This is a genomic window from Paenibacillus polysaccharolyticus (assembly GCF_900102085.1).
Taxonomy (GTDB): Bacteria; Bacillota; Bacilli; order Paenibacillales; family Paenibacillaceae; genus Paenibacillus; species Paenibacillus polysaccharolyticus.
Genome location: NZ_FMVM01000026.1, coordinates 1 through 56007 on the forward strand (window position 1 = coordinate 1; position 56007 = coordinate 56007).

The following is a 56007-nucleotide window of genomic DNA, read 5'->3' on the forward strand; positions in this document are numbered from 1 at the left end:
AGATTGCTCCGTCTTTCCAATTCTCTTCAGGCGAAGAAAACAAGTATTCGGTATTAGCTACCGTTTCCGGTAGTTGTCCCAAGCTTGAGGGCAGGTTGCCTACGTGTTACTCACCCGTCCGCCGCTAACCATCAGAGAAGCAAGCTTCTCTTCAAGTCCGCTCGACTTGCATGTATTAGGCATGCCGCCAGCGTTCGTCCTGAGCCAGGATCAAACTCTCCAATAAAGATGAATTTCGTCAGCGTCGTTAAACGCTGTGAAACTCATCGGGGTATTGAAAAGAGCGATAAGCTCATTTTGAATCTGACGAGATTAAAAATCTCATTTGTGTTCCAGTTTCCATACAGCCAGATGGCATGCACCAAAAACCTTCACGTCATTCTGCAAGCAGAATGTTTACTCACTCGTTGTTCAGTTTTCAAAGATCAAACATAATTTGATGCGTTGTTTTTCATGTTGTCGTCGTTTCAGCGGCGACTTTTATAATGTAACACATCCACGTTTTCTTTGCAAGCATTTTTTCAACGGTTTTAGTTACTGTTTTATAAAAATGCTTGTTTAATCAAACGGCTCTTAAAAATGGAACGAAAATTAATTTACCATATAGTTTCGAAAAGGTCAACCCTATTTCGACAAATAAGTTGATCATTCCCTTTAGCAAATGGCGAATATAATGAGAGGCGCATTCTCTATCTAGAGAGCTACACCTCTCATCATATCGTTTAAAAATTATATGTTCAGCTTTATTTTATAGCTTGGAGTTTTTTAACTTACCGCCTCTTGCATACTTGGATAACTCTTTAGGCGGGGCGAACCTTGCATACATACGGAATACTGTTTTATACCGACTCGCTATAGCATATTTAATCTCTTGGTCAAGACGATGGTCACTTAGATCGAACAGCATTTCATCCAACTCTTTGCGTAATACATAGTCCAGTTCCTTGCATTCCTTCTCGTTAAATAGCATACCCAGCATTAAGAGTTCTCCTTTTTGTGCATAGCCTCTATAGTCACACTCGTCTTTCAGCATCTTCTTTTGTTGAACATATCTCTTTTTTTGTCTGCACTGCTGAAACCCGTTTTATTGTTATGGTCAAATTACTGGGAATTTATGAATGCTGGGTATCACAAAATTTGCACAAATAATTTTAACCTCTCACAAGTGCATATGTGAGCGTGCTCTCAATAACCGCTGCAAGGAGAAGCAAGATGACTACCCAAAAGCTTGCCGTTAACGTCATATTCATAAACTCTTTCCACCGAGATCCGATCATTGCCCGTTTGTCGCCTCCCATTTGCGCCAGACTCCGCACGACCAAACCGCCGAACCTCAATCCAAACGCACAGGCAATAATAATAACCGGGATTTCGATAATGCCATGTGGAAGAAGCCCCTTCACGACAATATCAAAAAAGCTTGCCCCATAATTCATCGTGGTGTGAACAACAAAGCCAAGCACCATCCCGTTGATTAGCAGAAAGATAATTGGCAAGATTCCGAAGAAAATACCTGCATAGATAACCAATACACTTTTAATGGCATTATTGAAAAAGATAAGCAAGAAGAAATTCCACTGCACATTTCCTCCTTGCTCCAACTGCTGGCTGATTTGGCGAAGCCCTTCAATCTGCCCTAACAGTAACTCTTCTAGGGGGCCAGTACTCACCCACCCTGCTCCTATACCCACAGCGAACAACAAAAATGACCAGATTAAAGCTCCTCTAATCTTACCCATATCTCTTATAAATGTACTGAATTTTAACATAACAACCTCCTGTAAACCGAAATGATGGACAAACAAAGATGTAAAACGAATAACTGGACGGTACGAGCATACATTGAGAAGTAAACAAGCATTTCTTTATTGGGAGAGGGGCGCTTAGCGAAATGAACTCGTTCTATGTATTCAGCGGCAAAAAGATCAAACGTAACCTGATTGTGCTCGTTGCTGCCATTTTTGCGATTGGTATTATTTATCTGGAAAGTGGCAACGTGTCAGTGTTCTCGGAAGAAGCACCTTCCGCCGTCTACAGTGTACCGACTGACAAGAAGGTCATTGCACTTACCTTTGACATTAGCTGGGGTGATAAACGAACCGAACCGATTCTTAAAGTTCTTCAGGAGAATAAAGTGCAGAAGGCCACCTTCTTTCTCTCCTCACCATGGAGCAAAACCCATCCAGAGATTGTTACTGCCATCAAAGATGCAGGCTATGAGATTGGTAGTCATGGACATCGGCACGAGAACTATACTAGCCTGACCGAAGAGCAGATCCGCAAGGAGATTTCGACAGCTCACAGCATTTTAACCGATTTAACGGGAAAAGAACCCAATTTGCTACGATTGCCTAACGGAGATTTTGATAAACGCGTGCTTCAGGTTGCGAATAGTCTAAACTATCAAGTTGTACAATGGGATACAGATTCTCTGGATTGGAAAAACCCCGGAGTACAGACAATCGTTGATCGTGTCGTAAGCAAAGCACATCCTGGTGACATTGTCCTGTTGCATGCCAGCGACTCATCGAAACAAACTCATGAAGCACTTCCGGCCATCATCGATAAATTAAAAAATCAGGGCTATGAATTCGTCACCGTATCTGAACTCCTCAACCATTCAAGTGTAGAGGGTAAGGAAGTACGTGATCAAGCCAGCGGCCAATAATACGCAAACAGTTGAAAAAGAGCTAACACAGTTAGCTCTTTTTGTATTTTTCATCGTTATAAAAACCTTATTCATGTGTATGACCCTTCAACTCTTTATACCCGAAATTCGTTCAACGACTCGGAGCAGGATTCACAGCCGCTTCTTTTGAGCTATCGACCAGCTTGTGCAGGATCAGCATCTGATATGCATTACATAACAGCAAAGGGATCACAATAAAGATGGTGGCTGCATTAACGTCAATACGCAGTACACCAATCGTTTCCACTGCAGTCACGGCGATCATGAAAAAGAGCGTTGGTACTAACGCAGAGATATGTGTCTGTTTCACTTTCACGTAAGCGGTAACAATTGCAGCCGCCAAAATGATCAGTCCCAGCACAATGTCCGAGATACGCTCTCGTCCTCCTCCGACAAATAAACGCAAGAACATGATGTCCAGCAAAGCTAGCACAGTCAGCACAACCTGCACAATCTGCCATCCGCGTCTTGGGAATACACCCTTACCCATATAATTCAAGATGAGATATGCAAAGAAACCCATTTGTGAATATACACTAATCATCACTCCGGAGCCAAACAGAATCAGAAGATACAGCATAAAATCAGCAATACCATTCATTTTTTCTCCGTTTACCAACATCATAATCAATCCTGTACCTAATGCTCCCGCGGCGCCAATAAGCAAGGCTGTCCAAAATAGGAAAAACCATCTACGCAAATTCAAATGTTTTCCACCCCCGAGTGTTTATTTTACCAACCTTCACAGCAAAAAACCATCATTGCTCAACATATTTCCCCCTTTCCCATCACATACTACATCCAGTATCTAATCAAGGAGGGATTGTACACATGAAACGGCCTATATGGCAGCTATGCTACGTTGTATTGGGGCTATCCGTCATGCTCGCCGGCTGCGGTTCAGATCAGAGTTCTTCGCCTCCTCAGGGCAGTTATAAAGAGATGAAAACGATGGTCGTAGATATTTTGAAAAGTGATGAAGGCAAGAAGGCTGTTGAAGAGGCTTTAACGGGTCAAAGCTCCTCTGGCGGCGGTGGAGGCAGTGGGTCAGAAGAAGGCGGGAGCTCTGGTGGTGGATCGGGAACGGTAGGGATGAAAATGTTAATGCCAATGCAATCTTCGGAACAAATACGTATTGCCGTCAAAGATACCATAACCGCTCCTGAATACCAGAAGGAATTCGAGAAAATTATGACCGATCCGCAATTTGCCGGTGAATTCGCCAAAGCGATTAACGGACAAAGCAAACAACTGCATATGCAACTGATCAAAGATCCGACGTATCAGAAGTCGATTGGGGATATCATGAAATCTCCTGAAGTATCCAAGATGTTCATGGATATGACCAAAACCCCGGAATATCGAAAACAAACGATGACCGTTATGCAGGAAGTGATGCAAAATCCTTTGTTTCGTATGGAAGTCCTTACTTTGCTGAAAAAAGTGGTACAAGAAGAGCTCCAGCCTAAAACAGAAAGTGGTGGCGGGCAAAAGGGGCAGGAATCCGGTGGTCAGGGAGATGGTGGCAGTGGTGATTCTGGAGGTGGAGACTCCGGTGGTGGCGGTGGAAGTTCATAGAACTGCAACGATCATCCAGGTTCTACAAAAAGAGAAATGTTGATAAGCTTCAATTTCCTAAGTAGAGATCATGTGAAAAAGCCTGCATCCAAAGGACGCAGGCTTTATTTATAAGCACATTAAATTTTAATCACATAAAAAATTCATTCAAACTTAGACTCGATCGACTTGGCAACCTCGTCATATATAGCTCCTATAGTTGTCTCTGCCTTGTACACAGACGGTGAGAAATCCGGCTCAGAAGGATGGTTATCTGGAGCACCTAATGGAATCTGGGCAAGCAGTACCGTGTGCAAGCTTTCGGCAAGACGTCCGCCCCCTCCACGACCAAAGACATACTCTTTCTCCCCACATTTACCACATTCGTAGTACGCCATGTTCTCAACCACACCTAACAGCTCATGTTCCGTTTGAATGGCCATCGCTCCGGCACGCGCCGCTACAAAGGCTGCAGTGGCATGTGGAGTCGTTACAATGATCTCTTTGCTCTGTGGCAACATCTGATGCACATCAAGCGCAACATCTCCGGTGCCCGGTGGCAGATCCAGCAACATGTAATCCAGTTCGCCCCACTGAACATCGGTGAAGAACTGACGTAGCATCCGGCCAAGCATTGGGCCACGCCAGATCACGGGGTTATTTTCCCGAATGAAGAAACCCATAGACATCACTTTGACGCCAAAACGTTCGACCGGTTGAATCACACCGTCCTCAACGACAGGGTATTCCTCAATCCCCATCATATCCGGCACACTGAAACCATAAATATCAGCATCAATGAGACCAACTTTCTTCCCTTGACGAGCCAGGGCTACAGCCAGGTTAACGGTAACCGTTGATTTCCCCACGCCGCCTTTACCACTAGCTATGGCAATAAAACGAACTCCCGACTCAGGGCTTAACAGCTCATGTCCATCGAGACCAGCCGCATGACCTTTTACAAGCACTTCATCCTGATCTTGCTCTTGCTGCACTTGTCCCAGGTTAAGGCTCTGACGGTCATGCTCTGACGCTACCCGTGTGCGGATATGCACATCCTTCACTCCATGCTGGGAAAGCATGTTACGTGCAGCATCCGTTAAAGCGGTTGCATCTTCTGGCCGATTCTCCAGTGTCACCATGCTTAAGGCCACATGGTGTTCTTTCACCATAATGTCACGAATCCATCCCAGTTCCACTAAGCTTTGTCCTAGCTGCGGTTCCTGTAATGGCTTTAAAAGTTCAAGTATCTGTTCTTTTGATAACATCAGACAGCACCTCGGTTTTATCTATTGGCATGTGTTAGGTATGCTGTTCCAATTATAGCACTACCTCTCTTCTTATGACTAACTTTTCGGACGTTCACCTGAAGCATATCGGAGAATACCGTTATAAATAGATGCGGCTACTTTGCGTTGGTACGTTTCTTCAGCGAGCAGACGGGCCTCTTCCGGATGAGACAAGAAGCCGACCTCAACAAGTGCTGACGGGATTTTCAGAGCCTGAAGCAGATAAACGGTACTCACCGTTTTCGCTATACGATCTGTATTTTCCAGATTCCGAATCATTTCGGCTTGTAGCAGATTTGCAAGACCTTCGTTATCAGGATGATTAGGCGTGTAAAAGACTTGTGCACCGCTCCACCGATTAGATGGCACACTGTTCATGTGAATGCTGATAAATAAATCAGCTTGTTTATCTTCAATCTGTCTTACTCTCTGTTTGAGATCCTCTGTCTTACGTCTGGAGTACCCTCTCGTTCCCTCGTCGGCCAAATCCTTATCGATCTCACGAGTCATCACAACAAGAGCTCCTGCCTGTTGCAGATAGTCTCTAACATACAGCGCAATGGACAGATTGATATCCTTCTCAATAACTCCCTGCCTGCTCACGGCTCCCCCATCTGGTCCGCCATGACCTGCATCAATAGCGATCACCTTGCCAGCCAGAGGCAAACTCCAATATCCTGACGTTTTGGCCGAGGGCATCTCATACGAAACAACCGCTACAAACATAGCCAACAAACATAGGCTCAGCATAACCCTCTTCACTGTTTTTAACCGGACCCAGACTACCAGATGTTTCCCCATGTTTTTGCGCATAAAAAAACCACCTCGTCCCTATAAATGACTCTAATCATCTATATGGGACAAGATGGACAAATATACCCTTAGGAATGGACTTGCTCAGCCATACCCTCAATCAACACCTCAGCAACTTCAGGACGTGTAAATTCTGGCGGTGGACATTCACCATTACGCAACAATCCACGTACCTTGGTTCCCGACAAAGTCATATGATGTTCCTTGTCATGAGGGCAGGTTTTGCTGGAAGCCATATTTCCGCATTTGGTACAGAAGAAACTGTGCTCAAAGAACAGTGGTGTAATGCCCAATTCCTCAGCCGTAAAATTAGAGAAGATCTCTTGTGCTTCATAGGTTCCGTAATAATCACCTACACCCGCATGATCACGCCCTACGATAAAATGAGTGCAGCCATAATTTTTACGTACCATGGCATGAAAAATGGCTTCACGAGGTCCCGCATACCGCATTGCAGCCGGGAATACACCCAGAAACGCACGATTCGCCGGATAATAGTTCTCCAGCAGTACCAGATAACTCTTCATGCGCACATTCGCTGGAACATCATCAGACTTCGTCTCACCTACAAGTGGATTCAAGAAAAGTGCATCAACGATTTCCATCGCACTCTTCTGGATATACTCATGTGCCCGGTGGACAGGGTTACGCGTCTGAAAACCAACAACGGTTCTCCATCCTTTATCCTGAAAAATCTTACGTGTCTGAGCCGGGTCATAATAGAAATCTTCAAACTTGGCCGGTTTCGGACGGTTCAACACTTGAATTGGACCTCCTACATATGTTGCAGGACGCTCAAGCAGTTTTTTCACACCAGGGTGCTCAGGATCATCGGTTTTGAAAACTCGACGAGCTTCCTCTGCCTGATCCACCTTATAGATGCTTTGAACCTCGAGCAGACCGTACGTTACTCCATCCGCTTCACCAACAAGAGCTACAGTTTCACCTTTACGAAGTGAATCAGCCTGTTGATCATTTACAGCCAGTGTAATCGGTATGCTCCATACTGTGCCATCCGCTAAACGCATTCGGGATACGACAGACAGATAATCTTCCTCATTCATAAAGCCTTGAAGCGGTGAAAACGCACCTACACCAATTAAATCCAAATCTGAGATCGTCCAGGTGTTAATCTGCAATGAGTTCAGGTTTTTGCTATCCTGCAATAATTGCTCACGTTCTTCTCCTTGTACGATACGCTGCACCAGCGTACCTCCATGAGGCAGAATCGAAGTCATCTTGTCAGCTCCTTATTAAAACATCCGATATTTTGATGAAAACTGCATTATCATTCTAAAATGGTTTAACTGAAAAAGACATTTGCGCTATCATGCCATAACTCTATTAATCAGCTTATTTGTGCAATCCGCACTCCGTTTTATCATTACCAGACCAGCGACCCGCGCGAGGATCTTCCCCAGGCATTACCTGGCGTGTGCAATGCTCGCACCCAATGCTCGGGTAATTTTGATCATGCAGCGGGTTATATGTCACGTTATTAGCACGAATGTATTCCCACACATCCTCACTCGTCCAATGTGCAATCGGGTTAAATTTCATGAGTCCAAACTTAGTATCATATTCAACCTTCTTGGAGTTTGCACGCGTTGGTGCCTGATCTCTGCGAATCCCCGTAATCCATGCATCATACTGCGAAAGAATACGTGTCAGAGGTTCCACCTTACGAATGTTACAACAAGCATTAGGATCGGATTTCCATAATTCTTCCCCATGCTGAGCAGCTTGTTCTTCTGGTGTGATTTTTGGCGATACTTTTACAAACTCAAGGTTGTACTTTTCTTGCATCCGATCACGCGTATCATATGTTTCCTGAAAATGAAAATCTGTATCCAGATAAAAAACATCAGTAGATGGGCTAATTTTTTGCAACATATCTACAAGTACAACATCCTCTGCACCGAAGCTGCATGCAAATGTGATATTAGGAAATGTTTCAACCGCATAGCGAATAATATCTTCCGGGCTTGCGTGCTCCAGTTCCTCTGCTTTTGTACGAGCCAGTTCTTCCTTTTCTAACAAGTTCATTGTTCAATTTCCCCCATTCATGATCTCAAAACCACAAAAGCCGACTAATCTAATATGAATTATGTATAGTATAAATCTTTCACTCGCGATGTCAATGCCTGCCATCTGGTAAATTACATCAGTTCTACTCAGAAAAAAACAGTATAACAACGCTCAACTTTTAGTGCTTATTAGGCTTCTAGATGAAATGAAGGTAAAACTATACAAAAATCTTATAAACATAACTTTCAAGTGCTCAAGATCCTAAAGAGAAAAAAACGTTGCTATTGTTGGATTTTTGGGATGAAGGACGAATTATTTTTCATCATTAGAGAGCGTATCCTGTCAGAAGACCATCCTCATTTGGGGAATATTGAAAGCCCGAGTCTGCAACACCGTCAAATAACAAAAGTAAGAACCCTTTATCGTATTCATAAAAAAGACTGATATCTGAGACATGAGAAAAAATGATATTGATTGGGTGTAGTAGTATTGCTATATACGGTTAAGATTTGTGCTAACGATAGTTAGAGTTATAACGTGGATCAAGTCATAGAGGGGAATGGCGGATGGACATTGATTAATCAATTTGAATTTCATTCGAATTAAGAAGTTACTTTAGATATAAATTAGATCAAAAATCAAGGATATACAAAACTAATGTTACAGCTAACCTCTTGAAACCTCGTTTTTCTCTCAATGGGAATCGTGTTGCTATTACGTAACGTTAGAATATTCAAATTAGGCATAGCCCATTATTATATAAAACATAAAAAAGTCCCTGGCCTAAGCCAAGGACTTTGAAAAATCTTAACGTTTGGAGAACTGAGGTGCGCGACGAGCCGCTTTAAGACCGTATTTTTTACGTTCTTTCATACGTGGGTCACGAGTCAGGAATCCTGCTTTTTTCAGGGATGCACGGTATTCTGGATCTGCTTTGAGCAGAGCGCGGGAGATACCGTGACGGATCGCACCGGCTTGACCGGAGATTCCGCCACCATGAGCGATAACCAAAACGTCATAGTTAGTGAGCGTTTCTGTCAAAGTCAGTGGTTGTTTTACGATCAGTTTGAGTGTTTCCAAACCAAAGTATTCATTAATATCACGTTTATTGATGACAATGCGTCCTTCACCCGGTACAAGGCGAACACGTGCTACCGAATGTTTACGACGACCTGTCCCATAGTATTGTACTTGTGCCATGAAACTGTCCTCCTTTTAATTAACCGCGAAGTTCGTAAACTTCTGGTTTTTGTGCTGCGTGTGGATGCTCAGTGCCTCTGTACGCTTTAAGTCTCAGCTTCATTTTCTCGCCCATGCGAGTTTTAGGAAGCATACCGCGAACAGCCAATTCCAACATACGTTCAGGTTTGTTTTTAACCATCTCTTCTGCAGTAGTTACTTTCAAACCACCTGGGTGCATCGAGTGACGGTAGTATTTTTTACCTTGCATTTTTTTACCAGTCAATACAATTTTCTCTGCATTGATGATAACAACGAAATCGCCAGTGTCCACATGTGGAGTGAATTGTGGCTTATGTTTGCCGCGGATCAAAGCAGCTGCTTCGCTCGCCAAACGTCCGAGGGTTTTGCCTTCAGCATCAATGATGTGCCATTGGCGCTCAACTTCGTTAGGCTTCGCCATGTACGTAGTACGCATGAAAAGTTCCTCCTTAAATGTTCAAAATCATCATTTTTCATTTATCTTCGTTCGTTAAGTGATAACTTTAGGTGTTGATGGATAGTTGTTGCGATGTGAACATCTTAATTGGGGCTGTGGGAAAGCCATTAAGAAAACACAACTTTTATATTACATGATAGGAGACTAATTCGCAAGTATTATTTGAGCTTTTTACTCACCAAATTTAATCTTTTTTGTATTCAAGATCCCAGAGCATTAAACCACAACTAACTGCAGTTGGTCCCGCAGCAGAACGGTTGCATGCAGCAATCATATCCGGCACATCAGAGGCTTTCCGTTTACCCTCTCCGACCTCCAGCAGTGTCCCTACAATGATACGCACCATATGTTGCAAAAAGCCGTTACCACTCACATAAATGTGAATGACACCCTGATCGCGAGGATGGTCCCTGCACATTGAACGGTCCACTTCTATCCATGCTTCGTATACCGAACGCACATGATTCTCTTTCTGAGACTTGCGTGAAGCAAAGGAAGTAAAGTCATATGTGCCTATGAAATGACGCAGGCCCTCTTCCATCGCAGTGATGTCCAGCTTGGCATGATGATGATGCTGCAGTCTTCTGTTAAAGACATCCGGGAATTGGTTTGCATTGACCGTATATCGATAGGTTTTCTTTTTCGCTGCATAACGAGAATGAAAATCTAGCGGTACCTCCATTGCATCAATAACAACAATGTCAGATGGCAATCTGGAGTTGAGTGCAATACACCAACGTTCCACCGGAATCTGGGACGCTGTAGGAAAATTGAAGATTTGTCTGCGGGCATGAACGCCTGCATCCGTTCGGCCTGATCCCGTGATTTTCACCGTCTCACCAGTCAACGCACGAATAGCATCCTCAAGGTGGTCCTGAATGGTATTACCTCCTGGCTGTACTTGAAAGCCGTAGTAGGCCGTTCCATCATAAGTTACCGTCATACATAAGTTGCGCATATTACCACACCTTTGTTCCATACTATACATAACCCTATCCCGAACAGCAAAAGAAGCCCCTTACGGAGCTTCATTTACAGCACGAATTCCGAAATGAAGAGAAAAAAGGGTTGATCCAGAATCTTGGACTCTGTCCCCTTTCCTCATCTCACATCTGTATTACGCGCGGTCTACCAGTTCCAAGTAAACCATAGGCGCTGCGTCACCACGACGAGGTCCCAGTTTCAGGATACGTGTGTATCCGCCTGGACGCTCAGCGTAACGACCGGACAATTCGCTAAACAGTTTTTGGATTGCATCTTGCTCACCATCGATAGTTTCGCGGCGAACATATGCTGCCACTTGGCGACGGGCATGAAGATCTCCCTTTTTCGCTTTAGTGATCAGTTTTTCAGCAATAGAGCGAACCTCTTTTGCTTTCGCTTCAGTTGTCTGAATGCGCTCGTATAAGAACAGGTCGGTTACCAGGTCACGGAACAAAGCTTTACGTGCGCTGGAATTACGGCCCAACTTTTGGTATGCCATTGTTTTCCCTCCTTCACTTCAAGCACTCAGCTGTCTATTCTTCTGTACGTAGTCCCAAACCCAGTTCCTCAAGCTTCTCTTGAACTTCTTCCAAAGACTTGCGTCCGAGGTTACGGACTTTCATCATGTCTTCTTCCGTTTTCGTAGTCAGCTCTTGTACGGTATTAATACCAGCACGTTTGAGGCAGTTGTAGGAACGAACAGAGAGATCCAGCTCTTCGATCGTCATTTCGAGTACTTTTTCTTTTTTGTCTTCTTCTTTTTCAACCATGATCTCTGCATCCTTCGCTTCGTCTGTGAGACCCACGAAGAGCATGAGATGCTCGGTCAAAATTTTAGCGCCGAGGCTTACAGCCTCTTCAGGACGAATACTTCCGTCAGTCCAAACTTCCAACGTGAGCTTGTCATAGTTGGTTACTTGGCCTACACGCGTATTTTCCACAGCGTAGTTTACGCGGCTGATCGGGGTGAAGATGGAATCGACAGGGATGACGCCGATCGGCTGGTCATCGCGTTTATTCCGATCTGCCTGGACGTAGCCGCGACCGCGATTGGCAAAAATACGCATGTGAAGTCTCGAACCTGGTCCAAGCGTAGCAATGTGAAGATCCGGGTTAAGGATTTCTACATCGGAATCAGCACGAATGTCTCCAGCCGTGATTGCTCCTTCGCCTTCAGCATCAATCTCGAGCACTTTCTCCTCGTCAGAATGAATTTTGAGCGACAAAGCTTTCAGGTTAAGGATAATCTCTGTAACATCTTCCATTACGCCAGGAACTGTAGCAAATTCATGCAGAACGCCATCGATTTGAACCGAAGACACTGCCGCACCCGGCAGTGATGAGAGCAGGATTCGGCGAAGCGAGTTTCCAAGCGTCGTACCGTATCCGCGCTCCAGCGGTTCTACTACGAATTTCCCATAGGTGCCATCATCGTTGACGTCTACCGTCTCAATTTTCGGCTTTTCGATTTCTATCACTGCAATACCCCTCCTTCAAAACGTCGGTCCTCTATGAAACATTTACCTTCTCTTGCGAAAACATGTAGTAGTATGCCTAAACAACCATTATTAGCAGATTGTGCCGGAAGTATACCACACGCAGGGGCAAATCTCATTAGACACGACGACGTTTTGGAGGACGGCATCCGTTATGCGGGACTGGAGTTACGTCTTTGATCAGGTTAACTTCAAGACCAGCAGCTTGCAAAGAGCGGATCGCTGCTTCACGGCCTGCGCCTGGTCCTTTAACCATAACCTCAACGGATTTCATCCCATGTTCCATTGCAGCTTTGGCAGCAGTCTCAGCAGCCATTTGTGCAGCAAACGGAGTCGATTTACGGGAACCTCTGAATCCGAGGCCGCCGGAGCTTGCCCACGAAATCGCGTTTCCGTGAGGATCCGTAATAGTAACGATAGTGTTATTGAAAGTGGAACGGATATGTGCCACGCCAGATTCAATATTTTTACGGTCACGACGTTTAGTACGTACGACTTTTTTCGGTTTAGCCATTTTCTCTTATCCCCCCTTATTATTTCTTCTTGTTCGCTACAGTACGACGAGGACCTTTACGAGTACGAGCATTCGTTTTCGTACGTTGTCCACGAACAGGCAGACCACGACGATGACGAACTCCACGGTAACAACCGATCTCCGTCAAACGTTTAATATTCAAAGAGATTTCACGACGCAGGTCACCTTCAACTTTGACCTCTTTGTCGATACTTTCACGCAATTTGCTGACTTCATCTTCCGTCAAATCACGAACACGAGTGTTCTGATTGATGCCTGTAGAGCTCAGAATTTTCTGGGAAGTCGTTTTACCGATTCCGAAAATATAAGTCAAGGCGATCTCAACGCGCTTATCACGTGGCAAATCCACACCAGCTATACGTGCCATTTTACGCTACACCCCCTTCATTAACCTTGTTTTTGTTTGTGTTTTGGATTTTCACAGATAACCATTACATTCCCTTTGCGGCGAATGACTTTGCATTTTTCGCAAATCGGCTTGACCGAAGGTCTTACCTTCATGTGAATTACCTCCTCAAAGTTCTGCTTAGCAAAACCCTCTTCGTAAGCATTGACCTTGTTCTACTATTGTAAAACCGGCTTCGAAGCTTTCGCAAGTTTTGCCGGGCAAAACCCGCTTCATAAGCTTCACAGTTCATTGCAACTGTCTACTACTATTTACGGTAAGTTATACGACCTTTTGTTAGATCATAAGGCGATAACTGAACAACTACTTTGTCTCCAGTCAGGATACGGATGAAGTGCATCCGTAATTTCCCGGAAACGTGAGCGAGAATTTGATGACCATTCTCAAGCTCAACCTTGAACGTTGCATTCGGCAGCGGTTCAAGAACCGTGCCTTCCACTTCAATGACATCTTCCTTGGCCATTAGTCAGTCTCCTTTCTCTTCAGCTTGAATGTTGGTGGATTCCAGAAACGAATGAACCGCATAGCGGAGCTTTCCGTTTGTCACCCGACCACTCTCGTTTAAACTGTTTACAACCTCACTGCTAATCATCGGTTGAAGTTCAAGATGAAGAACATTCTTCTTCTTGGGTTGGTCAAACTTTCGTTTGTCTCCATCCGCGATATATACGAACCTATTGTCCTCTATAGCAACAATTACTGCGGCTTGGTCCGCATTGCGGCCTTTACGGATCTTCACAATTTGACCGAGCTGCGGATTCGACGGATTGTTCATGCCTAATCACCTACGCATTCAGTTTTGTGAAAATTTCCATACCTTCAGGTGTAACTGCTACGGTGTGTTCAAAGTGGGCACATAACGATCCATCAGCTGTAACGACAGTCCAGTTATCTTCCAACGTTTTGACATACCGTCTGCCTGCGTTAACCATTGGCTCAATAGCTAGCACCATACCAGCCTTTAACCTTGGTCCACGATCAGGAAGACCATAGTTCGGAATCGATGGTTCCTCGTGTAGATTCGCTCCAATGCCGTGACCGACATATTCACGAACGACGGAAAACCCTTCATCTTCGATATATTTCTGAATTGCATGAGATATTGTAAACAAGCGAACGTCTGGTTTTACCAGCGCTAGTCCTGCGTATAATGAAGCCTCGGTAACGTCCAGAAGACGACGAGCTTCTTCGGAAATACGGCCAACTGGATAGGTCCAGGCAGAATCTCCATGATACCCCTGGTACTGCGCGCCAATGTCAAACGTAACGATATCGCCCTCGTTCAACTTGCGTTTGCCGGGAAATCCATGTACCAACTCTTCATTCACTGAAGCGCACACACTGGCAGGGAAACCGTTATAACCTTTGAAAGACGGCACAGCTCCTTGACTGCGAATAAATTGATCAGCCATATGGTCAAGTTCACCAGTCGTAATACCGGGAACAATGTGTTCTTCCAAGAGACGATGCGTTTCCGCAACAATTCTCCCAGCTTCCCTCATCAAACCCAGTTCCGTTTCGGACTTACCAATGATCATCAATTAACCTCTCAACAAGGACACGATTTCTTGAGAAACTTGATCGATATCCTGTTCTCCGTCGATTTGACGAAGAAGGCCTTTAGTTTCGTAGAACGTGAGGAGTGGTGCTGTTTTGTTGATATATTCGTCCAAACGAGTGCCTACGCTCTCTTCGTTATCATCAGAGCGTTGGTACAACTCGCCGCCGCATTTATCACAGATTCCATCCTGCTTTGGTGGATTAAATACGACATGATAAGTCGATCCACAGTTTTTACAAATACGACGACCCGTCAAACGAGCCAGCAATTTGTTGCGATCCACTTTCAGGTTGATCACATGATCAAGACCTGAGTTCAGTCGTTCCAGGATGCCATCCAGCGCTTCTGCCTGAGACAGGGTTCTTGGAAAACCATCCAAGAGGAAACCTTCTCTGCAGTCCGACTGTTGCAATCGCTCTTCAACGATGCCAATGGTAACATCATCTGGTACAAGTAATCCTTGATCCATATATTCCTTGGCTTTCAGGCCAATGGGAGTTCCCTGTTTAATCGCAAGACGAAATGCATCGCCTGTTGAAATATGGGGAATACCGAACTCTTTCACAATGACGTCTGCTTGCGTACCTTTTCCTGCCCCCGGAGGGCCCATGAATAGGATGTTCACGTTATGTCACTCCCTCCAAGACTACCCTACATCAACAAACAGCACAATAGGTGCCGGCAAGTAAATCTTTACTCAACCGGAACCTATTGCCTATTTATTGATAAAACCTTTGTAGTGGCGTTTGATCAATTGGCTTTCGATTTGCTTCATCGTATCCAGCGCAACACCGATAACAATCAGGAGGGAAGTTCCTCCAATTTGCGCTGATTGAGGCAAACCAGAAAGTGCCCCTAAGAATACAGGCAGAACGGAAATGACTGCCAAGAAGATGGCTCCGGCCATTGTCAAACGAGTCATGACACGGGTCAGATATTTCTCGGTTGCTTTACCTGGGCGAATACCCGGAATGTAACCGCCGTTCTTTTTCATATTATCAGCCATCTGCTGTGGATTCATCTGTACGAACGTATAGAAGAATGTGAATCCGAAGATCATCACGACATACAGCACCATACCAAGAGGTTTGTGTGTAGTCAAGTTCTGACCGATCCACTGTGCCCAACCATGATTAGCCCAGAAGTTGGCGATAATCGTTGGGAACATCAACAGCGATGATGCGAAGATGACAGGGATAACACCAGCTGCATTAATCTTCAGCGGGATATGTGTATTCTGTCCACCGTACATTTTGTTTCCTACGACACGTTTTGCGTACTGTACAGGAATTTTCCGAATCGCCTGTTGAATGTAAATGACCCCGATGATAATCAGCACGATGACAATCGCGATGATCACACCTTTAAGAATGTTCATGAACAATTGATCAGGTTGGATGAAGTCGGACTCGATTGTTTGTTTGATAATGTTAGGCACTGTTGACAGGATACCCGCAAAGATCAAAATCGAAATTCCGTTTCCGATGCCTTTCTCGGTGATCTGCTCACCAAGCCACATCAGGAATGAAGTACCGGCCGTAAGTACAATTGCGATCAAGATATAATCTGCAAACGTAGCGTTAGGAATCATGTCTGTATTGTACAAGCGGTTGAATCCGATCGACGTACCAAACGCTTGAATCAATGCCAGCCCGATCGTTAAATAACGAGTCAGTTGTGCAGATTTCTTCTTACCTTGTTCACCTTGCTTTGCCCACTCCGCTAATTTAGGAATAACGTCCATGGAAAGCAACTGTACTATGATAGACGCAGTGATGTAAGGAACGATCCCGAGAGCAAATATAGAGAACTGGAACAGTGCTCCACCCGAGAACGTATTGAGAAGTCCAAAAACTTCTTTACCCGCAGAATTTGTCGCTTCGAACACATCTTTGTTAACGCCCGGAACGGGGACAAAGGAGCCGATGCGGTAAATGATCAGTACAAAAAGGGTAAATAATACCCTTTTGCGCAGATCTTCAACCCGCCAGATATTCTTTAGGGTCTTGAACATTAAATCACCTCGGTTGTACCGCCGGCAGCTTCAATTTTCTCCACCGCAGATTGAGAAAACTTGTTAGCTTTAACAGTCAGCTTCACAGTGACTTCACCGTTACCCAGGACTTTGATTCCGGATTTAGCGTTTTTAACAACGCCGTTCGTCATCAAGAATTCTGGAGTTACTTCAGTACCCGCAGGCAAACTATTCAGGTCTTCGATATTAACAACTGCATATTCTTTGCGAGTTGGGTTTACGAAACCGCGTTTTGGCAAGCGACGATACAATGGATTTTGTCCACCTTCGAAGCCTGGACGAACACCACCGCCCGAACGAGCGTTTTGTCCTTTATGACCGCGACCTGATGTTTTACCTGTACCACTACTTGGACCGCGACCAACACGTTTGCGTTCTTTACGCGATCCAGGAGATGGTGAAAGCTCATGTAACTTCATCGTTCGTTGCACCTCCTTAAAGATTTGTGGGTGTATACCCGTATATTAAGCTTCTACTTCTTTTACAGCTACCAAGTGACTTACTTTGTTAATCATACCACGGATGGCAGGATTATCGTTTTGGATCACTTTGCTGTTGATTTTGCGCAATCCCAATGTTTTCACAGTTGTTCTTTGCGTCTCCGGACGTCCGATCAAGCTACGGACGAGGGTAATTTCTAATTTAGCCATGAGAATTCCCTCCTAACCCAGAAGCTCTTCGACGGATTTTCCGCGCAGTTTAGCCACGTCTTCAGCACGCTTCAAACGGGACAAACCTTCCAAAGTCGCATTGACCATGTTCATGGAATTCGAAGAACCCAGAGATTTTGTCAAAATGTCACCTACACCAGCAAGTTCGAGAACCGCACGTACAGGACCACCAGCGATAACACCAGTACCTTCAGATGCTGGTTTCAACAGAACGCGTCCTGCGCCGAACTTACCTGTTACCAAGTGAGGAATCGAAGTTCCTACGAGTGGAACGTGTACAAGGTTTTTCTTAGCATCTTCAATACCTTTGCGAATTGCATCAGGTACTTCGCCCGCTTTACCGATACCCGCTCCAACCCAGCCGTTGCCGTCGCCGACTACAACCAGTGCGCTAAAGCTGAAACGGCGTCCGCCTTTTACTACTTTAGCTACGCGATTAATGTTTACTACTCTTTCAGACAGTTCCAAAGTATTCGGATCTACACGCAAGTCGTTAACCTCCTTTTGAAAAATATCTTAAAACTCAAGTCCTGCTTCACGAGCCGCTTCAGCCAATGCTGCGATACGACCATGATACAGATATCCGCTACGGTCAAATACGATATTGGAAACACCTTTATCTTTTGCACGTTTAGCAACGAGTTCGCCAACTTTACGAGCAGATTCAACAGATGCACCATTTTTGATGTCAGTGCTCAATTCTTTGTCTACAGTAGACGCGGAAGCGATTGTTACACCAGCTACATCATCGATGATTTGAGCGTACATATGTTTACCAGAACGGAAAACGTTCAAACGAGGACGTGCAGCCGTTCCTTGGATTTTCTTACGAACACGAAGGTGTCTTTTCAGACGAGCCTTGTTTTTATCTGGTTTCGTAATCATCTCAGGGATTCACTCCTTTCAGGTTACCTCGCTGGCTTCAAAGCAGAAGCCACGGGGTATATTAGAAACACACGAAGCAAGCAAGCCGAAAGCCGCGAAAAGGCGGTAAGAGAAATCTTATTTCTTCTTACCGGCTTTACCTTCCTTACGGATGATACGCTCGCCTTCATATTTAATACCTTTACCTTTGTACGGCTCAGGTTCACGAACGGAACGAATTTTAGCAGCGTAAGCACCTACGCGCTCTTTATCGATACCGCGAACAATGATTTTCGTATTCGAAGGTACTTCGAATTCGATTCCCGCTTCCGGTGTGATTTCAACTGGGTGAGAGTAACCAACGTTCAGAACGATTTTATCTCCGGATTTGCTTGCACGATATCCGACCCCAACCAACTCCAGAGATTTAGCGAATCCTTCAGTTACGCCACTCACCATGTTGCTGACAACGCTACGTGTTGTGCCGTGTAAAGAACGGTGAGTTTTGTTATCGGAAGGACGCACAACTGTAATTTCGTTGTTTTCAACTGTAACCTTCATGTCTTTGTGAAGTTCACGAGTCAAAGTTCCTTTAGGTCCTTTTACCGTGATAACGGTATTGTCCAAAGTGATGTCTACACCACTTGGTACTGTAATTGGTTTGCGACCAATACGAGACATATGTTGCACCTCCTATCTTGTGACGTTATATTACCAAACGTAGCAGACGACTTCTCCGCCGGATTTCGATTGACGAGCTTCTTTGTCCGTCATAACACCTTTGGATGTCGAGATAATCGCGATTCCAAGGCCGCCAAGTACGCGAGGTACTTCATTGCTTTTCGTGTAAACACGAAGACCTGGTTTACTGATTCTTTTCAGACCAGTGATAACGCGCTCGTTATTTTGACCGTATTTCAAGAAAACACGGATAATCCCTTGTTTGTTATCTTCGATATATTCAGCGTCACGGATGAAACCTTCACGCTTCAGGATATCGGCGATTTGTTTTTTCATTGTCGAAGCAGGCATTTCTACCGTTTCGTGACGAACTGTGTTCGCGTTACGAATACGAGTAAGCATATCTGCAATTGGATCAGACATAGTCATTGTGAGTTAACCTCCTTCCCGTTCAGGACTTTTTACCAGCTTGCTTTTTTCACGCCAGGAATCTGGCCTTTATAAGCTAATTCACGGAAGCAAATTCTGCAAATTTTGAACTTTTGCAGTACCGAATGTGGACGACCACAACGCTCGCAGCGTGTATAAGCACGTACTTTAAACTTTGGTGTACGTTGTTGTTTAACTTTCATCGAAGTTTTTGCCACTTTAGCCTGACACCTCCTAAATAATTTCGGAGAAAAGGGAGTCTTTCCAGACACCCGGAACGTTTATGCCAACATTATTTAACGAAAGGCATTCCCATTTGCGTAAGCAATTCACGGGACTCTTCGTCTGTTTTCGCCGTTGTTACGATGACAATATCCATACCGCGGACTTTGTCTACTTTATCATACTCGATCTCTGGGAAGATCAATTGCTCTTTCAGACCCAGAGTGTAGTTACCACGACCATCGAACGCTTTGCTCGATACACCGCGGAAGTCACGTACACGTGGAAGTGTTACGTTGAACAATTTATCGAGGAAGTAGTACATACGCTCGCCGCGCAATGTTACTTTCACACCGATAGGCATGTTCTCACGCAGTTTGAATCCTGCGATTGATTTTTTCGCACGAGTGATTACAGGTTTTTGACCTGCGATCAGTTGCAAATCGTTTACTGCGGAATCCAACACTTTGGAGTTTTGGACAGCGTCGCCCACACCCATGTTGATAACGATTTTCTCGATTTTCGGCACTTGCATTACCGTTGTATAGTTAAACTTCTGCATCAAAGCAGGAGCGATTTCTTGCAGGTAACGTTCTTTCATTCTTGATGCCATGAATCATAGCCCTCCTTTCTCATTCGGTTCAATTAGTCGATAATTTCTCCGGAACGTTTTGCAACGCGCACTTTTTTACCGTTATCCAAAACTTTGTAACCGATACGGGTTACTTTTCCGCTCTTTGGATCGATGTGCATCACGTTGGAAACGTGAATCGGAGCTTCCTTCTCGATAATGCCGCCTTGCGGGTTTTGCTGGTTAGGCTTCTGGTGTTTTTTCACCATGTTAACACCTTCCACAAGGACGCGGTTTTCACGAGGATAAGCAGCGATGACACGGCCTTTTTTACCTTTGTCTTTACCGCTGATCACCATAACCGTATCTTCCTTTTTAACGTGAAGTTTGTTGTTATGGGATTCCAGAACTTTTTTCACTCTTGGCATTTCGTACACCTCCTGTTTCTAAACATCACGAGCTTAATCTATTAGATAACCTCTGGGGCCAAGGAAACGATTTTCATGAAATCTTTCTCGCGAAGTTCACGAGCAACAGGTCCGAAAATACGTGTTCCACGTGGGCTTCTGTCGTCTTTTACAACAACAGCTGCATTTTCATCAAAACCGATGTAGGAACCGTCTTTACGACGTACAGAACGCTTCGTACGAACGACAACCGCTCTAACTACATCACCTTTTTTGACAACGCCGCCTGGTGTTGCTTGTTTTACAGAACAAACGATCAGATCACCGATTTGAGCTGTACGACGTCCCGTACCGCCGAGTACGCGGATACACATCAGTTCCTTCGCACCGGAGTTGTCGGCTACAGTCAAACGTGTAAATGGTTGAATCATTTAGTATTCCTCCTTCCAGCTATGCTGATCATGCAATTAGATGATAACCGCTTTTTCAACGACTTCAGTAAGTCTCCAGCGTTTATCTTTCGAAAGCGGACGAGTCTCCATGATTTTCACCGTGTCACCGATTTTCGCAGTGTTTTCTTCGTCATGCGCTTTGAACTTTTTAGTAACCTTAATGCGTTTATGATACAATTTGTGGTTTTTGTAGGTTTCTACAGCAACAACAATCGTTTTGTCCATTTTATCACTGACAACTTTACCAGTTTGAACTTTACGTGCATTACGTTCTTCGCTCATTGTTGGCCTCCTTCCTGATTACGGACGGAATGTATATCCGACCTCTAATTAACCGATTCCCAATTCTCTTTCACGGATGATCGTTTTAGCACGAGCTATTTCTTTACGCACATCACGGATACGAGTCGGGTTATCCAGCTGACCGGTAGCAAGTTGAAAGCGGAGGTTAAAGAGTTCTTCTTTAAATCCGGCAATCTTTTGCTCGATTTCAGCAGAGGTTAGGTTGCGAAATTCACTAGCTTTCATTTGCTTCACCACCCAATTCTTCACGTTTCACGAACTTCGTTTTGATTGGCAGTTTGTGAGCGGCAAGACGCATCGCTTCGCGTGCAATATCCTCCGGTACACCAGCAAGTTCAAACATGATCTTACCTGGTTTCACTACTGCAACCCATTTTTCTACGTTACCTTTACCGCTACCCATCCGAACCTCGAGAGGCTTTTGAGTGATTGGTTTGTCAGGGAAAATTTTAATCCAGACTTTACCACCACGTTTGATGTAACGAGTCATCGCAATACGAGCCGCTTCGATTTGACGGTTCGTAATCCAAGCCGGTTCCGTAGCTTGCAGACCATATTCGCCAAAGTTCAGCGTAGTTCCGCCTTTTGCTTGGCCTTTCATATGTCCACGTTGTTGCTTACGGTGTTTTACACGTTTTGGTACCAACATGATTAGTTGCCTCCTTCCTTAGCAGCTTGTTTCTTAGCCGTAGGAAGAACCTCTCCACGATAGATCCATACTTTTACGCCGATACGTCCGTAAGTAGTATGAGCCTCTGCAGTACCATAGTCAATGTCAGCACGCAGTGTGTGCAGTGGAACAGTTCCTTCGCTGTAGCCTTCAGAACGTGCAATCTCAGCACCGCCAAGACGTCCGCCTACTTGAGTTTTAATACCTTTAGCACCAGAGCGCATAGTTCTTTGAATAGCTTGTTTCAGAGCACGACGGAAAGAAACACGACGTTCCAATTGTTGTGCAATGCTTTCTGCTACCAGGATCGCGTCCAGGTCTTGGTTCTTAATTTCAGAGATGTTGATGTGTACTTTTTTACCGCCAGCAATTTTCGTAATTTGGTTACGAAGATTCTCAACTTCAGATCCACCTTTACCGATTACCATACCTGGTTTCGCTGTGTGAATCGTTACGTTTACACGGTTAGCCGCTCTCTCGATCTCAACACGAGACATAGCGGAGTCTTTCAATTTATTTTTCAGGAATTCACGAATTTTCACGTCTTCCATCAAAAGATCGCCGAAGTCTTTGCCTGCATACCACTTAGATTCCCAGTCACGGATAACTCCGACACGAAGTCCGACTGGATTTACCTTTTGGCCCACACGTTTTCCCTCCTTCTACTTTTCAGATACCACCAAAGTAATGTGGCTAGTACGTTTGTTAATACGACTTGCACGTCCCATTGCACGAGGGCGGAAACGTTTCATCGTTGGTCCTTGGTTTACGTAAGCTTGCGAGATCACCAAGTTATTAACATCCAAAGAATAATTATGTTCCGCATTCGCAATAGCGGAGTTAAGCAACTTCTCAACAACTGGAGAAGCGGATTTCGGAGTGTGACGGAGAATGGCAACCGCCTCACCTACTTGCTTGCCGCGAATCAAGTCAACAACGAGTTGAACTTTACGAGGAGCAATCCGGATAAACTTAGCATGTGCTTTTGCTTCCATTGTGTAACCTCCTCTCAAACATTAGAGATGTTCATTTATCTTCTTGTTTTCTTGTCATCATCAGTATGGCCTTTGTACGTACGGGTTGGAGCGAACTCACCCAGTTTGTGTCCAACCATGTCCTCAGTTACATACACTGGCACGTGTTTACGACCGTCGTAAACGCCAAATGTGTGTCCGATGAATTGTGGGAAAATTGTAGAGCGACGGGACCAGGTTTTGATAACGTTCTTCTTGCCTGATGCTTCCATCTCTTCTACCTTCTTGAGCATGTAGCCATCAATGAATGGCCCTTTTTTCAAACTGCGACTCATGTGGAGATCCTCCCTTCAAACATAGCTTTTATGCATCCGTAGATGCCTCACGAAGTTATGCACAGTGTGTATTACTTCGTGCGGCGACGGATGATGTATTTATCAGAAGCTTTATTTTTCTTACGCGTTTTGTAACCAAGAGTAGGTTTACCCCATGGTGACATTGGCGATTTACGTCCGATTGGAGCACGACCTTCACCACCACCGTGAGGGTGATCGTTAGGGTTCATTACCACACCACGAACCTCAGGACGTTGACCCAACCAACGGCTACGACCGGCTTTACCGATTTTGATAAGCTCGTGGTCTTGGTTACCAACGGATCCGATTGTTGCGCGGCAAACTTTCAAAATACGACGAACTTCTCCGGAAGAAAGACGAACGGAAACGTATTTTTCTTCTTTACCAAGCAATTGAGCTTCTGTACCAGCAGCACGAACCAATTGTCCGCCTTTACCTGGTTTCAACTCGATGTTGTGGATAACGGTACCTACTGGAATGTTTTCAAGTGGCAGTGCGTTACCGATTTTGATATCTGCGTCAGGACCAGAGAATACTTGATCTCCAACTTTCAGACCTTTAGGAGCGATGATGTAACGCTTCTCACCATCAGCATAGTGAATCAATGCAATGTTGGAAGTACGGTTCGGGTCATACTCGATTGTAGCAACGCGGCCCGGTATTCCATCTTTAGTACGTTTGAAGTCGATGATACGGTATTTACGTTTGTGTCCACCACCGTGGTGACGAACTGTAATTTTACCTTGGTTGTTGCGGCCTGCTTGTTTGCTCAATGGGGCCAACAACGATTTCTCCGGCTTATCTGTGGTAATTTCCTCAAATGTAGAAACGGACATGTTCCGTCTTGCCGGGGATGTTGGTTTATACTTTTTGATTGGCACTAGTTTTCCCTCCTTACTTCAAAGATTTCAATTATACAGTTTCAAAGAACTCAAGCGATTTGCTGTCTTGCGTCAGTGTTACAAACGCTTTTTTCCATTCGCTTGTATATCCGGAATAACGTCCGTACCGTTTCGGTTTAGCTGGAACACGAAGTGTGTTCACGTTTTTCACTTTTACGCCGAAAATAGCTTCTACCGCTTTTTTGATCTCGGTTTTGTTTGCACGGATATCGACTTCAAATACATATTTCAAGTCGTTCATCATGTCGGCAGTACGTTCCGTAATAATCGGACGTTTTACAATATCACGAGGATCTTTCATTACGCGAGCACCTCCTCTACCTTCTGAACTGCTTCTTTCGTAATGATCAGTTTGTCGTGCGAAAGCACGTCAAGAACATTAATACCATCAGCAGCTACGAATTTCACGCCCGGAATATTCCGTGCAGAAAGAGCTACATTATCATCATAGCTAGGAGCTACAATCAAAGCTTTGCGACCTACTTTGAGATTGTTCAAAATAGCTGCAAACTCTTTTGTTTTTGGTGAGCTCAACGCGAGAGCATCCAAAACGATAATGTCATTGTCTTGCACTTTGGATGAAAGAGCAGACTTGATCGCCAGACGGCGAACTTTCTTAGGCAGTTTGTACGCATAGCTCCGTGGTGTCGGACCAAATACGATACCGCCGCCTTTCCATTGTGGAGAACGAATCGAACCTTGACGAGCGCGACCTGTACCTTTTTGTTTCCAAGGTTTACGTCCACCGCCACGTACTTCAGAACGTCCTTTTACTTTGTGGGTACCTTGACGAAGAGAAGCGCGTTGCATAAGAACTGCATCGTACAGAACGTGTTGATTCGGCTCAATACCGAATACCGCATCATTCAGTTCAACTTCACCTACTTGGCTACCATCTACATTGTAAACTGATACTTTTGGCATTTTGTGTTCCTCCTTTCTTCAGTGGTTATTTTTTCACCGTTTCTTTAACTCTTACAAGGCTGTTCTTCGGTCCAGGAATAGAACCTTTTACGAGGATTACATTACGCTCAGCGTCCACTTTAACAACTTCAAGACGTTGAATTGTAACGGTATCATGTCCCATATGTCCTGGCAGGCGTTTGCCTTTAGGAACGCGGTTAGCTTGGATCGAACCCATCGAACCTGGGCCACGGTGATAACGCGAACCGTGTGACATAGGTCCAGTGCTTTGTCCCCAACGTTTGATAACGCCGGCAAAACCTTTACCTTTAGAAATACCTGTTACGTCAACGAACTCGCCTTCAGCGAAAATGTCAGCTTTCAATTCTTGGCCAACTTCATATTCCGCGATGTTAATGCCGCGAAGCTCACGAACGTAGCGCTTAGGTGCAGTATTCGCTTTTTTAGCGTGTCCTGCTTCTGGCTTGTTAGCATTTTTCTCTTTCTTATCGGCAAAACCGATTTGAACTGCTTCGTAGCCATCGTTTTCAATATCTTTCTTTTGTAAAACAACACAAGGACCTGCTTCGATAACCGTTACTGGAACTACGTTACCTTCAGCGGTAAACACTTGAGTCATTCCAAGTTTTTTTCCTAAGATACCTTTCATGTTGACACCTCTTTTCCTTTATACGTGGTCTTGTTTGTTGCTATATATTACAATTTAATTTCGATATCTACACCGGACGGCAGATCCAAGCGCATCAAGGCATCCACAGTTTGTGGAGTCGGGTTAACGATATCGATCAAACGCTTATGAGTGCGTTGCTCGAATTGCTCCCGAGAATCCTTGTACTTGTGCACCGCACGAAGAATAGTAATGATTTGTTTTTCAGTAGGAAGCGGAATCGGACCGGATACACCTGCACCCGAACGTTTTGCTGTTTCAACGATTTTCTCCGCGGATTGATCAAGAATTCTGTGGTCGTAAGCTTTCAAACGAATACGAATTTTTTGCTTTGCCATTTTAGTCCCTCCTTCTATCGCCCAATTTTTTATCGGACATACTCCGTGAAAATTTTCTAGCCACTCTCCCATGGCAAAGGGGCCGGGTGTGCCAGTAACCTCTCACATCATCGCAACGTCACAAGAACAACATTCATTATTATATAGAAAAGATGGGCATATTGCAAGCATATTTAAAAAAAACATTTAAGTTGATCTTTTCAAAAGAATCGACTCAATTTAGCTCAATGTTTTTCTTCATATCCAGGCTGCCTAACCTATCAATCTATAAGATAAATCTTGTTCATTTTAGATGACGCAGGTTCCGAAACGTTGACATAATAAAAGAGTTCTTTATCCGATGTCGGATAAAGAACTCTTCCGAAGCTTCGTTACAATACAATGTTACTCGTTCCAGTACACTGTTGCTTATACTCATTTGGCAAGAGCCAAATTATTTTTGGATTGTTGCTACGGAACCCGCACCAACTGTACGTCCACCTTCACGAATAGAGAACTTAGTTCCTTCTTCGATCGCGATTGGAGAGATCAGTTGAACAGTAACCGTGATGTTGTCACCAGGCATTACCATTTCAGTACCTTCTGGCAGGTTGATGATACCAGTTACGTCAGTTGTACGGAAGTAGAACTGTGGACGGTATCCAGTGAAGAAAGGCTTATGACGGCCACCCTCTTCTTTAGTCAAAACGTAAATTTGAGCAGTGAATTCTGTGTGTGGTTTAACAGATGCTGGTTTAGCAAGTACTTGACCACGCTCGATTTGAGTACGGTCAACACCACGCAACAATGCACCGATGTTGTCACCCGCTTGTGCGGAATCCAACAATTTACGGAACATCTCAACGCCCGTAACTACGGATTTTTTAGTTTCTTCAGTGATACCAACGATCTCGATCTCTTCGCCGACTTTAACAGTACCACGCTCTACACGACCTGTAGCAACGGTACCACGACCAGTGATGGAGAATACGTCCTCGACAGGCATCAAGAAAGGCTTGTCAGTTTGACGCTCAGGCAGTGGGATGTAAGTGTCGATTTCTTTGAACATCTCAACGATTTTTTGAGCCCACTCACCATCAGGGTTTTGCAGAGCTTCACGAGCGGAACCACGAGTGATTGGAGTATCATCACCTGGGAACTCGTATTCGTTAAGAAGGTCGCGAACTTCCATCTCAACCAGTTCCAACAACTCTTCGTCTTCAACCATGTCACATTTGTTCAAGAAAACAACAATGTAAGGTACGCCTACTTGACGGGAGAGCAAGATGTGCTCACGAGTTTGTGGCATTGGGCCGTCAGCTGCGGATACTACCAGGATAGCTCCGTCCATTTGTGCCGCGCCAGTGATCATGTTTTTAACATAGTCGGCGTGACCTGGGCAGTCTACGTGAGCGTAGTGACGAGTGTCAGTTTCGTACTCAACGTGTGCTGTGGAGATAGTGATACCGCGCTCGCGCTCTTCTGGAGCTTTGTCGATTTGGTCGAATGCTACAGCAGCACCACCGTAAGTTTTGGACAATACAGTTGTGATTGCAGCAGTCAGAGTTGTTTTACCATGGTCGACGTGACCAATAGTACCAATGTTAACGTGTGGTTTATTACGTTCGTATTTAGCCTTTGCCATTTGAACGTGGCCTCCTTAAAATTTATGATTTTATGTTTCACTGAATGCGGTGCTTCAAACCAGGTTTCAAGCACAAGCATTCAGTGTGAGAAAACTACTCGGTGCCTTTTGTTTTGGCAACGATCTCTTCAGCGATGCTCTTAGGAACTTCTTCATAGTGGGAGAGTTCCATGGAGAACACGCCGCGTCCTTGAGTACCGGAACGAAGAGTTGTAGAGTAACCAAACATCTCAGAGAGAGGTACCTTAGCACGGATGATTTGAGCTCCACTACGGGAATCCATACCTTCAATGCGGCCACGACGGGAGTTCAACATACCCATTACGTCACCCATATACTCTTCTGGAACAGTTACTTCTACTTTCATGATAGGCTCAAGCAGAACTGGACTACATTTGTCTTTCGCTGCTTTCAACGCCATAGATCCGGCAATTTTAAATGCCATCTCGTTGGAATCGACATCATGGTAAGATCCGTCTACGATAGTAGCCTTAACGTCAACAAGCGGGAAGCCTGCGATAACGCCGTTTTTCATTTGCTCTTCAATCCCTGACAATGCAGGTTGAATGTATTCTCTTGGTACGGAACCACCGACAATCTTACTTTCGAACTGGCTGCCTGTACCCGGCTCGAGAGGTTCGAATTCAACCCATACGTGACCGTATTGACCACGACCACCGGATTGACGTACGAATTTACCTTCAACGCGCGCTGGAGCACGGAATGTTTCGCGGTAAGCTACTTGTGGTTTACCCACAGTAGTTTCAACCTTGAACTCACGACGCATACGGTCGATGATGATATCAAGGTGAAGCTCACCCATACCTGCCAAGATTGTTTGGCCTGTTTCTTCGTCAGTATGCGCGCGAAGAGTTGGATCCTCTTCCGTCAACTTACCGAGAGCCACACCCATTTTATCTTGGTCAGCTTTGGTTTTAGGTTCAACAGCGATTTCGATTACCGGATCAGGGAAGTTCATGGATTCCAGGATAACCGGATGTTTCTCATCACATAGTGTATCACCTGTACCTGTATCTTTCAAACCAACAGCTGCTGCGATATCACCGGAGTAAACTTCAGTGATTTCTTGACGGCTGTTTGCGTGCATTTGAAGGATACGACCGATACGCTCACGTTTGTTTTTAGTTGCATTCAATACATAAGAACCGGATTGAAGTACGCCGGAGTATACGCGGAAGAATGTCAATTTACCAACGTAAGGGTCAGTCATAATTTTGAAAGCCAATGCAGAGAATGGCTCTTCATCGGAAGACTTACGAACCGCTTCAGTTCCATCCTCAAGGAGACCCTTGATTGCTGGAACGTCAACTGGAGCTGGCAAGTAGTCGATAACAGCATCCAACATCAGTTGAACACCTTTGTTACGGTATGAGGATCCACAGATAACTGGGAAGATCTTAACATCTACAACACCTTTACGGAGAGCGGATTTAATCTCATCAATAGTGATTTCTTCGCCTTCCAGGTATTTCATTGTCAGTTCTTCATCAAGCTCTGCAACACGCTCAATCAATTCGTTGCGAAGTTCTTCAACTTGCTCAACGAATTCCGCAGGAATATCGGTTTCTTCAATATCTTGTCCCAGGTCATCTTTATACATATGAGCCCGTTGAGCAACGATATCAATGATACCTTTGAAATCATTCTCAGCACCGATTGGAAGTTGAATCGCAACAGCGTTCGCTTGAAGGCGATCACGCATGTCAGATACAACGTTCAAGAAGTCAGCACCGATGATATCCATTTTGTTTACATATGCGATACGAGGTACGCCGTACTTGTCAGCCTGTCTCCATACAGTTTCAGACTGAGGCTCAACGCCTTCTTTCGCACTGAATACACCTACTGCTCCGTCCAATACACGAAGGGAACGTTCAACTTCAACAGTGAAGTCAACGTGTCCCGGGGTATCAATGATATTTACGCGGTGACCTTTCCAAGCAGCGGTAGTCGCAGCGGAAGTAATCGTAATTCCGCGCTCCTGTTCCTGTTCCATCCAGTCCATTGTCGCAGCGCCTTCGTGAACTTCACCGATTTTGTGCGTACGTCCTGTGTAAAACAAGATCCGCTCAGTTGTCGTGGTTTTACCCGCATCAATATGAGCCATGATCCCGATATTACGTGTATTTTTCAAGGAGAACTCTCTAGCCATGAAATGGGTCTCCCTTCAAAATTGAAGTTTATTTTTGTGAACTGAATCCTACCAACGGTAGTGAGCAAACGCTTTGTTCGCTTCAGCCATTTTGTGCGTATCTTCACGTTTCTTAACGGAAGCGCCTGTGTTGTTGGAAGCGTCGATGATCTCAGCCGCCAAACGCTCTTCCATTGTTTTCTCACCGCGGTTGCGGGAGTAGTTCACGAGCCAACGTAAACCCAAAGCAGTACGTCTCTCTGGTTTTACCTCGATTGGTACTTGGTAGTTGGCACCGCCGACACGGCGAGCTTTAACTTCCAGGACTGGCATGATATTTTTGATTGCTGTCTCAAATACTTCCATCGGGTCATTACCCGTGCGTTCTTGGATCAACTTGAACGCATTATACAGAATGCTTTGAGCAACACCGCGTTTTCCGTCGAGCATGATGCGGTTGATCAAACGAGTAACCAACTTGGAGTTGTATACCGGATCTGGCAACACGTCTCTTTTCGTAACTGGACCTTTGCGTGGCATGGATATCCCCCTTTCTTTCTTGTTCAGCAGTCCCTGTACCTTCCAGATCTAAGCCAGAAGGCTTTCAGGCAATCTGCTTATCGTAATTTAGGCTTTTTTAGCTTTTGGACGTTTAGCTCCGTATTTAGAACGAGCTTGCATACGGTTGTTCACGCCTGCAGTATCGAGAGCTCCACGAACGATGTGATAACGAACCCCTGCAAGGTCTTTTACTTTACCTCCGCGGATCAATACCACACTGTGCTCTTGAAGGTTATGTCCGATTCCCGGGATATAAGCAGTTACCTCGAGACGGTTCGTCAAACGAACACGGGCATATTTACGAAGTGCAGAGTTCGGTTTACGTGGAGTCATTGTACCTACACGAGTGCAGACACCACGTTTTTGTGGGGCACTGATGTTAGTGGATTCACGTTTCAAAGCGTTGAACCCTTTTTGCAAAGCTGGTGATTTTGACTTCTCAACTTTTGCTTGACGTCCTTTACGAACCAGTTGGTTAATAGTTGGCATGTGATTGCCACCCCCTTCCTCAATTATTCATGTTTCTTTACAAACCTTTATCTAAGCCCACAGACCCAGGCGGTTCATAAAAAGACAAATGAAAAGTTTTTGCCTTGGAGAATCCTTAAATGTTCTCGGACAAAAACGTTCCTTACCGTATCATTTTACGACAGCAGCCATCGCTGCTCCCACTCCAATCCCGCACGCTTTGCCGAGATTTTTCATTGTGTCCACTTTCGTGTACTTCACATTGTGTTGTTCACACAAAGCAATGATTTTGGAAGTGAGCTGCGGATCACTATCTTCTGCGACATAGACTTCTGAAGCCATTCCTGTCTGCACTGTCCGCATGGTCTGTTTGGTACCAATCTTGACATGAGCATCTTGCAAGCCTTTTTCATTAGACATCATACATTCCTCCGAATAGGACCAATTACAATCAGCTGCCCACGCACCTTTGATATATTAGCATCTAGCGCAAGCATTGTCAATGCTATTCCAAAAAGTTTTTATAAAGTTTGTGTACATCAGGATTCGTCCGCTTGGATATTACAAACGTCGCTTCCTGACATACACATTCTTTAATTCCTCAGAACGAGGAAATCTATATTAGTCTACCGAAACTGGCTCCAGTTCTTCTATAGAAGATTGGCCATCTTCAGGCTCAGCAAATTTGATACTGCGGTAACGGTTCATACCCGTACCAGCAGGGATCAGCTTACCGATGATAACATTTTCCTTCAGACCGAGCAACTGATCCACTTTACCTTTGATCGCTGCATCCGTCAGTACACGTGTTGTCTCTTGGAACGATGCCGCAGAGAGGAAGGAGTCTGTTTCAAGGGATGCTTTTGTAATACCGAGCAAGATTGGTTTTGCAACCGCTGGCTCTTTATCACTCAGAATCGCAATTTTGTTCGCTCTTTCGTACTCATGCGTATCTACAAATGATCCTGGCAACAATGTTGTATCTCCCGCATCAACGATACGGATTTTACGTAACATTTGACGGATCATAACTTCAACGTGTTTGTCATTGATTTCTACGCCTTGGTTACGGTATACGCGCTGTACTTCCTGCAAAATGTAGTTCTGTACGCCACGTACGCCTTTGATGCGTAGCATTTCTTTCGGGTCGATAGAACCGTCTGTCAACTCGTCACCCGCTTCAATTTCCATACCTTCGCTTACGCGAACACGGGAACCGTAAGTAACAGAGTATACTTTGGATTCTGCTTCACCTTGAATTTCGATTTCACGACGGTCTTTCGCTTCGCGAATCTCTTTAACCACACCGTCAATCTCACTGATTGTTGCTTGACCTTTAGGATTACGGGCCTCAAACAACTCCTGGATACGAGGCAAACCTTGCGTGATGTCGTCTCCGGCTACACCACCGGTATGGAACGTACGCATTGTAAGCTGTGTTCCTGGCTCACCAATGGATTGTGCGGCAATGATACCAACCGCTTCACCAATCTCCACGTGTTTACCTGTCGCAAGGTTGCGACCGTAACACTTCTTGCAGACACCATGACTTGCACGGCAGCTGAGAACGGAACGGATTTGCAATTTGGTCACGCCAGCTTTGATAATCGCTTCTGCTTTGTCAGAGTCGATCAACTCATTGCGGCCAGCGATAATTTCTTTTGTTTCCGGATGACGAACAGTTTCGAAGCAGTATCTGCCTTCAATACGGTCGTAGAGATCTTCGATGACCTCTTTACCATCCTGGATACGACTAACCGTAAAGCCTTTATCTGTACCACAATCGTCTTCACGCACAATTACGTCTTGGGCTACATCTACGAGACGACGAGTCAGGTAACCTGAGTCGGCTGTACGCAGGGCTGTATCCGCGAGACCTTTACGCGCACCGTGAGTGGAAATAAAGTACTCGAGTACTGTCAGACCTTCACGGAAGTTCGATTTGATTGGGAGTTCGATAATACGACCAGACGGGTTGGCCATCAGACCACGCATACCACCCAATTGAGTGATTTGCGATTTGTTACCCCGTGCTTTTGAGTCAACCATCATCATGATTGAGTTATAACGATCCATGGATTTCATCAAAATATCCGTGATGTCATCTTTGGATTTTGACCAGATATCAATGATACGGTCATAGCGCTCTTCATTCGTAATCAAACCACGACGATACTGGTTCGTAACGATCTGAGCTTTATCTTCGGACTGTCTGAGAATTTCGAATTTCTCAGGTGGAACGACAACATCGGACACGGCTACGGTAATACCCGCACGCGTCGAATACGTGAATCCAAGTTGTTTAATTTTATCCAAAATAACCGCAGTTTCGGTTGTATGATAAATTTCAAAACAACGAGCGATGATGGAACCGAGGTATTCTTTGCCGACACCGCCAGCTTGAGGAGCATTCATGATTGCCTCTCTCAAGTCAGTACCTTTCTCATAAACAAATGAATGATCGGCTGTACCTTGATACAGGTTCGCACGAGTCGCATCATTGATATAAGGGAAGGTTGCCGGGAAAATTTCATTAAAGATAATTTTACCGATCGTAGTCAGCAACATACCTTTTTGTTGCTCTTCCGTAAAGCTTGTTTTACCAAGCGCCTTAACTGGAATAGCTACACGTGCATGCAGTCCGGCAGTACCCCGTTGGTATGCAGATACAGCCTCATTGACTGTCCGCAGAACCATACCTGTACCCTTCTCTTCTTTATTGTCCATCGTCAGATAGTACGAACCAAGAACCATATCCTGAGAAGGAGTTACAACCGGTTTACCGTCTTTCGGGTTCAAAATGTTACCTGATGCAAGCATCAAGATACGCGCTTCCGCTTGAGCTTCAGCAGACAATGGAACGTGCACGGCCATTTGGTCACCGTCAAAGTCGGCATTGTATGCCGTACATACGAGTGGGTGAAGACGAATTGCTTTACCTTCAACCAAAATCGGTTCAAACGCCTGAATACCGAGACGGTGAAGCGTAGGGGCACGGTTCAACAGAACCGGATGCTCCTTGATGACTTCTTCAAGAACATCCCATACTTCAGGACTCACACGCTCAACTTTACGTTTTGCGCTCTTGATGTTGTGGGCAAGCCCTTTATTCACAAGCTCTTTCATCACAAAAGGCTTGAATAGTTCCAGTGCCATATCTTTAGGCAGACCGCACTGATACATTTTCAGGTAAGGTCCGACAACGATAACGGAACGGCCGGAGTAGTCAACACGTTTACCGAGCAAGTTCTGACGGAAACGACCTTGTTTACCTTTCAGCATGTGGCTGAGGGATTTCAAAGGACGGTTACCCGGACCTGTAACAGGACGTCCACGACGACCGTTATCGATCAAGGCGTCAACTGCTTCTTGCAGCATCCGCTTTTCATTTTGCACGATGATATCTGGCGCGCCCAGGTCAAGCAGACGTTTCAGACGGTTGTTCCGGTTAATTACACGGCGATACAAGTCATTCAAGTCAGACGTAGCAAAACGTCCACCATCCAGTTGTACCATCGGACGAAGTTCCGGCGGAATGACAGGAAGTACATCCATGATCATCCACTCTGGGTTATTGCCAGAGTTACGGAATGCTTCAATCACTTCCAAACGTTTGATTGCACGGTTACGACGTTGTCCTTGTGCAGTGCGAAGCTCTTCCTTCAGGAATTCAAGCTCTTTCTCTACATCAAGGTCTTGAAGCAATTTTTTAACTGCTTCTGCACCCATGCCTGCTTGGAAGCCGTATCCGTATTTTTCACGGTAGCTGCGATATTCCTTCTCGGACAACAGCTGTTTTTTCTCCAGTGGAGTTTCTCCTGGATCAGTTACTACATATGATGCAAAATAAATGATCTCTTCGAGAGATCTTGGAGACATATCCAGTGCGAGACCCATACGGCTCGGAATACCTTTGAAGTACCAGATATGCGATACCGGAGCAGCAAGCTCAATATGGCCCATACGTTCACGACGGACTTTCGCACGTGTTACTTCAACGCCACAGCGATCACAGACAACGCCTTTATAACGAACGCGTTTGTATTTACCGCAATGGCATTCCCAGTCTTTTGTAGGGCCAAAAATCTTTTCGCAGAACAGCCCTTCTTTTTCCGGTTTCAACGTACGATAGTTGATCGTTTCCGGTTTTTTCACTTCTCCGCGGGACCAAGAACGAATTTTCTCTGGGGAAGCAAGCCCGATCTTCATGTATTCGAAATTGTTGACGTCCAACAAGGAGCAACCCTCCTTAACCAATTCCTGTATTCTAGGTTACGCATGCCCCGGCTGTAGCCGGAGCAAGACGTGAGCCTGATGAAAAACGCCGGTCATCATGCGCCCGAAGCGATTATTCCGCTCCGACCTCTGTACCCTCAAGGTTGAGGCTGAGCTTATCGCTCGCAGCGTCATCTTCATCGTCCATTTCTTTCATTTCAATCTCTTGCTCATCTTCACTCAAAATCTTAACGTCCATACCCAAGCTTTGCAGCTCTTTGATCAATACTTTGAACGACTCAGGAACACCTGGTTCCGGTACATTCTCGCCTTTGACAATGGACTCGTACGTTTTCACCCGACCAACAACGTCATCGGATTTAACCGTCAAGATTTCTTGCAGAGTATAAGCGGCACCATAAGCCTCAAGCGCCCAAACTTCCATCTCCCCGAAACGCTGTCCACCAAATTGGGCTTTACCACCCAGCGGTTGTTGCGTAACAAGTGAGTAAGGACCTGTGGAACGGGCATGGATTTTATCGTCAACCATGTGTGCCAGTTTGATCATGTGCATGACACCAACGGTAACTTCACGTTCAAACTCTTCACCAGTACGACCATCATACAGCACGGTTTTACCATTACGTTGCATACCTGCTTCTTCCATTGTGTCGAAGACGTCATACTCTTTCGCCCCGTCGAATACAGGTGTTGCTACGTGGATACCAAGCTGCATTGCTGCCATACCCAAGTGAACTTCAAGCACTTGACCGATGTTCATACGCGAAGGTACGCCCAACGGGTTAAGAACGATTTGAACCGGTGTACCGTCTGGCAGGAAAGGCATATCCTCTTCCGGCAAGATACGGGCCACGACCCCTTTGTTACCATGACGTCCGGCCATTTTATCACCCTCGGAAATTTTCCGTTTTTGAGCAATATAAACACGAACGAGTTGGTTCACACCTGGTGGCAGTTCATCTCCGTTTTCACGGGTAAATACTTTCACGTCAACCACGATACCATCGGTACCGTGAGGTACACGCAGAGATGTATCACGTACTTCACGTGCTTTTTCACCAAAGATTGCATGCAAGAGGCGTTCTTCTGCAGTCAACTCTGTTACCCCTTTTGGTGTAACTTTACCAACCAGAATGTCGCCAGCAGCAATTTCGGCACCAATGCGGATAATACCACGCTCATCCAGATTACGCAGCGCTTCTTCCCCAACGTTAGGGATATCACGTGTGATCTCTTCAGGTCCGAGCTTCGTATCACGAGCTTCCGACTCATATTCCTCGATATGGATGGATGTATATACATCTTCCTTAACGAGTTTTTCGCTGAGTAGGATCGCATCCTCATAGTTGTAACCTTCCCATGTCATGAAGGCAACGACTACGTTGCGTCCAAGAGCAAGTTCACCCATTTCCGTCGAAGGACCATCAGCAAGGATGTCGCCAGCTTTAACAGCAGCGCCTCTTTTTACGATCGGACGTTGGTTGATGCATGTTCCTTGGTTCGAACGCATAAATTTGTGTAATTTATATTTAACGATATCGCCTTTGACTTCTTGACCGTCAACCTCTTCTACACGACGAAGCCAGATCTCGTTCGCAGAGGAACGTTCAATAATTCCGTCGTAATCGGCAACAATACATACACCGGAGTCTTTCGCAGCTTTGTGTTCCATACCCGTTCCTACAAGCGGAGCTTTAGGAATCAAGAGTGGAACCGCCTGCCGTTGCATGTTTGATCCCATCAGGGCACGGTTGGAGTCATCGTTCTCAAGGAACGGAATGAGCGCTGTAGCTACCGATACAACCTGCTTAGGAGATACGTCCATGTAGTCCACTCGTTCACTCGGCATCGTAAGGATGTTATCCGACTGTTTGTTGTAACGTACAATGATCGCATCTTCTGCAAAAGTGCTGTCTTCGTTCAGCTTCGCATTCGCCTGAGCGATAACATAGTTGTCCTCTTCGTCTGCTGTCAGATAATCAATCTGCTCAGTGACAACACCCGTTTTCGGATCAACCCAACGATATGGAGCTTCAATGAAGCCGTATTCGTTCACACGTGCAAACGTCGACAAGGAGTTGATCAAACCAATGTTTGGTCCCTCTGGTGTCTCGATCGGGCACATCCGGCCATAGTGGGATGGATGGACGTCACGGACTTCCATGCCGGCACGCTCACGAGTCAAACCGCCCGGTCCGAGTGCGGACAGACGACGTTTATGCGTCAACTCGCCCAGCGGGTTCGTTTGATCCATAAACTGTGACAATTGGGAGCTACCGAAGAACTCTTTAATCGATGCGATGACTGGACGGATGTTGATCAATGCCTGTGGTGTAATGACATTCGCATCCTGGATGGACATTCTTTCACGAACCACACGCTCCATACGGGACAAACCGATACGGAACTGGTTTTGCAAAAGTTCACCCACAGAACGCAGACGACGGTTACCCAGGTGATCGATATCATCCGTGCTTCCAATGCCATGCAACAAATTCAGGAAGTAACTGATGGATGAAATGATATCCGCTGGCGTGATGTTTTTCACGGACTTGTCAATGTCGCCATTGGCAATCAGCTTAACCACTTTACCATCTTCAATTGGTGAAAACACATCAATCGTTTGCATCGGGATATCATTGGCATCCAAAACACCGTTCCCCACGTGATATGTGCGGAATCCAACGCTTTTCTCCAGGTGAGGCATGATTTCGTCGAGCAAACGACGGTCGACCATCTGACCTGCTTCTGCAATAATTTCGCCTGTTTCAGCGTCGATCAAAGATTCAGCCAAACGCTGATTAAACAAACGGTTTTTGATGTGAAGTTTTTTGTTGATTTTGTAACGACCTACGTTTGCAAGGTCGTAACGTTTTGGATCAAAGAAACGAGCAACGAGCAAGCTTTTCGCGTTATCCAGCGTTGGTGGCTCGCCTGGACGAAGGCGCTCATAGATCTCAATGAGAGCTTTCTCGGTGGAATCCGTGTTGTCTTTGTCCAGAGTATTACGGATATATTCGTCATTACCAAGCAAATCCAGAATCTCAGCGTCTGTGCCAAAACCAAGGGAACGCAGGAGAACCGTAACCGGAATTTTACGCGTACGGTCGATCCGGACATAAACAACATCCTTCGCGTCCATCTCCAGCTCCAGCCAAGCGCCGCGGTTAGGAATTACTGTAGCGGTATACGTTTTTTTCGCGTTCTTATCTACTTTGGTACTGAAGTAAACGCTAGGAGAGCGAACCAACTGGCTGACAATAACCCGTTCAGCACCATTAATAATAAATGTGCCGGTGCTGGTCATCAGCGGGAAATCTCCCATGAATACTTCCTGCTCTTTGACTTCTCCGGTTTCCTTATTAATGAGCCGGACTTTCACCCGAAGTGGTGCTGCATAAGTAACGTCGCGTTCTTTCGCGTCGTCTACTGTATACTTCGGTTCTCCGAGACTGTAATCGATAAATTCCAAAATCAAGTTACCTGTAAAATCCTGGATCGGCGAGATATCCTGGAACATTTCGCGCAACCCTTCCTCCAAAAACCAATCATACGATTTCTGTTGGATTTCAATCAGGTTCGGAACTTCGAGTATCTCGTTAATTCGTGCATAACTGCGCCGAGTGCGTCGACCATATTGAACAAGATGTCCTGCCAACTTAAACTCACCCCTCAATGTCTACTCACTTTAAAAATTTCGTTGCGAACCTCTGTTTGTAACCTTATAATGGTACACATACAGAGCAAAGCAATGCACCCGCAAATAAAGAAAAGCCCTTATTCGAAATGTCGTTCGATAAAAGAGCAACTTTGATCGGCGGATGTCTTTCCAAATCATTCTTATCCCCAGTTTGCCCAAAATGTACATATTATACGCCAAACATAGGCATAATAAGCCCGGTTCGGCGTAAAAAAAGGTTGACATTTTTAGTTAGCTAAAGCCAAGTAGGGCATCTTAATACTGACATTTTACAACTATACCACGCCTTGAATTTCAAGTCAATAGTCCTATTGCAAAAAAAATGATCCCCTGCTTACTTTACAAATTCGAATGTATCTCTCAATCCCTCTACTCTTCTTTCAACGCTTTGAAGATTCGGTAGCCTTTATCCTTCGTCACTTCTTCCACTCGTGTAAACAACGATTCCAACTTCGCTTTCGCAGAAGGTGCCCCTTGTTTCTTTTGAATGACAATCCATAACGCCCCGCCTACCTTCAAATGATCATACGCCTGCTCAAAGATCGTGTGAACCGTTTCTTTGCCAGCTCGAATCGGAGGATTAGTCAAGATCACGTCGAAATCCCGCTTCTTTACTTCAGTCAGTAGATTGCTCTGCAATACAGTAACATTGACAATGCCATTCCCTTTGGCATTTTCTTTGGAAAGCTCAACCGCTCTTTCATTGATATCGATCATGGTGACATGCCCATCCGGTACAAGTTTTGCTGCTGTAAGCCCGATTGGCCCGTAACCACATCCCACATCGAGAACATGAGCGCCTGACGGCAGTTCCATCGCATCAATTAACACTCTGCTGCCATAATCGATTCCGTTTTTAGAAAAAACACCAGCATCCGTCACCAGTCGCAGACTGATCCCACGAAGCACCGCTTCTGCGGCCTTGCGGTCATGCGCTACTTGTGGTTTGTCCGAATAATAATGATTGGACATGCCCTCACTCACTTTCCATAGTTACATTTACAGCAACAAACCCCTTGATATAAGTCAAGGGGTTTGTTGTTTTGTTCATTCAGCTTGGATAAGCTAAATTATTTAACTTCGATTGTAGCGCCAGCTTCTTCAAGCTTAGCTTTGATTGTTTCTGCTTCTTCTTTAGAAACTTTTTCTTTCAATGCTTTTGGAGCGTTGTCAACTACTTCTTTAGCTTCTTTCAAGCCAAGACCAGTGATTTCGCGAACCGCTTTGATAACGTTGATTTTGGAAGCGCCAGCGCTTGCCAAGATTACGTCAAACTCGGATTGCTCAGCTTCAGCCGCAGCCGCGCCGCCACCTACAGCAGCTACTGGAGCTGCAGCAGTTACGCCGAATTCTTCTTCGATTGCTTTAACAAGATCGTTCAGTTCCAGTACAGTCATGCCTTTGATTGCTTCCAAGATTTGCTCTTTACTCATGATTGAACCTCCATATATAATTTTATTTTTTTGTATTTCATTACTGCTAGGCAGTATTCAGATCAAGTAGCTTATGCGCCTTGTTCTTCTTTGTCTGCAACAGCTTTAACCGCAAGCGCGAAGTTGCGAACTGGCGCTTGAAGCACGCTGAGGAGCATGGAGAGGAGACCTTCGCGTGATGGCAGTTCTGCCAACGCTTTAACTTCTGCTTCTCCAATTACACGACCTTCTACGACAGCACCTTTCAATTTCAGTGCATCGTTCTTTTTCGCGAAGTCGTTCAGAATTTTGGCTGGAGCTACAGCATCTTCTCCGCTGAATGCAATCGCAGTAGGACCTGTCAGAACGCTATCGAGTTCTGTCAATTCTGCTGCTGCAGTTGCACGGCGAAGCAATGTGTTTTTCAGCACTTGGAATTCGATTCCGGCTTCACGAAGCTGCTTGCGCAGTTCAGTAGCTTGGGCAACGTTCAATCCGCGGTAGTCAACAACAACTGTTGTCACGCTTTCGCGCAATTTTGCTGTTACAACATCAACGGACTCTTGTTTTGCTTGAATCACTTTTGCGTTTGCCAATCTGTACACCTCCTGATCAAATTTATCCCATTAAGAAAAGCCTCCGTAGAATCACGAAGGCTTGATATATACTCGCATCCGATTTGCATCGTTCAAGTTGTATAATCACACCTCGGTAGGAAATTAAGCCATATGGCACCTACTGTCTACGGCAAGCATATTCAAATGTCAACGGTCAGTCACTCGGACTCACAACTTTTACAGAATATCAGAACAGGGCGAACCTGTCAAGAATATTTTATCTAAAAGCTGCTGCGTTCACGCGTGCACCAGGGCCCATCGTAGAAGAAAGACTTACGTTCTTCAGATAAACACCTTTAGCTGCCGCCGGTTTAGCACGGTTCAGAGCATCCATGAGAGCTTTGAGGTTCTCATTCAATTGCTCGGAAGAGAAAGAAGCTTTACCGATCGGTGCATGAATTTGACCTGCACGATCCAGACGATATTCGATTTTACCGGCTTTGATTTCTTGAACAGCCTTAGTTACATCGAAAGTTACCGTTCCGGCTTTAGGGTTAGGCATTAGACCTTTACCGCCGAGCAGACGGCCCAATTTACCTACTTCACTCATCATATCCGGTGTCGCTACGCAGACGTCGAATTCGAACCAGCCTTGTTGGATTTTGTTGATCATGTCTGCATCACCAACATAGTCCGCGCCAGCCGCTTCCGCTTCTTTCGCTTTGTCACCTTTTGCAAATACCAATACGCGTTGTGTTTTACCTGTACCGTGTGGCAAGACAACAACACCACGTACTGCCTGGTCTTGCTTACGAGGGTCTACGCCCAAACGAACTGCTGCTTCGATAGTTTCATCGAACTTTGCAGTAGCTGCCTTTTTCACAAGCTCTACAGCTTCTGAAGGCTCGTAAGTTGCTTCGCTGTCGATCAGCTTAGCAGCTTCCAGGTATTTTTTACCGTGTTTAGCCATGTTATATTCCTCCTTTGTGGTTTTAGCGGATATACCTCCCACATTGACCGGCCGCGAATCGGCCGGCTTTACGAAGCCATGTTTCGTGTGAAAATTAGTCTTCGATGGTGATACCCATGCTGCGGGCAGTACCTTCAACCATACGCATTGCGGACTCAACGTCAGCAGCATTCAGGTCAGGCATTTTTGTTTCCGCGATTTGACGTACCGCGTCACGTTTAACAGTAGCAACTTTTTTCTTGTTCGGCTCGCCGGATCCTTTTTCAACTTTAGCTGCCACTTTCAACAGAACTGCTGCAGGTGGAGTTTTAGTGATGAATGTAAAGGAACGGTCCTCGAATACAGAAATCTCAACTGGAATGATCAATCCTGCTTGGTCAGCTGTACGAGCGTTGAATTCTTTACAGAATGCCATGATGTTGACACCTGCTTGACCCAATGCCGGACCTACTGGTGGTGCTGGATTTGCTTTACCTGCTGGAATCTGCAGTTTTACCATTTTGATTACCTTTTTTGCCATGATAGACACCTCCTTGCAAAATAGTGGTTAACGGGCCTCACAGCCCTCCCACAAGAAACTTGAAGAAACTATATCTTCTCCACTTGGGTGTATTCCAACTCAAGCGGTGTTTCCCGTCCAAACATGTTAACATGTACCTTGAGCTTGCTCTTGTCTACCAAAATCTCTTCCACGGAGCCCACAAAATTCGCAAAAGGACCGACTTTAATACGTACGGATTCCTTAATATCGAATTCAATTTTAGGCTTAGGTTCAACCATACCCATGTGCTTCAGAATTTGTTCCACTTCTTCTGGCAACAAGGCTGTTGGTTTGGAACCGGAACCTGTCGAACCGACAAAGCCGGTAACACCCGGTGTATTGCGAACAACATACCAAGAATCATCCGTCTGAACCATTTCGACCAAGACATAACCGGGGTAAACTTTACGCATAACGGTCTTTTTCTTACCGTCTTTGTTTACCACTTCTTCTTCCATCGGAACAAGAACGCGGAAAATCTTGTCTTCCATGCCCATGGACTCTACGCGTTTTTCCAAATTGGCTTTGACCTTATTTTCATACCCTGAATAGGTATGAACGACGTACCATCTTTTTTCCATATCAAGCCACCTGGGACCCTTCTTAAATAATCGCTTCGATCACAGCGGAGATGCCGATATCTACGACCCAAAAAAACAGCGTCATAACCACAACAGTACCAAGTACAATTAACGTGTAGTTCGTCAGCTCTTTACGATTAGGCCAGCGAACCTTTTTAAGTTCAGCCCAGCTTTCAGAGAAAAAGGAAATCAGAGATTTGAAACTACGTTTCACGCCGACTACACCTCCAAAAAACTATCTGGTTTCGCGATGAGAAGTCTGCTCGTTACAAAACTTGCAAAATTTCTTCATCTCCATGCGGTCGGGGTGATTACGCTTGTTTTTTGTCGTAGTGTAATTTCTTTGTTTGCAGTTCGTACAAGCCAAAGTAATAATTACCCGCATGATGTACACCTCCCGAAGACTTCCACATTGAAGCAGAGTCTCTAAATTGATCCTGAAAAAAAAGCCGTAAAATAGGCCTACCTAAAACACTTTATCACAAGGGTATAAGCATGTCAACGAAAGAATAACCTTTCGTCGATGGGTATTAATTCCGCAGGAAACGCAACGTATCTCTCATCTCTGATTTTTTCACTGCTCCAGTATGAACCGAGCGATTACTAGTATTTATCAAACCTTAACAATATAAACTACAGACAATAAAAAAAGACTCAAACACCGAGCCTTTTTCATCAACGACAACAACCTTTGTTCAATTATCTCGAACTTCCAGGTACTTTTCAAGTTTGCGCTTTACACGCTGCAATGCATTATCGATAGACTTTACATGACGATCCAAATCCACTGCAATCTCTTGATAAGATCTCCCGTCTAGGTACAACATCAGTACTTTACGTTCCAGGTCACTCAAAATCTCGGACATTTTATCTTCCAGGCCTACAAACTCTTCCTGGTTAATAATCAACTCTTCCGGATCACTGACCTGAGTTCCACAAATCACATCGAGTAACGTACGATCAGACTCTTCATCATAAATGGGCTTGTCCAGAGATACATAAGAATTAAGCGGAATATGCTTCTGACGTGTGGCTGTCTTGATCGCCGTAATGATCTGTCTTGTAATGCACAGTTCGGCAAATGCCTTGAACGAAGCAAGCTTGTCCCCTTTGAAATCACGAATGGATTTGTAAAGGCCAATCATTCCTTCTTGAATAATATCTTCCCGGTCAGCTCCGATCAAAAAATAAGATCTTGCCTTGGCGCGTACAAAGTTGCGATACTTGTTGATCAAAAACTCCAGCGCTTCGCTTTCGCCTTCACGGACCGCTTCGACAATGTCTTCGTCACTTTGGTAATCATACTTGGATAACATGATATCTTTGAGGTCGACACTCACAGACAATCCCTCCGGCTGCAACGCAAGGTACCCCGTTACTCTACTCTATGAAATATACGAACAGTATATATGATGGTACCTCCCACCGTCAACCACGGCATCCCTAAAAAAGAACAGCTATAACATAATTGTCAATAGTTTCAATATTGAAAAATTTGTAAGAAATCCGCTGTCAGCCTCGTCTCCAGCGTTCAAATTGCTGTAAAACATCCGGGCTTAATTTGCCCCCAATTGTATTCCGTGTTGACCTTGCCTGATCCTCTGCAAGCCGTTGTTGCAATTCCTTTTCATTTTGTTCCACTTCAATCAGCAGCTCTCTGGCAGATACGCGCAACGCTCCCTGTCCAAAGATGACATGTTGCTCTACCATATCGCTGGTTGCTACATAGATTTGGCGTCTTCGCATGCTTAGTTCCCGAACGAGTCTCTCGATACATTCGTCTGCCGTCTCTTTTTCCTTTGTAAAATGAACTTCAACTTTGCTCTGTGTAAAGGATTTACCGAGTCCTGGCACAAGGTAGGCGTCAAACACAACAATGACTCGACGGCCGGAGAAAGCCTGATAGTCCGCAAGCCGAAAGAGGAGCCTGTTCCGCGCTTCTTCCAATTCGTTTTCGGCTATTTTGGATAATTCAGGCCAGCCGCCAATCATGTTATACCCGTCTACAAGAAGCACATCACGGGAATCAGCCATATCATCTATTCCTGCTCTTGGCGAGCACGAAGCACCTCATACATAACAACACCAGCTGCCACAGAGGCATTCAGGGAATTAATCTGACCTTGCATAGGCAATTTGACCAGAACATCGCATTTCTCACGAATAAGACGTCCCATACCTTTATTTTCATTCCCGATGACAAGTGCAACCGGTCCTGTGAATACTCCATTGCCAAACACGCCTTCACGCGCAGTAACATCTGTACCAACAACCCATACGCCTTCTTCTTTCAACCGATCAATCGTTTGTGCCAGATTGCTTACACGAGCGACTGGAACATACTCTGCTGCACCTGCTGATGTCTTAGACACTGTTGCAGTTACAGCCGCTGAGCGCCGTTTAGGAACAATAACGCCGTGAGCTCCTGTGCAGTCCGCTGTACGCAAGATAGAACCCAGATTATGAGGGTCTTCAATCTCATCAAGCAAAATTAAAAACGGATGTTCATTTTTAGATTTGGCCGCTTCCAAAATATCTTCAACCTCAGCATAGGCATAAGGCGCTGCCTGCGCAACTACACCCTGATGTTGAATACCAGGAACCGTCTGGTCCAACTTGCGCTTGTCCACATGCTGAATGACAATCCCCTGTTTTTTGGCTTCCGCAATAATTGGTTGCGTCAAATGTTTCTGAGCCGTATCAGCAATCCATATTTTATTAATGGTCCGGCCTGATCGTAACGCCTCCGTTACGGAGTGTTTACCGGCAATCCATTCTTCTTCCATCCTCATTCGTTCCTCTCTGTATTGCTTGTTATATATTTCAACCCTGAAGCTATTTTGACGTGGATGCAGATGCTTGCTCCGCCAGCTCAATACCCAGTCCGATCAGTTGAATCATGCGATCATGCTGACTACTGCTATACAGATAACCGATCAGACATTCAAACGCCGTTGCATGTCTATACTCCAGCACATCTGCATTTTTGGGAACACTGCCCGATTTGGCATTCCGCCCTTGCCGCACAACATCTTGCTCTTCTTCTTTCAGTTCAGCCTCAATACTTGTCAGTATGCGGCTTTGTGCTTTGGCAGATACCAGTTTGGTTGCACTGCGGTGCAGATGGTTAGGACGCATGTTCGCTTTGGATAACAGATACTGTCTCACGGCAACCTCATATACCGCATCACCGATGTAAGCCAGTGCGATTGGCGGAATCAATCGTGCAGGCCTGGAGGGTGGATAAGGAAACCATCCCCCCTCAAGTTCATTAACCTGATTATTAGTCACCACTTGCTTGGCCTGTTCATTCCGCTCGACAGAACCAGACAAAACATTCTCTTTTTCTCCACTCATTTGCGCCGCCATCTCATTCCCTGTACGGTATCTTCCAGCAGAATCCCTTGAGCAGATAGTTCATCACGAATTTCATCCGCACGAGCCCAGTTTTTAGACTTACGTGCTTCCACTCGATCCTGAATCAAGCGTTCAATGTCCTCATCCAGAAGCTCTGGTTCAACATCCGTGTAGATTCGAAGCACAGCATTGAGTTCTCCGAACAGTTCAAGCAGTGCATGAATTTCAGCGGCATTGACCACATCTTGTTGCAACAACTGGTTCGCTTCCGCAGCCCACTCAAACAACGCCGTGATTGCATCCGGTGTATTAAAATCATCCTGCATTTTTTCATGATATTGTTGTCGAATCCGGTCTAGTTTTGCTGAAAATTCAGGTGTAACCTCCTGATTAACAGACACAGCTCCCAGGCGATGTCTCAGGTTACCTACTGCATTCGCAATTCGATCCACACTGTTTTGCGCCTGTTCCATCGTATCTTCTGTAAAATTGAGCGGGTTACGATAGTGGGTGGACAACATAAAGTAACGAATCGCTTCACGTTTGTACTGATTACGCAGGTCTTTTACCAGAACACCGTTACCGAGAGATTTCGACATTTTTTCGTTATCAATACGAATAAAACCGTTATGCATCCAGTAATTCGCCAAAGGTGCGCCTGTGATTGCCTCGGACTGTGCGCATTCGCATTCATGGTGAGGGAACTGCAAATCCTGTCCACCGCCGTGAATATCTAGCGTGTCACCAAGGTATTCTCTTGCCATAGCAGAGCACTCAATATGCCATCCAGGACGACCATCTCCCCATGGACTAGACCAGAAGATCTCACCTGGTTTGGCTGCTTTCCAGAGCACAAAGTCTTCCGGGTGTTCCTTCCGTTCATCTACACCGATCCGAATACCGAACTGCAACTCCTGCAGGTTTTGTTTCGACAATTGACCGTATTTTTCGAACTTTCCTGTTCGATAATATACGTCACCGCCATTTTCATATGCGAAACCTTTTTCAACCAGTTCACGGATAAAATCGATAATAAGCGGCATATTCTCCGTTACCCGTGGATTACTGCTCGCTTTAGGAATACCGAGTCCCTCCAGATCGGCATAATACGCGGCAATAAATGTTTCAGCCACATGCGGAACGTCGGTACCCAGCTGCTCTGCTTTGCGAATGAGTTTGTCATCGACATCGGTGAAGTTCACGACATAATTCACTTCATGTCCGATCTGCTCCAGATATCCACGAACCGTGTCGAAAAAGATCACCGGACGTGCATTGCCGATATGAATGTAGTCATAGACGGTTGGCCCGCATACATACATTTTCACTTTGCCAGGCTCTTGTGGAACAAACTCCTCTTTGGTGCGACTCATCGTATTATAAATCTGAAGTGTCATAGTCACTTTTCCTTTCATTCTAAACTACTTTTACTTGATTCCATGGTTTATGTTGATCGATGGAGTTATGTGCATTTCTCCGATTCTCGTGTATTTTGCAAAGTTCGCACTTCTTCCTGCAGCCGTTCAATCTCGCGCTGCATGCTGCGCAGAGAGTCAATAACCGGATCGGGCAATTGTTGATTAAGACGATCCACCCTACGTCCATCCTGTTTGACGATTCTACCTGGGATGCCCACCACCGTGCTATTAGCAGGAACTTCTTTCAGCACAACGGAGTTTGCTCCGATGTTGCTTTGATCCCCGACACGAAATGATCCCAACACCTTTGCGCCAGATGAGATAACCACATTATTACCAATCGTGGGATGTCTCTTTCCTTTTTCTTTCCCCGTTCCCCCAAGAGTTACTCCCTGATATATCACGACATCGTCACCAATCTCACAGGTTTCTCCAATAACAACGCCCATACCGTGGTCAATGAACAAACGTTCCCCAATCGTAGCTCCAGGATGAATCTCTATCCCTGTCATAAACCGGCTAACCTGTGATACGAACCGGGCGAGCGAGTACCATCTTCGTTTGTACAGATTGTGAGCAAATCGATGGGCCCATATGGCATGCAGCCCTGAATACGTAAATACGACTTCAAACCAACTCCGGGCGGCCGGATCATTTTCAAAGACCGTCTGGATATCGGATCTGATCTTTTTGAACATGCTCGTTCCCCTCTTGTTCCGGTTCTCGTCCTCCGGGTTCGCCGGACGGCGTGTTCCTTGGTAGTATACTTGCGCACTCGCTAGACAAAAAACGCCCCTGCAGCACGAAGCTGCAGAGGCGTTAGTCGCGGTCCCACTCTGCTTGGCTCATTCCTCTTCTTGAATAAAAGGAATGGGCCCTCTGGCGGCTCGGTAACGGGAACCAGTCGTCGCCATCTATCCTGACGTTTTCCTCTATCCAATGAATAGAAGCGGGGCCGGATTCGACGGTGCAGCTCACGGGTGCATTTCAGACTGCTGGACAGTGGATGACTCGCAGCCACCACTCGCTGAGCAGAAGTAATCTCTGTTCACGCGCGGGGCCATCCTCTCTGGATCTGTCCGGATCAGCTTACTTCTCCCGGTCTTTGCTGTTCTATATGAACGTATTATGACAATTCAACCTTGTGTTGCTATTATAGCGAAAAGCCTTCGCACTGACAACCAGCAGAATTGAATGGCATCAGTTGAACAATGAATACTTACACTCGTGCCAGCAAACGCTCGATGACAGTGTCACGACCCAGCAACACGATAGTCTGATTGAGATCACGTCCATGGGTCTGTCCAGTCAAAGCAACGCGGATTGGCATAAAGAGCTGTTTACCCTTGAAGCCTGTTTCCTTCTGCACTTCCTTGATCAAAGCAGCCATTTTGCTTGGCGTGAATTCATCACTTGCCTGTACTTTATCTGCAAATGCCTTCAGCACAGTTGGAACCTGTTCTTCAGCAAGTACCGCAGCGCCTTCACTTTCCAGTTCAACTTCGGAACGGAAGAACACTTCGGACAGTTCCACGATATCGGATGCCGCATTCATCTGCTCCTGATAGAGATGTACGAGCGTATATGCCCACTCTTTTTGTTCAGATGACAGCTCCGCAGGTAGACGTCCTGCTTTTTGCAGATGCGGAATAGCCATCTCGGCAATCCGTGCAGGGTCCGCATTTTTAATGTAATGGTTATTCAAATGCGCCAGCTTGTGTGTATCAAATACGGCCGGGCTCTTGGATAGACGTTTCGTATCAAAGATAGAGATCAACTGCTCTTGTGAGAAGATTTCTTCTTCCCCTTCTGGCGACCAGCCAAGCAAGGAGATGAAGTTAAACATCGCTTCTGGCAGATAGCCAAGCTGATCATATTGCTCAATAAACTGAATTACGGATTCATCGCGTTTACTCAGTTTTTTGTGGTTTTCGTTCACGATCAGCGTCATATGACCGAATTGCGGCGGCTCCCAGCCAAGCGCTTCATAGATCATCAGCTGACGCGGCGTGTTGGAGATATGATCCTCCCCGCGTAGCACGTGGGAGATCTTCATCAAGTGATCGTCCACGGCAACGGCATAGTTGTACGTGGGAATGCCATCTTTTTTCACAATGACAAAGTCGCCTGATTCCTTGCTGTTGAACGAGATTGTACCTTTAACCATGTCGTTGAATGTGTATGTGCGATCTGCCGGTACACGGAAACGAATGCTCGCCACGCGGCCTTCCGCTTCAAATGCCTCGATCTGCTCTGGTGTCAGGTCACGGTGTTTGCCGGAGTAACGCGGGGTCTCTCCACGAGCCGACTGTTCCTCGCGCTCCTGTTCGAGTTCTTCTTCCGTGCAGTAGCAACGATAAGCCAGCCCTTTGTCCAGCAGTTCCTGCGTATATTTGCGATACAGATCCAGACGTTCCGTCTGACGGTACGGCCCGTATTCTCCGCCTACATCAATACTCTCATCCCACTCGATGCCGAGCCATTTCAAGTATTTCAGCTGGCTTTCTTCTCCGCCCGCAATGTTGCGCTTCACGTCCGTATCTTCGATACGAATGATAAATTTTCCGTTATTATGTTTGGCATACAAGTAGTTAAACAGCGCCGTACGAGCGTTCCCGATATGCAGGTGTCCCGTTGGGCTTGGTGCGTAGCGCACCCGAATTTCTGTGCTCATATGATTCCCTCCGTCTCTAATTGATTGATGATATCACACACGTACCAGGCATACAACGGATTGAGCGGCAATTCCCTCTCCTCGTCCAGGGAAACCTAATTGCTCGGTTGTTGTTGCCTTCACGTTCACTTGTGCCACATCCGCTTCCAGCGCTTCAGCAATGACTTCCGCCATCTGCGGGATATACGGTGCCATCTTTGGCTTCTGGGCAATAATCGTTGAATCAATATTCCCAAGCTTATAGCCGCGATCCTTCACAAGTTGCCATACATGCTCCAGTAGTTTCAAGCTGTCTGCATCCTTGAATTCCGGATCAGTGTCCGGGAAATGCTTGCCGATATCCCCAAGTGCCAGCGCGCCAAGAATAGCATCGCTGATTGCGTGCAACAGCACGTCTGCGTCCGAGTGACCCAGTAGCCCTTTTTCATAAGGAATGGTTACCCCGCCAATAATACACGGTCTACCTTCCACCAACTGGTGCACGTCAAATCCTTGTCCTACACGTATCATCGATTCTTCTCTCCCTCAAGCCAAAACGCGGCATACTGTAAATCTTCCGGTGTTGTTAGTTTGATGTTGGTATAACTGCCTTCCACAACCTTAACCGACATTCCCTGGCGCTCAGCCAGCATGGCATCATCCGTCCCCAGAAACCCGTCACGTTCCGCAGATTCGTAAGCCTCCAGCAGGGAAGAAAGACGAAAAGCCTGCGGGGTTTGAATGCTCCACAGACTGCTGCGATCCGGCGTCGCTGTAACGATACCTTCCGCATTCACTTGTTTGATCGTATCCTTCACCGGCACAGCCAGCACAGCACCTTCGCCTGATTCGGCGGCAGCCATACATTCTCTAATCTGCTCACGGGTCACAAATGGACGCACCCCGTCGTGAACGAGAACCCCATCAGTACTGAGCGCCCGAAGGCCTTCATGAACCGAATGTTGTCTCTCTTTCCCTCCGGGGATCACGCGGACACGCGTTTCCAGTTGGTATTCTTTTACCCATTCCAGGCATCGTTCAACATCTGCAACACCTGTAACCAGAATCATCTCACGGATCTCGTCCAGAGCCGCAAATACTTCAAGCGTATGTATGAAAACGGGCTTGTCCTGCAGCAGCAAAAACTGTTTGCTCTCGGTCGTTCCCATTCGGGTTCCCCGGCCTGCCGCCACAATGACAACGCCCCACCCTTTATCCATGCCGCAATCCCTGCCTTGTCTGTCAGTTTATCGCCGGGCGACAATTCATATCTCTTTCGATATCCATCATCGTACAACGATACACTACCCATCATACCGCTTTTATTGGGCTTTTTCCAACAGTTTCGGCTTGGCAAAAATCATTCGTCCCGCAGACGTCTGCAGCACACTCGTCACCAGCACTTCCATCATCATGCCGATATACTCGCGTCCACCTTCCACCACGATCATCGTTCCATCATCCAAATAGGCTACGCCTTGTCCGTGCTCTTTGCCGTCTTTGATAATCTGCACCATAATTTCTTCACCTGGCAGCACCACCGGTTTCACCGCATTCGCGAGATCATTGATGTTCAGTACGGATACCCCTTGGAGTTCACAGACTTTATTCAGGTTGAAGTCGTTGGTTACGACTTTCCCTTGTAATACTTTGGCAAGCTTCACCAGTTTGCTGTCCACCTCGGAAATTTCCTCGAAATCGCCTTCGTAGATCAATACCTGTACATCAAGCTCCTTCTGGATTTTGTTCAAAATGTCCAGCCCACGGCGCCCGCGGTTGCGTTTAAGCAGATCCGATGAGTCTGCAATATGTTGCAGCTCTTCCAGTACAAATTCCGGGATAACAATCGTGCCCTCGATGAACCCGGTTTTGCAGATATCTGCGATTCTGCCGTCAATAATGACGCTGGTGTCCAAAATTTTATGTTCTTCCATTCTTCGCTCTTCTTCAGGCTCTGGGTGCCCCCATCGTCCTGACTTCCAGAATGCCGCCAGATCGTCTTTCTTGGCCATAGCCAAGCTATAACCCGAATATGCAGCGATCACCGTGAGAGCCACTTGCAGCACCTCTCCTGCGGTTCCGAGCCAAGCCAGGCAAGGATACATCAGTAAGGCTACGAGCAGTCCAGCCACGATGCCTGCCGCGCCAGCAGCAAGCTCGTTCATAGGTATCCTGGCTAAAGAATCGATACCACTGTTTAATCTGTTGGCCATCATTGTGCCACCGATCGTGCATACGGACATAAAAAGTACTGCTCCCAGCAGTGTTGATACACCCGCACCCAGCAGTCCCGCTGATTGAATCCATTCAGCCATCCAAGGAATGGACTTGCCTGCCAGATGATAAGCCGTGTACCCGAACCATGCGCCGCACAATCCAGTAAAAGTTAAAATGCCTTTTCTCCACATGAGTTCCTGCACCTCCTCAAATCATTCTTCATTTTCATATCCAGTATGATCCAATTATCGAAAACCTAATCGCGTCAGCATGAAGTTTTTGGAAATGTTGTGCTCATCAGTTGAAAGTGAGACTTTTATTGGCATATAATGAATTCAATTCATATCCCGAGGTGAGTGGCAAAATGAGTACGCTAAGTTTACAGGCTTTTCAGGATCAAGTTTCCGAACTGTTGCTGCGCCATCGCAGCCTGATTGATGTACTGTCCAAAACGGGACAAGCCGGAGCCTCTGTTAACCGCGCTGTGTCCAAAGCCATTACCGAATGCGGCTGTATTGAGCTGCACGCCACGAAACAGAAATATGCCCCCGAGAGTGATATTTCTCAAGCCAAGGGCCTGCTGGAAACACATGTGGAAGGTGAATTGTGTGAGAATTGCAAAGAGGTGATCAGCTCCGAGTTGGGGCGGAACCTGTTCTATATGTCTGCACTCTGCAATCTTCTGGACATCAACATGGAAGAGGTCGTGAATCACGAATCACAGAAATGTTCGACGCTTGGGATGTTTAATCTGTCTTAGCTAATCCGTCCCCGCTACTTCGTCATATATCAAAGAATACAAGCAAAAAGCACGTACACTCCTTGTTAGGAAATGTACGTGCTTTTTTTTGAACTCATAGGGACCTTAGAGTTTGCCGAGTGGTTGGTACTTACTACCCTACCATTCTAGTTGTCAGAAGATCGCGATGATTTCTTGTCCTTGCGTTTCTTAGCACGATTGCGAGAAGCTGCCGTTCTTACGCTGTATCTCATGCCATATAGGGCATATAACACCAGCGGAATAAAAATCAGCTTGGAGAGTTGATCCGGGAATAAAACAGCCAGTGCAACCGCAAGTAACACAACCCACGGAGCGATCCAGATCGCCTTGCGGGGTAGTCCGACTTTTTTGAAATTGGGATATTTCAGTGAGCTGACCATCAGATAAGACAACAGCAACGTAGCAATCATCATACTAATGGGTCCGATATCTTTGTGAAACAGGGACAGCGTAGCCAATACACCGCCTGCAGCAGGAATGGGCAAGCCTGTGAAATACCCCGGAATGCCCGGGCGCACGTTAAATCTCGCCAAACGAATCGCACCACAGATCGGAAAAGCCGCCGTTGCGATCCAGGCAAAGATCGGCATGGAATCCTGAAAAGACACCATGAAAATAATCAATGCAGGCGCCGCACCAAATGAAACCATATCCGATAGGGAATCAAGCTCCTTGCCGAATTCACTTTGTGCATTCAGTGCTCTGGCCACCCGTCCATCCAGACCGTCGAGCAGCATCGCAACGATAACCATAATCGCGGCCGAGCTATACTTTCCGTTGATTGCCAGCAAAATGGCCAGCATACCCAGAAACAGATTACCTAAGGTAAAAAGATTTGGAATGAATCTGGTTAACATGTTGTTTCACCTCATCCATAAAAAGCCGTTATAAGCGACCTCTACATCTGTCTGTCAATAAACATCTGCTCTTGCAGACGTTTGAGACCTTCCTTGATGGTGCGGGCACGAACCTCGCCAATACCGTCCACTTCATCGAGTTCTTCAATCGTTGCCATGATGACATGAGGTAATTGCTCAAATTGATCTACCAAGTTATGAATAATTACATTAGGCAGACGAGGGATCTTATTTAATACCCGATATCCGCGCGGGGCAACCGAATCTTCAGAAGTTGCCGCAGATGAAGGATAGCCAAGCAACCGTACAATATGATGTGCATCAAGCAACTCATCGTCCGACAATCTTTTTAATCCCACGATAATATCGCGAATCTTGTCATCGCTGTCATCACGAGCATAGTCTTTATACAGTAACCACGCTTCTTCCTCTGTAGTACCCACGAGCTCTTCCATTTGCATCGAAATGAGCCTTCCTTCATTACCTAGCTCATCGATATAACGTTCAATCTCGGTTTTGATCCGCAGTACCATTTCCGTGCGCTGAATAACATTAACCACCTCGGGAATCGTAACGAGTTCCTCGAATTCGGAAGCACTCAGATTCGTAAGGGATTGCTTGAGCACCGCTTTATACTTTTCAAGCGTTTGAATCGCCTGATTGGCTTTGGTCAAAATAACCCCGATTTCCTTAAGCGAATATCGAAGTGTTCCCTGGTACAGGGTAATAATATTCCGGCGCTGTGAGATGGAAACAACTAACTTACCCGTTTGTTTTGCCACTCGCTCTGCGGTCCGGTGACGAATGCCCGTCTCTGAGGAAGAGATGGATGAGTCCGGAATCAGCTGTGTGTTGGCATACAGAATCCGCTTCAAATCCTCACTCAGAATAATGGCTCCGTCCATTTTGGCAAGCTCATACAGATAGTTCGGGGAGAAATCACAGTTAATCGAAAATCCCCCATCCACCACTTCCATTACTTCAGGGCTGTATCCTACAACAAGCAGTGCGCCCGTCTTGGCGCGCAGCACATTTTCCAGACCTTCGCGGAAAGGTGTACCTGGTGCGATCAGCCTTAACAAATCATTCATATTGTCCAGTTGGCTTGAATCCTTCATCTTGTTATGCCCCCTAATCTAAAGCAACCGCTAGTGCATCTGCCACGGTATTCACACCGATCAGTTGTATCCCGCGAGGATGTTTCCAGCCCTTTAAGCTTTTTTCTGGTAAAATAACTCGTTTGAAGCCCAGCTTCGCGGCTTCTTTCACACGTTGTTCTGCCCTGGATACGGCACGAACTTCACCGGTCAGGCCAATCTCGCCAAAAATGACATCATCCGGCTTGGTTGGCACATCTCTCAAGCTGGAGGCAATGCTAACTGCCACAGCCAGATCGACCGCTGGCTCATCCAGCCTCACC

At 45.7% G+C, this 56007-nt stretch carries 72 protein-coding genes, 1 rRNA gene and 1 other annotated feature (1 of these 74 only partly in view); of the genes, 3 read left to right on the plus strand and 70 right to left on the minus strand.

Annotation, left to right across the window (positions count from 1 at the left end):
* The 3 genes from BLQ13_RS26200 to BLQ13_RS26210 form a co-directional block, all read right to left on the minus strand.
* Window positions 1–226, minus strand: a 16S ribosomal RNA gene (locus BLQ13_RS26200); the annotation flags it as partial.
* A gap of 522 nt (window positions 227–748) precedes the next feature.
* Window positions 749–979, minus strand: coding sequence for a hypothetical protein (locus BLQ13_RS26205; protein ID WP_090924652.1), 231 nt, complete (start codon window positions 977–979; stop codon window positions 749–751).
* Between the two features lie 172 nt (window positions 980–1151).
* Complete coding sequence (locus BLQ13_RS26210) at window positions 1152–1769, minus strand: stage II sporulation protein M (RefSeq protein ID WP_090924653.1); 618 nt, start codon at window positions 1767–1769, stop codon at window positions 1152–1154.
* Window positions 1770–1891: 122 nt separating this feature from the next.
* On the opposite strand from BLQ13_RS26210, the gene pdaB reads away from it, so the two are divergent.
* Complete coding sequence (gene pdaB / locus BLQ13_RS26215) at window positions 1892–2668, plus strand: polysaccharide deacetylase family sporulation protein PdaB (RefSeq protein ID WP_090924654.1); 777 nt, start codon at window positions 1892–1894, stop codon at window positions 2666–2668.
* Between the two features lie 112 nt (window positions 2669–2780).
* Here pdaB and BLQ13_RS26220 read toward each other — a convergent pair whose 3' ends face one another.
* Window positions 2781–3395 carry a KinB-signaling pathway activation protein gene (locus BLQ13_RS26220; RefSeq protein WP_090924655.1) on the minus strand — a complete coding sequence of 205 codons (615 nt, stop codon included), beginning with the start codon at window positions 3393–3395 and terminating at the stop codon, window positions 2781–2783.
* A gap of 125 nt (window positions 3396–3520) precedes the next feature.
* Between BLQ13_RS26220 and gerD the strand changes: the two genes are divergently transcribed.
* Window positions 3521–4267: a spore germination lipoprotein GerD gene (gerD, locus tag BLQ13_RS26225; RefSeq protein ID WP_090924656.1), complete on the plus strand. Its 747-nt coding sequence runs from the start codon at window positions 3521–3523 to the stop codon at window positions 4265–4267.
* A 143-nt stretch (window positions 4268–4410) separates the two neighbouring features.
* Here the strand turns inward: gerD and BLQ13_RS26230 are convergent, their stop codons facing one another.
* The 63 genes from BLQ13_RS26230 to BLQ13_RS26540 form a co-directional block, all read right to left on the minus strand.
* Entirely contained in the window at window positions 4411–5514 is a 1104-nt protein-coding gene (locus BLQ13_RS26230) for an Mrp/NBP35 family ATP-binding protein (protein WP_090924657.1), read from the minus strand.
* A 78-nt stretch (window positions 5515–5592) separates the two neighbouring features.
* Entirely contained in the window at window positions 5593–6348 is a 756-nt protein-coding gene (gene cwlD, locus BLQ13_RS26235) for an N-acetylmuramoyl-L-alanine amidase CwlD (protein WP_090924658.1), read from the minus strand.
* 68 nt (window positions 6349–6416) lie between these two features.
* Window positions 6417–7586: a sulfate adenylyltransferase gene (sat, locus tag BLQ13_RS26240; RefSeq protein WP_090924659.1), complete on the minus strand. Its 1170-nt coding sequence runs from the start codon at window positions 7584–7586 to the stop codon at window positions 6417–6419.
* A gap of 115 nt (window positions 7587–7701) precedes the next feature.
* A complete protein-coding gene (locus BLQ13_RS26245) occupies window positions 7702–8394 on the minus strand; it encodes a phosphoadenylyl-sulfate reductase (protein WP_090924660.1) in 693 nt (230 codons plus the stop codon).
* Between the two features lie 789 nt (window positions 8395–9183).
* Window positions 9184–9576, minus strand: coding sequence for a 30S ribosomal protein S9 (rpsI, locus tag BLQ13_RS26250; protein WP_090924661.1), 393 nt, complete (start codon window positions 9574–9576; stop codon window positions 9184–9186).
* A 19-nt stretch (window positions 9577–9595) separates the two neighbouring features.
* A complete protein-coding gene (gene rplM, locus BLQ13_RS26255) occupies window positions 9596–10033 on the minus strand; it encodes a 50S ribosomal protein L13 (protein ID WP_024633564.1) in 438 nt (145 codons plus the stop codon).
* 205 nt (window positions 10034–10238) lie between these two features.
* A complete protein-coding gene (gene truA, locus BLQ13_RS26260; RefSeq protein ID WP_090924662.1) occupies window positions 10239–11012 on the minus strand; it encodes a tRNA pseudouridine(38-40) synthase TruA in 774 nt (257 codons plus the stop codon).
* 159 nt (window positions 11013–11171) lie between these two features.
* Window positions 11172–11537, minus strand: a complete 366-nt coding sequence (gene rplQ / locus BLQ13_RS26265) for a 50S ribosomal protein L17 (RefSeq protein WP_017692102.1) — start codon at window positions 11535–11537, stop codon at window positions 11172–11174.
* Window positions 11538–11571: 34 nt separating this feature from the next.
* The gene (locus BLQ13_RS26270) at window positions 11572–12516 is read right to left on the minus strand and encodes a DNA-directed RNA polymerase subunit alpha (protein WP_024633566.1); all 945 of its coding nucleotides are present in this window, start codon (window positions 12514–12516) and stop codon (window positions 11572–11574) included.
* Window positions 12517–12652: 136 nt separating this feature from the next.
* Window positions 12653–13048 (minus strand): 30S ribosomal protein S11, encoded by a 396-nt coding sequence (gene rpsK / locus BLQ13_RS26275; protein WP_068537278.1) that lies wholly within the window; start codon window positions 13046–13048, stop codon window positions 12653–12655.
* A gap of 19 nt (window positions 13049–13067) precedes the next feature.
* A complete protein-coding gene (rpsM, locus tag BLQ13_RS26280) occupies window positions 13068–13436 on the minus strand; it encodes a 30S ribosomal protein S13 (protein ID WP_056697730.1) in 369 nt (122 codons plus the stop codon).
* 20 nt (window positions 13437–13456) lie between these two features.
* Window positions 13457–13570 carry a 50S ribosomal protein L36 gene (rpmJ, locus tag BLQ13_RS26285; RefSeq protein ID WP_003333770.1) on the minus strand — a complete coding sequence of 38 codons (114 nt, stop codon included), beginning with the start codon at window positions 13568–13570 and terminating at the stop codon, window positions 13457–13459.
* 152 nt (window positions 13571–13722) lie between these two features.
* On the minus strand, window positions 13723–13938 hold the full coding sequence (infA, locus tag BLQ13_RS26290; protein ID WP_017692098.1) for a translation initiation factor IF-1: 216 nt from the start codon (window positions 13936–13938) through the stop codon (window positions 13723–13725).
* Between the two features lie 3 nt (window positions 13939–13941).
* Entirely contained in the window at window positions 13942–14250 is a 309-nt protein-coding gene (locus BLQ13_RS26295; RefSeq protein WP_090924663.1) for a KOW domain-containing RNA-binding protein, read from the minus strand.
* A gap of 10 nt (window positions 14251–14260) precedes the next feature.
* Window positions 14261–15013 carry a type I methionyl aminopeptidase gene (gene map / locus BLQ13_RS26300; protein WP_090924664.1) on the minus strand — a complete coding sequence of 251 codons (753 nt, stop codon included), beginning with the start codon at window positions 15011–15013 and terminating at the stop codon, window positions 14261–14263.
* Between the two features lie 3 nt (window positions 15014–15016).
* Window positions 15017–15661, minus strand: a complete 645-nt coding sequence (locus BLQ13_RS26305; protein WP_090924665.1) for an adenylate kinase — start codon at window positions 15659–15661, stop codon at window positions 15017–15019.
* Window positions 15662–15751: 90 nt separating this feature from the next.
* Window positions 15752–17050, minus strand: coding sequence for a preprotein translocase subunit SecY (gene secY / locus BLQ13_RS26310; RefSeq protein ID WP_090924666.1), 1299 nt, complete (start codon window positions 17048–17050; stop codon window positions 15752–15754).
* On the minus strand, window positions 17050–17490 hold the full coding sequence (gene rplO / locus BLQ13_RS26315) for a 50S ribosomal protein L15 (protein WP_090924667.1): 441 nt from the start codon (window positions 17488–17490) through the stop codon (window positions 17050–17052). Before rplO ends, secY begins: the two co-directional genes overlap by 1 nt.
* 45 nt (window positions 17491–17535) lie before the next feature.
* Window positions 17536–17721 carry a 50S ribosomal protein L30 gene (rpmD, locus tag BLQ13_RS26320; protein WP_090924668.1) on the minus strand — a complete coding sequence of 62 codons (186 nt, stop codon included), beginning with the start codon at window positions 17719–17721 and terminating at the stop codon, window positions 17536–17538.
* Between the two features lie 12 nt (window positions 17722–17733).
* Entirely contained in the window at window positions 17734–18231 is a 498-nt protein-coding gene (gene rpsE / locus BLQ13_RS26325) for a 30S ribosomal protein S5 (protein ID WP_024633574.1), read from the minus strand.
* A gap of 27 nt (window positions 18232–18258) precedes the next feature.
* Window positions 18259–18627 (minus strand): 50S ribosomal protein L18, encoded by a 369-nt coding sequence (rplR, locus tag BLQ13_RS26330; protein WP_017692090.1) that lies wholly within the window; start codon window positions 18625–18627, stop codon window positions 18259–18261.
* 117 nt (window positions 18628–18744) lie between these two features.
* The gene (rplF, locus tag BLQ13_RS26335) at window positions 18745–19287 is read right to left on the minus strand and encodes a 50S ribosomal protein L6 (RefSeq protein WP_090924669.1); all 543 of its coding nucleotides are present in this window, start codon (window positions 19285–19287) and stop codon (window positions 18745–18747) included.
* 30 nt (window positions 19288–19317) lie between these two features.
* Window positions 19318–19716: a 30S ribosomal protein S8 gene (rpsH, locus tag BLQ13_RS26340; RefSeq protein ID WP_090924670.1), complete on the minus strand. Its 399-nt coding sequence runs from the start codon at window positions 19714–19716 to the stop codon at window positions 19318–19320.
* Between the two features lie 32 nt (window positions 19717–19748).
* Window positions 19749–19934, minus strand: coding sequence for a type Z 30S ribosomal protein S14 (locus tag BLQ13_RS26345; protein ID WP_013312154.1), 186 nt, complete (start codon window positions 19932–19934; stop codon window positions 19749–19751).
* Window positions 19935–20008: 74 nt separating this feature from the next.
* Window positions 20009–20551, minus strand: a complete 543-nt coding sequence (rplE, locus tag BLQ13_RS26350; protein WP_090924671.1) for a 50S ribosomal protein L5 — start codon at window positions 20549–20551, stop codon at window positions 20009–20011.
* A gap of 32 nt (window positions 20552–20583) precedes the next feature.
* Window positions 20584–20937: a 50S ribosomal protein L24 gene (gene rplX, locus BLQ13_RS26355; protein ID WP_090924672.1), complete on the minus strand. Its 354-nt coding sequence runs from the start codon at window positions 20935–20937 to the stop codon at window positions 20584–20586.
* 41 nt (window positions 20938–20978) lie between these two features.
* Complete coding sequence (gene rplN / locus BLQ13_RS26360) at window positions 20979–21347, minus strand: 50S ribosomal protein L14 (protein ID WP_024633579.1); 369 nt, start codon at window positions 21345–21347, stop codon at window positions 20979–20981.
* Between the two features lie 36 nt (window positions 21348–21383).
* Complete coding sequence (gene rpsQ / locus BLQ13_RS26365) at window positions 21384–21650, minus strand: 30S ribosomal protein S17 (protein WP_056697701.1); 267 nt, start codon at window positions 21648–21650, stop codon at window positions 21384–21386.
* Window positions 21651–21698: 48 nt separating this feature from the next.
* A complete protein-coding gene (rpmC, locus tag BLQ13_RS26370; protein ID WP_017692083.1) occupies window positions 21699–21896 on the minus strand; it encodes a 50S ribosomal protein L29 in 198 nt (65 codons plus the stop codon).
* Window positions 21886–22320 carry a 50S ribosomal protein L16 gene (rplP, locus tag BLQ13_RS26375; RefSeq protein ID WP_076292170.1) on the minus strand — a complete coding sequence of 145 codons (435 nt, stop codon included), beginning with the start codon at window positions 22318–22320 and terminating at the stop codon, window positions 21886–21888. The genes rpmC and rplP overlap by 11 nt, the downstream gene beginning before the upstream one ends.
* 2 nt (window positions 22321–22322) lie before the next feature.
* Window positions 22323–22988: a 30S ribosomal protein S3 gene (rpsC, locus tag BLQ13_RS26380; RefSeq protein ID WP_090924673.1), complete on the minus strand. Its 666-nt coding sequence runs from the start codon at window positions 22986–22988 to the stop codon at window positions 22323–22325.
* 15 nt (window positions 22989–23003) lie between these two features.
* Window positions 23004–23336, minus strand: coding sequence for a 50S ribosomal protein L22 (gene rplV, locus BLQ13_RS26385; protein ID WP_090924674.1), 333 nt, complete (start codon window positions 23334–23336; stop codon window positions 23004–23006).
* 35 nt (window positions 23337–23371) lie between these two features.
* Window positions 23372–23650: a 30S ribosomal protein S19 gene (gene rpsS, locus BLQ13_RS26390; protein WP_056697694.1), complete on the minus strand. Its 279-nt coding sequence runs from the start codon at window positions 23648–23650 to the stop codon at window positions 23372–23374.
* 71 nt (window positions 23651–23721) lie between these two features.
* Complete coding sequence (gene rplB, locus BLQ13_RS26395) at window positions 23722–24552, minus strand: 50S ribosomal protein L2 (protein WP_076292169.1); 831 nt, start codon at window positions 24550–24552, stop codon at window positions 23722–23724.
* 31 nt (window positions 24553–24583) lie between these two features.
* Window positions 24584–24874, minus strand: coding sequence for a 50S ribosomal protein L23 (rplW, locus tag BLQ13_RS26400; RefSeq protein ID WP_090924675.1), 291 nt, complete (start codon window positions 24872–24874; stop codon window positions 24584–24586).
* A complete protein-coding gene (gene rplD / locus BLQ13_RS26405) occupies window positions 24874–25497 on the minus strand; it encodes a 50S ribosomal protein L4 (protein ID WP_090924676.1) in 624 nt (207 codons plus the stop codon). The genes rplW and rplD overlap by 1 nt, the downstream gene beginning before the upstream one ends.
* A gap of 25 nt (window positions 25498–25522) precedes the next feature.
* Complete coding sequence (rplC, locus tag BLQ13_RS26410) at window positions 25523–26146, minus strand: 50S ribosomal protein L3 (RefSeq protein ID WP_090924677.1); 624 nt, start codon at window positions 26144–26146, stop codon at window positions 25523–25525.
* Window positions 26147–26193: 47 nt separating this feature from the next.
* On the minus strand, window positions 26194–26502 hold the full coding sequence (gene rpsJ, locus BLQ13_RS26415) for a 30S ribosomal protein S10 (RefSeq protein WP_017692074.1): 309 nt from the start codon (window positions 26500–26502) through the stop codon (window positions 26194–26196).
* Between the two features lie 433 nt (window positions 26503–26935).
* Window positions 26936–28126 (minus strand): elongation factor Tu, encoded by a 1191-nt coding sequence (tuf, locus tag BLQ13_RS26420; protein WP_090924678.1) that lies wholly within the window; start codon window positions 28124–28126, stop codon window positions 26936–26938.
* 94 nt (window positions 28127–28220) lie between these two features.
* Window positions 28221–30299, minus strand: coding sequence for an elongation factor G (fusA, locus tag BLQ13_RS26425; protein ID WP_090924679.1), 2079 nt, complete (start codon window positions 30297–30299; stop codon window positions 28221–28223).
* A 48-nt stretch (window positions 30300–30347) separates the two neighbouring features.
* Window positions 30348–30818 carry a 30S ribosomal protein S7 gene (gene rpsG / locus BLQ13_RS26430; RefSeq protein ID WP_056697679.1) on the minus strand — a complete coding sequence of 157 codons (471 nt, stop codon included), beginning with the start codon at window positions 30816–30818 and terminating at the stop codon, window positions 30348–30350.
* An 87-nt stretch (window positions 30819–30905) separates the two neighbouring features.
* Window positions 30906–31328, minus strand: coding sequence for a 30S ribosomal protein S12 (gene rpsL, locus BLQ13_RS26435; protein ID WP_017692070.1), 423 nt, complete (start codon window positions 31326–31328; stop codon window positions 30906–30908).
* A 150-nt stretch (window positions 31329–31478) separates the two neighbouring features.
* Window positions 31479–31727 carry a ribosomal L7Ae/L30e/S12e/Gadd45 family protein gene (locus BLQ13_RS26440; RefSeq protein ID WP_090924680.1) on the minus strand — a complete coding sequence of 83 codons (249 nt, stop codon included), beginning with the start codon at window positions 31725–31727 and terminating at the stop codon, window positions 31479–31481.
* A gap of 201 nt (window positions 31728–31928) precedes the next feature.
* Window positions 31929–35543: a DNA-directed RNA polymerase subunit beta' gene (gene rpoC, locus BLQ13_RS26445; protein ID WP_090924681.1), complete on the minus strand. Its 3615-nt coding sequence runs from the start codon at window positions 35541–35543 to the stop codon at window positions 31929–31931.
* 112 nt (window positions 35544–35655) lie between these two features.
* Window positions 35656–39201, minus strand: coding sequence for a DNA-directed RNA polymerase subunit beta (rpoB, locus tag BLQ13_RS26450; protein WP_090924682.1), 3546 nt, complete (start codon window positions 39199–39201; stop codon window positions 35656–35658).
* 411 nt (window positions 39202–39612) lie between these two features.
* Window positions 39613–40215 carry a class I SAM-dependent methyltransferase gene (locus tag BLQ13_RS26455; RefSeq protein ID WP_090924683.1) on the minus strand — a complete coding sequence of 201 codons (603 nt, stop codon included), beginning with the start codon at window positions 40213–40215 and terminating at the stop codon, window positions 39613–39615.
* A 98-nt stretch (window positions 40216–40313) separates the two neighbouring features.
* Complete coding sequence (gene rplL, locus BLQ13_RS26460) at window positions 40314–40676, minus strand: 50S ribosomal protein L7/L12 (protein WP_090924684.1); 363 nt, start codon at window positions 40674–40676, stop codon at window positions 40314–40316.
* A 71-nt stretch (window positions 40677–40747) separates the two neighbouring features.
* Complete coding sequence (rplJ, locus tag BLQ13_RS26465; RefSeq protein WP_090924685.1) at window positions 40748–41251, minus strand: 50S ribosomal protein L10; 504 nt, start codon at window positions 41249–41251, stop codon at window positions 40748–40750.
* A gap of 23 nt (window positions 41252–41274) precedes the next feature.
* Window positions 41275–41421: a sequence feature (ribosomal protein L10 leader region), on the minus strand.
* A 68-nt stretch (window positions 41422–41489) separates the two neighbouring features.
* Window positions 41490–42182 carry a 50S ribosomal protein L1 gene (rplA, locus tag BLQ13_RS26470; RefSeq protein ID WP_090924686.1) on the minus strand — a complete coding sequence of 231 codons (693 nt, stop codon included), beginning with the start codon at window positions 42180–42182 and terminating at the stop codon, window positions 41490–41492.
* Window positions 42183–42276: 94 nt separating this feature from the next.
* Window positions 42277–42702, minus strand: a complete 426-nt coding sequence (gene rplK / locus BLQ13_RS26475; protein WP_017692062.1) for a 50S ribosomal protein L11 — start codon at window positions 42700–42702, stop codon at window positions 42277–42279.
* A gap of 68 nt (window positions 42703–42770) precedes the next feature.
* On the minus strand, window positions 42771–43304 hold the full coding sequence (nusG, locus tag BLQ13_RS26480; RefSeq protein ID WP_024633599.1) for a transcription termination/antitermination protein NusG: 534 nt from the start codon (window positions 43302–43304) through the stop codon (window positions 42771–42773).
* 22 nt (window positions 43305–43326) lie between these two features.
* Complete coding sequence (gene secE, locus BLQ13_RS26485) at window positions 43327–43518, minus strand: preprotein translocase subunit SecE (RefSeq protein ID WP_024633600.1); 192 nt, start codon at window positions 43516–43518, stop codon at window positions 43327–43329.
* Between the two features lie 21 nt (window positions 43519–43539).
* Window positions 43540–43689 carry a 50S ribosomal protein L33 gene (rpmG, locus tag BLQ13_RS26490; protein WP_072735843.1) on the minus strand — a complete coding sequence of 50 codons (150 nt, stop codon included), beginning with the start codon at window positions 43687–43689 and terminating at the stop codon, window positions 43540–43542.
* 310 nt (window positions 43690–43999) lie between these two features.
* A complete protein-coding gene (gene sigH / locus BLQ13_RS26495; RefSeq protein WP_024633601.1) occupies window positions 44000–44644 on the minus strand; it encodes an RNA polymerase sporulation sigma factor SigH in 645 nt (214 codons plus the stop codon).
* Window positions 44645–44816: 172 nt separating this feature from the next.
* Window positions 44817–45338 (minus strand): NYN domain-containing protein, encoded by a 522-nt coding sequence (locus tag BLQ13_RS26500; protein ID WP_090924687.1) that lies wholly within the window; start codon window positions 45336–45338, stop codon window positions 44817–44819.
* A gap of 5 nt (window positions 45339–45343) precedes the next feature.
* Window positions 45344–46090, minus strand: coding sequence for a 23S rRNA (guanosine(2251)-2'-O)-methyltransferase RlmB (gene rlmB / locus BLQ13_RS26505; RefSeq protein ID WP_090924688.1), 747 nt, complete (start codon window positions 46088–46090; stop codon window positions 45344–45346).
* A gap of 49 nt (window positions 46091–46139) precedes the next feature.
* Window positions 46140–46661, minus strand: a complete 522-nt coding sequence (locus BLQ13_RS26510; RefSeq protein WP_244159482.1) for a Mini-ribonuclease 3 — start codon at window positions 46659–46661, stop codon at window positions 46140–46142.
* On the minus strand, window positions 46658–48058 hold the full coding sequence (gene cysS, locus BLQ13_RS26515) for a cysteine--tRNA ligase (protein WP_090924689.1): 1401 nt from the start codon (window positions 48056–48058) through the stop codon (window positions 46658–46660). The genes BLQ13_RS26510 and cysS overlap by 4 nt, the downstream gene beginning before the upstream one ends.
* A 65-nt stretch (window positions 48059–48123) precedes the next feature.
* On the minus strand, window positions 48124–48777 hold the full coding sequence (gene cysE, locus BLQ13_RS26520; protein ID WP_090924690.1) for a serine O-acetyltransferase: 654 nt from the start codon (window positions 48775–48777) through the stop codon (window positions 48124–48126).
* Window positions 48778–49298: 521 nt separating this feature from the next.
* Window positions 49299–50753 carry a glutamate--tRNA ligase gene (gene gltX / locus BLQ13_RS26525; RefSeq protein ID WP_090924691.1) on the minus strand — a complete coding sequence of 485 codons (1455 nt, stop codon included), beginning with the start codon at window positions 50751–50753 and terminating at the stop codon, window positions 49299–49301.
* 33 nt (window positions 50754–50786) lie between these two features.
* Window positions 50787–51263: a 2-C-methyl-D-erythritol 2,4-cyclodiphosphate synthase gene (ispF, locus tag BLQ13_RS26530; RefSeq protein ID WP_090924692.1), complete on the minus strand. Its 477-nt coding sequence runs from the start codon at window positions 51261–51263 to the stop codon at window positions 50787–50789.
* Window positions 51260–51952 carry a 2-C-methyl-D-erythritol 4-phosphate cytidylyltransferase gene (gene ispD, locus BLQ13_RS26535; RefSeq protein ID WP_090924693.1) on the minus strand — a complete coding sequence of 231 codons (693 nt, stop codon included), beginning with the start codon at window positions 51950–51952 and terminating at the stop codon, window positions 51260–51262. The genes ispF and ispD overlap by 4 nt, the downstream gene beginning before the upstream one ends.
* A 102-nt stretch (window positions 51953–52054) precedes the next feature.
* Entirely contained in the window at window positions 52055–53140 is a 1086-nt protein-coding gene (locus BLQ13_RS26540; RefSeq protein ID WP_090924694.1) for a PIN/TRAM domain-containing protein, read from the minus strand.
* A gap of 173 nt (window positions 53141–53313) precedes the next feature.
* On the opposite strand from BLQ13_RS26540, the gene BLQ13_RS26545 reads away from it, so the two are divergent.
* Window positions 53314–53709: a nucleoside triphosphate pyrophosphohydrolase family protein gene (locus BLQ13_RS26545; RefSeq protein WP_090924695.1), complete on the plus strand. Its 396-nt coding sequence runs from the start codon at window positions 53314–53316 to the stop codon at window positions 53707–53709.
* A gap of 146 nt (window positions 53710–53855) precedes the next feature.
* Here the strand turns inward: BLQ13_RS26545 and pssA are convergent, their stop codons facing one another.
* The 3 genes in view from pssA to radA are tightly spaced (at most 41 nt apart) and all read right to left on the minus strand, a layout consistent with a single transcriptional unit that may run on beyond the window.
* Window positions 53856–54587: a CDP-diacylglycerol--serine O-phosphatidyltransferase gene (gene pssA, locus BLQ13_RS26550; RefSeq protein ID WP_090924696.1), complete on the minus strand. Its 732-nt coding sequence runs from the start codon at window positions 54585–54587 to the stop codon at window positions 53856–53858.
* Window positions 54588–54628: 41 nt separating this feature from the next.
* A complete protein-coding gene (disA, locus tag BLQ13_RS26555; protein WP_090924697.1) occupies window positions 54629–55705 on the minus strand; it encodes a DNA integrity scanning diadenylate cyclase DisA in 1077 nt (358 codons plus the stop codon).
* 13 nt (window positions 55706–55718) lie between these two features.
* Window positions 55719–56007, minus strand: the 3' end of a protein-coding gene (gene radA / locus BLQ13_RS26560; protein ID WP_090924698.1) for a DNA repair protein RadA. It continues 1079 nt past the right edge of the window; the window shows 289 of its 1368 coding nt (coding positions 1080–1368); the start codon falls outside the window, past its right edge; it ends in the stop codon at window positions 55719–55721.

Bases quoted from the DNA above. Each gene is read 5' to 3' on its own strand.
- pdaB (WP_090924654.1), top strand. From the start codon at position 1,892: ATGAACTCGTTCTATGTATTCAGCGGCAAAAAGATCAAACGTAACCTG.
- sat (WP_090924659.1), bottom strand. From the start codon at position 7,586: ATGACTTCGATTCTGCCTCATGGAGGTACGCTGGTGCAGCGTATCGTA.
- fusA (WP_090924679.1), bottom strand. From the start codon at position 30,299: ATGGCTAGAGAGTTCTCCTTGAAAAATACACGTAATATCGGGATCATG.
- rpsS (WP_056697694.1), bottom strand. From the start codon at position 23,650: ATGAGTCGCAGTTTGAAAAAAGGGCCATTCATTGATGGCTACATGCTC.
- rpsJ (WP_017692074.1), bottom strand. From the start codon at position 26,502: ATGGCAAAGCAAAAAATTCGTATTCGTTTGAAAGCTTACGACCACAGA.
- rplO (WP_090924667.1), bottom strand. From the start codon at position 17,490: ATGAAGTTACATGAGCTTTCACCATCTCCTGGATCGCGTAAAGAACGC.
- rlmB (WP_090924688.1), bottom strand. From the start codon at position 46,090: ATGGAAGAAGAATGGATTGCCGGTAAACACTCCGTAACGGAGGCGTTA.
- rpsK (WP_068537278.1), bottom strand. From the start codon at position 13,048: ATGGCTAAACCGAAAAAAGTCGTACGTACTAAACGTCGTGACCGTAAA.
- rplK (WP_017692062.1), bottom strand. From the start codon at position 42,702: ATGGCAAAAAAGGTAATCAAAATGGTAAAACTGCAGATTCCAGCAGGT.
- pssA (WP_090924696.1), bottom strand. From the start codon at position 54,587: ATGTTAACCAGATTCATTCCAAATCTTTTTACCTTAGGTAATCTGTTT.
- map (WP_090924664.1), bottom strand. From the start codon at position 15,013: ATGATCATTGGTAAGTCCGAAACGGAACTGGGTTTGATGAGGGAAGCT.
- rpsL (WP_017692070.1), bottom strand. From the start codon at position 31,328: ATGCCAACTATTAACCAACTGGTTCGTAAAGGACGTCAAGCAAAAGTT.
- BLQ13_RS26545 (WP_090924695.1), top strand. From the start codon at position 53,314: ATGAGTACGCTAAGTTTACAGGCTTTTCAGGATCAAGTTTCCGAACTG.
- rpsQ (WP_056697701.1), bottom strand. From the start codon at position 21,650: ATGAGCGAAGAACGTAATGCACGTAAAGTTCAAACTGGTAAAGTTGTC.
- BLQ13_RS26500 (WP_090924687.1), bottom strand. From the start codon at position 45,338: ATGGCTGATTCCCGTGATGTGCTTCTTGTAGACGGGTATAACATGATT.
- rplE (WP_090924671.1), bottom strand. From the start codon at position 20,551: ATGGCATCAAGAATGAAAGAACGTTACCTGCAAGAAATCGCTCCTGCT.
- rplX (WP_090924672.1), bottom strand. From the start codon at position 20,937: ATGCCAAGAGTGAAAAAAGTTCTGGAATCCCATAACAACAAACTTCAC.
- gerD (WP_090924656.1), top strand. From the start codon at position 3,521: ATGAAACGGCCTATATGGCAGCTATGCTACGTTGTATTGGGGCTATCC.
- BLQ13_RS26455 (WP_090924683.1), bottom strand. From the start codon at position 40,215: ATGTCCAATCATTATTATTCGGACAAACCACAAGTAGCGCATGACCGC.
- BLQ13_RS26295 (WP_090924663.1), bottom strand. From the start codon at position 14,250: ATGAACAATCCGTCGAATCCGCAGCTCGGTCAAATTGTGAAGATCCGT.
- BLQ13_RS26210 (WP_090924653.1), bottom strand. From the start codon at position 1,769: ATGTTAAAATTCAGTACATTTATAAGAGATATGGGTAAGATTAGAGGA.
- cysE (WP_090924690.1), bottom strand. From the start codon at position 48,777: ATGTTCAAAAAGATCAGATCCGATATCCAGACGGTCTTTGAAAATGAT.
- BLQ13_RS26510 (WP_244159482.1), bottom strand. From the start codon at position 46,661: ATGAGTGGAGAAAAAGAGAATGTTTTGTCTGGTTCTGTCGAGCGGAAT.
- ispF (WP_090924692.1), bottom strand. From the start codon at position 51,263: ATGATACGTGTAGGACAAGGATTTGACGTGCACCAGTTGGTGGAAGGT.
- rpmD (WP_090924668.1), bottom strand. From the start codon at position 17,721: ATGGCTAAATTAGAAATTACCCTCGTCCGTAGCTTGATCGGACGTCCG.
- rplW (WP_090924675.1), bottom strand. From the start codon at position 24,874: ATGAAAGATCCTCGTGATATTGTAAAACGTCCGATTATTACGGAACGT.
- rplD (WP_090924676.1), bottom strand. From the start codon at position 25,497: ATGCCAAAAGTATCAGTTTACAATGTAGATGGTAGCCAAGTAGGTGAA.
- cwlD (WP_090924658.1), bottom strand. From the start codon at position 6,348: ATGCGCAAAAACATGGGGAAACATCTGGTAGTCTGGGTCCGGTTAAAA.
- truA (WP_090924662.1), bottom strand. From the start codon at position 11,012: ATGCGCAACTTATGTATGACGGTAACTTATGATGGAACGGCCTACTAC.
- rpsH (WP_090924670.1), bottom strand. From the start codon at position 19,716: ATGACTATGTCTGATCCAATTGCAGATATGCTTACTCGTATTCGTAAC.
- cysS (WP_090924689.1), bottom strand. From the start codon at position 48,058: ATGACACTTCAGATTTATAATACGATGAGTCGCACCAAAGAGGAGTTT.
- infA (WP_017692098.1), bottom strand. From the start codon at position 13,938: ATGGCCAAGGAAGATGTCATTGAAGTGGAAGGCACGGTTCTTGAACCG.
- rplA (WP_090924686.1), bottom strand. From the start codon at position 42,182: ATGGCTAAACACGGTAAAAAATACCTGGAAGCTGCTAAGCTGATCGAC.
- rplP (WP_076292170.1), bottom strand. From the start codon at position 22,320: ATGTTGGTACCAAAACGTGTAAAACACCGTAAGCAACAACGTGGACAT.
- BLQ13_RS26205 (WP_090924652.1), bottom strand. From the start codon at position 979: ATGCTGGGTATGCTATTTAACGAGAAGGAATGCAAGGAACTGGACTAT.
- rplL (WP_090924684.1), bottom strand. From the start codon at position 40,676: ATGAGTAAAGAGCAAATCTTGGAAGCAATCAAAGGCATGACTGTACTG.
- rpmG (WP_072735843.1), bottom strand. From the start codon at position 43,689: ATGCGGGTAATTATTACTTTGGCTTGTACGAACTGCAAACAAAGAAAT.
- disA (WP_090924697.1), bottom strand. From the start codon at position 55,705: ATGAAGGATTCAAGCCAACTGGACAATATGAATGATTTGTTAAGGCTG.
- BLQ13_RS26440 (WP_090924680.1), bottom strand. From the start codon at position 31,727: ATGTCTAATGAAAAAGGCTTGCAAGATGCTCATGTCAAGATTGGTACC.
- BLQ13_RS26230 (WP_090924657.1), bottom strand. From the start codon at position 5,514: ATGTTATCAAAAGAACAGATACTTGAACTTTTAAAGCCATTACAGGAA.
- ispD (WP_090924693.1), bottom strand. From the start codon at position 51,952: ATGGATAAAGGGTGGGGCGTTGTCATTGTGGCGGCAGGCCGGGGAACC.
- rplC (WP_090924677.1), bottom strand. From the start codon at position 26,146: ATGAAAGGTATCTTAGGAAAAAAACTTGGAATGACTCAAGTGTTTACC.
- nusG (WP_024633599.1), bottom strand. From the start codon at position 43,304: ATGGAAAAAAGATGGTACGTCGTTCATACCTATTCAGGGTATGAAAAT.
- BLQ13_RS26245 (WP_090924660.1), bottom strand. From the start codon at position 8,394: ATGAACTTGTTAGAAAAGGAAGAACTGGCTCGTACAAAAGCAGAGGAA.
- rplN (WP_024633579.1), bottom strand. From the start codon at position 21,347: ATGATTCAACCATTTACACGTTTGACTGTAGCCGACAACTCCGGTGCG.
- gltX (WP_090924691.1), bottom strand. From the start codon at position 50,753: ATGAGCACAGAAATTCGGGTGCGCTACGCACCAAGCCCAACGGGACAC.
- rplR (WP_017692090.1), bottom strand. From the start codon at position 18,627: ATGATTACGAAACCAGATAAAAACAAGGCTCGTCTGAAAAGACACCTT.
- rpsI (WP_090924661.1), bottom strand. From the start codon at position 9,576: ATGGCACAAGTACAATACTATGGGACAGGTCGTCGTAAACATTCGGTA.
- rplM (WP_024633564.1), bottom strand. From the start codon at position 10,033: ATGCGTACTACGTACATGGCGAAGCCTAACGAAGTTGAGCGCCAATGG.
- rplQ (WP_017692102.1), bottom strand. From the start codon at position 11,537: ATGGCATACCAAAAGTTGGGCCGTAATTCCAGCGCACGTAAAGCTTTG.
- rpsM (WP_056697730.1), bottom strand. From the start codon at position 13,436: ATGGCACGTATAGCTGGTGTGGATTTGCCACGTGATAAGCGCGTTGAG.
- BLQ13_RS26540 (WP_090924694.1), bottom strand. From the start codon at position 53,140: ATGTGGAGAAAAGGCATTTTAACTTTTACTGGATTGTGCGGCGCATGG.
- secY (WP_090924666.1), bottom strand. From the start codon at position 17,050: ATGTTCAAGACCCTAAAGAATATCTGGCGGGTTGAAGATCTGCGCAAA.
- rpmC (WP_017692083.1), bottom strand. From the start codon at position 21,896: ATGAAAGCTAGTGAATTTCGCAACCTAACCTCTGCTGAAATCGAGCAA.
- rplV (WP_090924674.1), bottom strand. From the start codon at position 23,336: ATGGAAGCAAAAGCACATGCTAAGTTTATCCGGATTGCTCCTCGTAAA.
- rplF (WP_090924669.1), bottom strand. From the start codon at position 19,287: ATGTCTCGTATTGGTCGCAAACCAATTACAGTACCAAGTGGTGTAGAC.
- rpsG (WP_056697679.1), bottom strand. From the start codon at position 30,818: ATGCCACGCAAAGGTCCAGTTACGAAAAGAGACGTGTTGCCAGATCCG.
- rpmJ (WP_003333770.1), bottom strand. From the start codon at position 13,570: ATGAAGGTAAGACCTTCGGTCAAGCCGATTTGCGAAAAATGCAAAGTC.
- tuf (WP_090924678.1), bottom strand. From the start codon at position 28,126: ATGGCAAAGGCTAAATACGAACGTAATAAACCACACGTTAACATTGGT.